Raw genomic sequence first — 57,058 nt, 5'->3', positions numbered from 1 at the left:
CGGCGGGCCGACGACGGCGCGCGTGGTCAGCCTGCGCGCCAGGGCCCTGGGCCAGTGCACCTGGACGCCGGTGGCGTCCAGTGCCGTGGCGGCGGCGCCGAGCAGTTCCCGGACGTCCTCGTCGGCGAGGTCGACGGCGTCGGGGACCGCGGCGGACAGCAAGGGGGTCAGGGCCGGCCACGCGCGAGCGGCGCGGCGCAGCGCGAGCAGTGCGTTCATCCGGGCACCGCGGCCGAGTGCGGCGGCCGCGGGGGTCGTGCCGGACCACACCTCGGCGGCGTCGGCGACGAGCGACGGATCGTTGAGGCTGTGCAGCTGGAGCACGGCACGGAAGCGCGGGGAGCCGGCTTCCTCGTCCTCGGCCTCCGTGAGGCCGAGGACCTCCACGCGGAGGGAGAGCCGTACGCCCGCGTCGTGCCCGGCAGCGACGCTGTCCGCCCAGGCGCGCTGTTCGGGCAGCCGCCGGGGTTCGCGGGCGGCGAAGGCGGGGCCGCCGGCGGCGAGCGACGCGGCCGGGGAGCGCGGCAGGCCGTCGGCGACGGCGTCCAGGAACGCGCGGAGGAGCCGTTCCGGATCGGGCAGCAGCAGGGGACCGGTGCCCGGGAGCGGCACGGCGTGTGCGGCGGGCGGCATGGCGGCCACCAGCTCCCGCACCCGTCGCACGTCGTCGGGGGTGAGGGGGCCGACGCGCCACGCGTCGTGGTCGGTCGCGGACAGGCCCGGCAGGAGACGGCCGCGCGCGGCCAGCTGGAGGGCCAGCACGGCGGCGGCGCCCCAGAAGGTGGCCGCCTCGTCGGCCCGCGCCGCACGCGCGCGGGTGAGTACGGGGACGGCCTCGCGTACGGGCAGGACGACGGCCCGTACCATCGTGGTGGTGACGTCGGAACCGTCGGCGACGGCGACGGTCAGCTCCTCGACGTCACCCGGAGCGGCGGGTGGATCCTCGTCCGGCCGCCAGAAGGCCATCCGCCCGGTGCGCGCGGGGTCCCCGGGGAGGAAGACCGCGGAACATCGGGCGAGACGGGAGATCTCGGAGGGTGTTGCGGCAGAGGGCGGTGTCACAGCGCTGCGCATTCCTCAAATTTGACTAGTGGAGCTTCCGAGCGCCCGAGGGTACAGGAGCAGGGCGTCGAAAGCGCGCCCGATGGGTGTGAGTCACGCCACAACGACGGTGGGGGTGTGCTCGGGGTGCACTCAACCCCCCTGCCACGCCAGGGGCTGGCCCCCGGCGGATCCGGGTGGTGACGCCATGGCCGGCCGATGGGCCGGATCCGTACGTTCTGTGAGGTCAGCCCGCTGTCCGACCGCCGGAGATCCCATGCCCCAGACCGCCACCCTGCCCGCGGAGCCCACCGCGGGCAGCGACTTCGCCCCGCTCCTGCGCCAGGTCCGGGCCCGAGGACTCCTCGAACGCCGTCGGGGGTGGTACGCCCTCACCACCACCGCCCATGTGCTCGCGCTGGCCGCCACGGCGACCGGGATCGTGTTCGCCGGGGACACCTGGTGGACGCTGCTGCTGGCCGTACCGTCCTCCGTCTTCTCGGTGCGGGCCTGCTTCGTCGGTCACGACAGCGGCCACGCCCAGGTGGCCGCGACCCGGCGGGCCAACCGCCTGCTGGGCCTCCTCCACGCGGACCTGCTGGTGGGCATGAGCCACGCCTGGTGGAACGACAAGCACAACCGCCACCACGCCAACCCCAACCACGTCGACAAGGACCCGGACGTCGGCGTCGGCGCCCTCGTATGGACCCAGCGACAGGCGGCGCAGCGGCAGGGCTTCACGCGCTGGCTCACCCGCAACCAGGCCCGGCTCTTCTTCCCGATGCTGCTGCTCGAAGGCATCAACCTGAAGGTTTCGAGCGTGCGCGACCTCAAAAGGCAGGAAGCGCGGGAACGGCGGGTCGAGGCGCCCCTTCTGCTCCTCCACGTGGTGGGCTACGCGACCCTCCTGTTGTCGTCGATGTCGCCGGGCAAGGCGGTCGTCTTCGCCCTCGTCCAGCACGCCCTCTTCGGCCTGCACCTCGGCATGGTCTTCGCCCCCAACCACAAGGGCATGGAGATGCCGGACCCGGACGGCGACCGCTGGGGACACCTGCGGCGCCAGGTGCTCACCTCGCGCAACGTGCGCGGCGGCCCGCTGACCGACTGGTTCCTGGGCGGTCTGAACTACCAGATCGAGCACCACCTCTTCCCCAGCATGCCGCGCCCCCACCTGCGGCTCGCCCGGCCTCTCGTCCGCGAGCACTGCCGCGCGGCGGGACTGCCGTACACCGAGACCGGACTCGTCGACTCCTACCGGCAGGCGCTGAGCCATATGCACGCGGTGGGCGCCCCGCTGCGGACCGGATGAGGAACCGTGGGAGGACGCCGGGCGTTCTCCAGGACAGAGCGGCAGTAGTCGCGAAGGAGGCACGGACATGAGCAACAGGGCCAAGGTCGCCGTCGGTGGCGTGGCGGTGGGAGTGATCCTTCTGTGGCTGCTGCCCTTCTGGGCGGCGCTGCTGGTGATGATCGGTGTGCCGGCCGGCGCGTATCTGCTGCTGGACTCCTCGCAGCGCAAGAGGCTGCGCCGGGTGTCCCGGAAGGAACTGCGCCGCTAGCCGGGCGACCGGCCGGTGAAGGCGGGCGCCAAGGCGGCCCGGAGCATCACCCGGGGACTGCCGGAGCCGTCCGCCGGCACCGTCCACAGATCGGAGCCGTAGTCGCCGGGCAGGGAGTAGACCAGCGTCCCTTCGTCCCGCCAGACCGCCTGGTCGTCGACGTTCCGTCGTTCGGCCGTCGCGGTCTCGCGCAGGGTGCGCAGGTCCAGGACGTACAGCCTCCAGGGCGCGTCGGACGACGCGCCCTGGACGCGCTTCTTGTAGGCGACGCGCGTTCCGTCGGGGGAGAGCGAGGGGCACTCCACATTGCCGTGCACGCTCCGCAGCGTCCGCTCGGCGCGGTCACCGCGCACCAGGTGGGTCCTCCCGCCGGTGGCGACCGTGGCGTAGAAGCGGGTGTCGTCGGCGAAGGTGACACCCCAGACGTTGACATCGGTCGCCCGGTGGAGGCGGCCGTCCACGAAGAGGCGGTAGTCCTCCAGGCTGCGGTCCAGCCGTCCGGTCCGCAGGTCGAGCACCGACGTACGCGTCGAGAAGGCCGTCCCCGCGTACGAGTCGCCGCTGACGAAGACCGTCCAGGCCACGGTCCGGCCGCTGGGGGAGACGCGGGCGCGGGTGGGCACGCCCGCCAGGTCGTAGCGTCGCAGCTCGCGCAGGCGGCTGTCGAGCACCACGGCGCGGTAGCTGTCGCGCAGTTTGCCGCGCACCGACTGCAGACAGACGCCGGTTCCGCCGGCCGTGTGGAAGCGCAGGCAGCGGACGCCCGAGGCGGTGCGCGGGCCCGTGGGGTCCGCGGCCCCCACCGAGACGATCTCGTCGCGGTGCGGGCCCCAGGCCATGTTCCGGAAGACGCCGGTCCCCGGGGCGTCCAGGGTGACCTCGCCGGACCGCACCGACGGCCCTCCGGCCCGGGCGTGATCCTTCTCGGTGGCGCGTTCGGAGGCGTGCAAGGTGGCGCCCACGGCGACACCGCCCAGGAGGAGGACCGCGGCGAGGAGGATCAGGATGCGGCTCTTACCGTTCAACGGACGGGCTCCGGTGGGACGTCGGCGCATGGGTGTCGCCGGTGGGAGGGGGACGCAGCAGCAGTGCGCTCAGGGCGGCCGAGACGGCGAGGCCGGCGGCGGCAGTGCCCAGCGCCGTCCGGTCGCCCCAGGCGGTCCACGCGGCCCCGAACGCGATCGAGCAGAGGAAGCGGGCACCGGCCTGGCCGGTCTGCACCACGGCCAGGCCGGTGCCGCGCACCGCCTTCGGCACGGCGTCGGCCGTCGCGGCGGCCAGCACTCCGTCGGTGGCCGCGTAGAAGCTCCCGTGCAGCGCGAGGACGAGGCAGCACAGAGCGGGAGAGGTGCCGAGCGGGGCGACCAGCAGGCCGTACGCCGCCAGCAGGGCGAGATGCCCGCACAGGAAGAGCCGGCGCCGGCCCACCCGGTCCGCCACCGCCCCCAGGGGCACGGCCAGCACGAGGAACGCCGTGGCGGTCCCCAGCGGCAGCAGCGGGAACCACGCCTCCGACAGGTCCAGCCGCCGCTGGAGCGTGAGGTAGAGGAACGAGTCGCTGACCGTGGTCAGCCCCAGCAGCATCGCGCAGCTGGTCAGCCGGCGGACGTCGGGCCGGCGCAGTACGGACCTCAGGGGCGCCCGCTCCGCCGGACGCGCCGGGCGCGGCGCCCCCGAGGTGTGCCCCGGCACGAACAGCATCAGTACGAGTACGCCCAGTGCGGCCACGCAGCCGCTGGCGACGAAGACGGCGTCGTAGCCGCCGGCGGCGGCCCTGAGGATCACGAAGGCGAGGAGCGGGCCGAGCAGCGCGCCTGCGGTGTCCATCGCCCGGTGCACGCCGAACGCCCGCCCTCGTGCGCCGGGTTCGCAGGCCAGCGAGATCATGGCGTCCCGCGGCGCCGTGCGCAGGCCCTTGCCGGTGCGGTCGGCGGCGAGCACCGCGCCGATCAGTGGCACGCCGTGCGAGACGAGGAGCAGCGGCTTGCACAGGGCGGACAGTCCGTAGCCGGCCAGTGCCACGGACTTGTGGCCGCCGCCGCGATCGGCGAGCCTGCCTCCGACGAGCCGGACGAGCGCGCTGACACCGTTGTGGACGCCGTCCAGGAGGCCGAAACCGAGGGGGGAGAGCCCCAGTTCGGCGACGAGGTAGAGCGGCAGGACGGCGGTGACCATCTCCGAGGAGACGTCGGTGATCAGGCTCACGGTGCCCAGGGCGAACACGGCCGCGGGCACGGTGGCGGCCCGCCGGCCGGGGAGGGGTGGCCGGCCGGCGGTGTCGGAGTGGTCCGGGGCGGTGCGGCCGTCCGCGAGGTACACGGTCAGCTGGTCCAGATGCCGGTGATGTCCTTGGCGTTCGCGGCGTTTCCGGCGTGTGTGGTGCCGTACATGTCCTCGATGGTGCGCAGGACGTCGTAGTGGTTGTAGGTGCTGCCGGAAGTGGCACCGGCCTTGACGGGCTGCCCGTACAGGACCGTCGGGATGCGGTTGCCGCTCAGCCGGTTGTCCTCGTCGAAGGTGATGAGGAGCAGGCTGTTGTGGGTCTTGGCCCAGTCGGCGTAGCCCTGGAGCTTGTCCTTGAGCCAGGTGTCACCGGTGCGGACGGAACAGTCGTGCATGTCGCTGCACAGATTCGGCACGACGAAGGAGACCGTCGGCAGTTTGCCGTAGTCGCTGGGGAAACCGCTCATCGTGTGCGCCGTACCGGTGGGCACGTTGGCGAAGCCGAACCACGGGTTGTGCTTCTGGGCGTACGTGCCGCTCTTGCAGGTGGTGGAGCCCTCGGCGGGCAGGGACTCGTTGTAGCTGGCCCAGGTTTTGCCCACGGCCATGATTTCGGAGGCGAGATTCGGCGCGCCGCTGAAGCCCGGGGTGACGCAGCTGTCGTCGGTCACGCCCTGGGTGTTCCCCGAGAACAAGGCGTAGTAGTTCGGCTGGCTGGGGTGGGTCTCGGCGTACGAGGCGGTCAGGCCGGCGCCGCCCGCGGCCAGGGAGTTGATGTACGGGGCGCTGGAACTGCCCATGACCTGGCTGTAGGCGTGGTTCTCGAAGACGACGACCACGACGTGGTCGGGCGTGGGCACGGCCGCCGCGGCGGAGGAGTCCGAGGCCCACAGGCCCAGGGAGACGGCGGCGAGTCCGAAGGCCGTGGTCAGGGCGCCGAGATGCCGGCGGCGGAGACGGCGGGAGGTGCGGGGTGGGCGGGCGGCGGCGGCCACGGGGTCCTCCGTACGGGGTGAGGGAGAGCGCGCGAGCGGAGTCGGCGGGGCGTGGGGAGGCGATGGGGGGTTCGGTGGCAGCGTAGGGCGGGGTGAATGACATGTACACGTCTTGAAGGTGACGGGTTCGGAAACAGTGGCCGAGTGGAGAGCGACGGCGCGACGGTCGGTGCCGGCGGTTAAGGTCGGCGGTGTCGTACTGCCGGGGAATGCCCGGGAGACGGAAGGGGGACCCTCGATGACGGGGACGGTGAAGGCCGTGTGCCGCGGTGGCGAGCACACGTTCAGCAAGCCGGTGCGCGAGAGCATCACGCTGCTGGCGGGGCTCGGGGTGGAAGGGGACGCGCATCTCGGGGTGACGGTGCGGCACCGCTCACGGGTGGCGCAGGACCCCACGCAGCCGAACCTCCGTCAGGTGCACCTGATCCACGAGGAATTGTTCGCCGAAGTGAGGTCGGCGGGGTTCACGGTCGGCCCGGGTGATCTGGGGGAGAACGTCACCACCAGCGGAATCGACCTGCTCGGCCTGCCCCGGGGTACGCGGCTGCACCTCGGGGGCCGGGCCGTGGTGGAGGTGACCGGGCTGCGCAACCCCTGCCTCCAGATCGACGGATTCCGGCAGGGGCTGCTCAAGCAGGTCGTCCGGCGCGACGAGGACGGCACCCTCGTCCGCAAGGGCGGGATCATGAGCGTGGTCCTGACGGGCGGCGAGGTCCGGCCCGGGGACCCCGTACGCGTGGAACTGCCGGCCGGACCGCACCTGCCGCTCGACCGCGTGTGAGGCCCATGGGTGACGGCCGCGGCGGCGCGGCCGTCAGGACCGGGGAAGGCCGAGCAGGGACCGCGCCACGTGCTGCGGCGTCTCGTCCTGCTCGCGGGCGAGCGCGATGACCGCGCGGCAGGCGAGCTCGTTCACGCCGAAGCACAGAGCCTCCGGCGAGACCCAGCGGGCCGCCTCCGCGCTCCGGTCGTAGTCGTCCTCGGCGCACGCGGCCACATAGGTGGCCGCGGCCTCGAAGAGGTTCCGTTGCCGGCCCGAGGGCGGCGGCGGAACCGGTGGGTGCCAGACCTCGCCGAAGCGTTTGCGGAGCCTGTCGAACACGTGGATCACCTGCCCCGTGAGCGGAATGCCCTGCGGCGTTCAAGTGTGCCCGCCACCCGTAGAGTTGAACCTCCGACGAACGAAGGGGTGACCGCCGAGTGAAGCGCTATGACTGGCTGAAGGAGATCCAGCGACTGGATCCCGAGAGGGATTTCCTGAGGATCTACCGGATCACGGCGACCCTGGAATTCCCCTGGGACTGGACCCGGGCCTTGGAACTGGCGCTTTACCGGACGTACGCCGTGCCCAGCATCGGCCGTCTGCTCGGCGGGACCGGAGAGTTCACCGTCCGCGGGCAGAAGCGCTACGACGACACCGCGCTGCTGCTCGACGCGGTGGTCGAGCACGGATTCGACAGTGAGGACGGCCGTACCGCCATCCGCCGGATCAACCAGATGCACCGCCGTTACGACATCAGCAACGACGACATGCGCTACGTCCTGTGCACCTTCGTCGTCATACCCTGCCGGTGGCTCGACTCCTACGGCTGGCGCCGGCTGTCCGGGCACGAGCGGCACGCGACGGCCACCTATTACCGCACCCTCGGCCGGCACATGGGCATCCAGGACCTCCCGGGCTCATATGCCGACTTCGAGCGCTGCCTCGACGAGTACGAAGCCGCCCACTTCGGCTGGGACGAGGGCGGACGCCGCGTCTCGGACGCCACCCTCGACGTGATGGCGTCCTGGTACCCGCGCCCCCTCGCGCCGCTCGTGCGCGGCGCGAGCATGGCCCTGCTGGACGACTCGCTGCTGCACGCCTTCCGTTACGAGCCTCCGCACCCCGCCACGCGCGCCCTGGTGCGCGGCGCCCTGCGGGCCAGGGCCAAGGCCGTGCGTCTGCTCCCGCCCCGGCGCACCCCGCATTACGCGCGGCAGAACCCCGAGATCAAGGGGTACCCGAACGGATACGTCCTCGCCGACCTCGGCACCTTCCCCGATGCCCCGTCCGGGAGGCGGGCGGGCGTCTGTCCCGTGCCGCACGGAACTTCCGGCTCACCTCTCGCGGAGTGAGCCGAGCGGCCCCGGCGGCCGGGCCGGTTGCGCACGCGACCGCTCACCGTGGCCGGCTCCGGTCGGTTCGCTCCGGGTCCGGCCGGCCACCGGTGCGGATCGCGAGGGCGAGGTAGCGGCTGTCCTCGTCGGTGTACGAGACGAGCCGCCATCCGCCGCGGGCGAGCAGGGGCCGGAGGTTCGGCTCGGCGCGCTCGTCGTCGGGTGTCGGCCGGCGGCCGTGGCGGGCGGCGAGCGCGGCCCGGCCGATGGGATGGAACAGCGCGAGCCGGCCACCGGGGCGCACGATTCGCGCCAGCTCGCGCAAGCCCGACTCCGCGTCGGTGAGATGCGAGACGAGGCCGGCCGCGAAGACGGCGTCGACCGAGCCGTCACGCAGCGGCAGCCGGGTGACATCCGCCAGGAGGAGCCGCCCGTCGCGGTTCCGCCCGGCGCGCACGGCCGCCCGCAGCATCGCGGGTGTGAGGTCCACGCCGACGACGAGCCCCTGGGGGCCGACCGCCTCGCGCAGCGCCGGCAGGGCCCGGCCCGTACCGCATCCCGCGTCCAGCACCACGTCGCCGGGGCGCGGGCCGAGCTCGGCGACGGCCGCGTCGTAGGCGGGGCCGTCATCGGGGAACTGGGCGTCCCAGCCGTCCGCCCGCGCCGTGAAGAACTCCCTCACGTGCTGCTCTTCCCTGTTCGTTTTCCATGCCATGTCCCCATCCTGTGCCAACTGGCGCACAGACGCGTGCTGACGGCACGAGCGGGTTGCCGACGGCGCGTGCGTGAGCAAGGCTGGCACGGCACGTCACGGGGATTGGCGGAACGGGGAGGCGGGACATGGCACTCAGCAAGGAACTCGACTGGATGCTGGACGACCTGACCGAGCGCGTCGAGAACATACGCCACGCGCTGGTCCTGTCCAACGACGGACTGGTGACCGGCGCGAGCACGAGCCTGGAAAGGGAGGACGCCGACCACTTGGCGGCGGTCGCTTCCGGATTGCACAGCCTCGCGAAGGGCACCGGGCGCCAGTTCGGGGCGGGCGACGTCCGGCAGACGATGGTCGAGTACGACGAAGGCGTGCTGTTCGTGACGGCGGCGGGGGACGGAAGCTGCCTGTGCGTCCTCGGGGGAGCGGGGGCCGATATCGGCCACATCGCCTATGAGATGACGCTGTTGGTCAACCGTGTCGGGGAGCATCTGAGCCTGGGGACGCGGCAGCAGGACGGTACGGACCGGAGCCCTGGAGGCCGGCGCTGAGGCGCGGCCGTCTCCCCTTGACCACATCATCCTGGCCGTCTCACCGAAGTTATCCACAGGCTGGACGCGCCGGAGCGCCTTGTCGCTATCGTCGTCACTGTCAGTGATGAAGGCGTGGCGGGGAGGGTGTCATGGCGGTACGGCAATGTCAGGAACGGGGCTCGGCGGTGGACGCGGTGCCGTTCACGAGGGCGGCGCGGGAGCTGGAGCTCAAGCCGCGCGAGTTCGAACTGGCCGTCCAGCTGGGGCTCGTACGGACCGTCGCCCATGGACCGGGCGGCCGACGGCGCGTCACGCGCGAGGAGATCGACCGGCACACCGCCGGTGGCGGGTTCCCCGGCACCCTGCGCTCACAGGTCTGGGCAGTGGGCACGGCCGAGGGCGCCGAGCTGATGGGCATCAGCCCGGCCCGGTTCGTGCGCCTCGCCAGGGCCGGCTGTTTCGCCCCCGCGAGGTTCTACGTCAACCGCTACCGCGCCGTGGTCTGGCACTATCTGGCCGCCGAGCTCGTGGAGTTCGCCGAGGCCAACCCGGGTCTGCTCACCGGCCGTACACCGCCCGGTCTGCGCGATGCGCTGGAGGGACGCGAGGACCGGCGTGCGCGGCGCTGGCGAGACCGCCGGCTCGACCGGTTTCTGGCCTCGGCGGAGGACCCCTGGGAGCGGGCGGCGGTCACGGCCGCCTTCCTCGGCCCCGAGCAACTGGCCGACGCCGTCCCGGATCCGTATGAGCGTGAGTATGTGAGGACACTGCGTCCGGAGCTCGTTCCCTTGCGCTCGGACGCCCCCGCCGCCCGCGAGGTGGTCGACCGCGTGGTCCTGGCCGCGGATCCGGACGAGATCACCTGCCATCGCCGCCGGCTCGCCGCCGCACTGGTGAGCGCGCGCGAGGACCGGCCCGCACCTCGGCCGCGGAGGCGACCGGCCGGAGGAGGGACGGTGGGGGAAGGCGGGCCGGTACAGGAGGTTCAGCCGGCACACGAGGTCCGGCCGGGGCCGGAGCCCGGCGGGCTGCGGGTGTGGTGGAGGCGGCTGCGGCGCGGGAAGTGAGGGCCTGCCGAAGGTCAGGGCACCTTCCGGAAAAGCCCTTCCTGCATCACGGACACCAGCAGGCGGCCCTCGCGGTCGAAGATCTGGCCACGGGCCAGGCCGCGGGCTCCCGTGGCGATGGGTGACTCCTGCTGGTAGAGGAACCACTCGTCGGCGTGGAACGGCCGGTGGAACCACATCGCGTGGTCCAAGGAGGCCATGTCGAAGCCGCGCGGACCCCACAGCGGCTCGACCGGGATGCGCACCGCGTCGAGGAGCGTCATGTCGCTGGCGTAGGTGAGGGCACAGGTGTGCACCAGAGGGTCGTCACCGAGCGGCCCCAGCGCGCGCATCCACACCGCGCTGCGCGGCTCCGTGTCGGCCAGCTCCCGCGCGGTCCAGCGCAGCCGGTCCACGTACCGGATGTCGAACGCCAGCCGGCGCTCCATGTGCCGGAGCGCGCTCGGCAGCTGGCCGAGACGGTCGCGGATCTCGTCGGCGAGCCGCGGCAGGTCCTCGGGGGCCGGCACCTCGGGCATGGCCACCTGGTGCTCGAAACCCGGTTCGCTCTCATGGAAGGAGGCGGTGAGGTTGAAGATGGTGCGTCCCTCCTGGACGGCCACCACACGCCGTGTGGTGAAGGACCGGCCGTCCCGCACCCGCTCCACCTGGTACACGATGGGCACCCCCGGCCGGCCGGGGCGCAGGAAGTACGCGTGCAGCGAGTGGACCGGGCGGTCACCGTCGGTGGTCCGCCCGGCCGCGACGAGCGCCTGTCCGGCCACCTGCCCGCCGAAGACGCGCTGGAGCGACTCGTCCGGGCTGCGGCCCCGGAAGATGTTCAGGTCGATCCGCTCCAGATCGAGCAGACTCACCAGGCGGTCGGTCGGGCTGGTCATCGGCACTCCTTCGCTGCTGGGGCGCGCGGGACGGGCGGCGCCTCGGAGGCTACAGCTGACCGACGTCCATGACGCGCACCACCGCGCGGCCTTCCTCGTCGGAGGCCGCGAGATCGACCTCGGCGGTGATGCCCCAGTCGTGGTCGCCGTTGGGGTCGGCGAAGGTCTGCCGGACCCGCCACAGGCCGTCCTCCGGCTTCTCCTCGATCCGCAGCAGCTTCGGGCCGCGCGCGTCCGGGCCGGTGCCCAGCTCCTCGTACTCGTCCCAGTAGGCGTCCATCGCCTCGCCCCAGCGCTCCTCGTCCCAGCCGGCGTCGGCGTCCATCTCGCCGAGCTCGCCGACCTTGTCCAGGGCGGCCAGTTCGACGCGGCGGAACATGGCGTTGCGGACCAGGACCCGGAAGGCGCGGGCGTTGGCGGTGACCGGCTTGACCTGGTCGGCCCGCTCCTGAGCCTCCTCCGCCGTCTCCTCGTCCGGATTGGCCAGCTGCTCCCACTCGTCCAGCAGGCTGGAGTCGACCTGCCGCACCATCTCACCCAGCCAGGCGATGAGGTCCTCGAAGTCCTCGGACTTCAGGTCGTCCGGCACGGTGTGGTCCAGCGCCTTGAACGCGCCGGCGAGGTAGCGCAGCACGATGCCCTCGGTGCGCGCGAGGTCGTAGAAGGAGGTGAACTCCGTGAAGGTCATGGCCCGCTCGTACATGTCGCGGATGACCGACTTCGGCGACAGCGGGTGGTCACCGACCCACGGGTGGCTCTTGCGATAGACGTCGTAGGCGTGGGACAGCACCTCGTCCAGCGGCCTGGGGTAGGTGACGTCCATGAGCCGCTCCATGCGGTCCTCGTACTCGACGCCGTCCGCCTTCATCGCCGCGACGGCCTCGCCGCGCGCCTTGTTCTGCTGGGCCGCCAGGATCTGCCGCGGGTCGTCCAGCGTCGACTCGACCACCGAGACCATGTCCAGGGCGTAGGAGGGCGACTCCGGGTCGAGCAGCTCGAAGGAGGCGAGCGCGAACGTCGACAGCGGCTGGTTGAGGGCGAAGTCCGACTGGAGGTCGACCGTCAGGCGGACGATCCGGCCCTCGGCGTCGGGCTCGGCGAGCTGTTCGACGACGCCGCCGTCCAGCAGCGAGCGGTAGATGGCGATGGCGCGGCGGATGTGCCGCAGCTGGTTCTTCCGCGGCTCGTGGTTGTCCTCCAGCAGACGGCGCATCGCCTCGAAGGCGTTGCCCGGCCGCGCGATGACCGCGAGCAGCATCGCGTGCGTGACCCGGAAGCGGGAGGTGAGCTGCTCCGGCTCGGAGGCGATGAGCTTCTCGAAGGTGTTCTCGCCCCAGTTGACGAAGCCCTCGGGGGCCTTCTTGCGGACGACCTTGCGCCGCTTCTTGGGGTCGTCGCCCGCCTTGGCCAGCGCCTTCTCGTTCTCGACGACGTGCTCGGGTGCCTGGGCGACCACGAAACCGGCCGTGTCGAAGCCGGCCCGCCCGGCCCGGCCCGCGATCTGGTGGAACTCCCGGGCGCGCAGCGTCCGCACCCGCTGGCCGTCGTACTTCGTGAGCGCGGTGAACAGCACCGTGCGGATCGGTACGTTGACGCCGACACCGAGGGTGTCCGTACCGCAGATGACCTTCAGCAGTCCCGCCTGCGCCAGCCGCTCCACCAGCCGGCGGTACTTCGGCAGCATCCCGGCGTGGTGCACGCCGATGCCGTGGCGGACGTAGCGCGAGAGGTTCCGGCCGAACTTCGTGGTGAACCGGAAATTGCCGATCAGCTTGGCGATCTCGTCCTTCTCCTCGCGGGAGCACATGTTGATGCTCATCAGCGCCTGCGCCCGCTCCACGGCGGCCGCCTGGGTGAAGTGCACGATGTACACCGGAGCCTGGTGCGTCTGCAGCAGCTCGGTCAGCGTCTCGGTCAGCGGCGTCGCGCGGTACTCGTAGGACAGCGGGACGGGGCGGGTCGCGGAGCGCACCACGGTGGTGGGCCGCCCGGTGCGCCGGGTGAGGTCCTCCTCGAAGCGGGACATGTCGCCGAGGGTCGCGGACATCAGGACGAACTGGGCCTGAGGCAGTTCCAGCAGCGGGATCTGCCACGCCCAGCCCCGGTCGGCCTCCGCGTAGAAGTGGAACTCGTCCATGACGACCTGGCCGACGTCGGCGTCCCTGCCGTCCCGCAGCGCGATGGAGGCGAGCACCTCGGCCGTGCAGCAGATGATGGGCGCGTCGGCGTTGACCGAGGCGTCGCCCGTGAGCATGCCGACGTTCTCCGTGCCGAAGATCTTGCACAGGTCGAAGAACTTCTCCGAGACCAGCGCCTTGATGGGCGCGGTGTAGAACGTGACCTGGTCCTTGGCCAGCGCGGCGAAGTGCGCGCCGGCGGCGACGAGGCTCTTCCCGGACCCGGTCGGCGTCGACAGGATCACGTTCGACCCGGAGACCACCTCGATCAGCGCCTCCTCCTGCGCGGGGTACAGCGAGATCCCCCGCTCCTCGGCCCAGGTCGAGAAAGCTTCGAAAAGGGCATCGGGATCGGCATGGCTCGGCATCTGATCGATAAGGGTCACGCCTCCATACTGCCTGGCCCCTGGCGGTATCAGAGAACCGGGCGGCGGATCGAAGATCATCGGACGCTACGCTGAGTCGCCGACCTGACGTCAGAAAAGCGGGACGTCGGCCAACAAAAGGGGTGAAAGGCTCATGATGGGACCGGCGCACTCGCTCTCGGGCGCGGCTGCCTGGCTGGGGGTGGGGTCGGCGGTCGCCGCGGCCGGGCACCCGATGCCCTGGCCGGTGCTCATCGTCGGCGCCCTGATCAGCGCGGGCGCGGCACTCGCCCCCGACCTCGACCACAAGTCCGCGACGATATCGCGAGCGTTCGGCCCCATCTCCCGCGGACTGTGCGAGATCATCGACAAGCTGTCGCACGCCGTGTACAAGGCCACGCGCGGTCACGGAGATCCGCGCCGCAACGGCGGCCACCGCACCCTCACCCACACCTGGCTGTGGGCCGTGCTCATAGGCGTCGGCGCCTCGGTGCTGGCGATGACCGGCGGCCGCTGGGCCGTGCTCGGCATCCTCTTCGTCCACCTGGTGCTCGCCGTCGAGGGGCTCCTGTGGCGGATGGCCCGGACCTCCAGCGACGTCCTCGTCTGGCTCCTCGGCGCCACCAGCGCCTGGATACTGGCCGGCGTCCTGAACGAGCCCGGCAAAGGTGCCGGCTGGCTGTTCACCGAGCCGGGCCAGGAGTACATGTGGCTGGGCCTGCCCATCATCCTCGGCGCGCTCGTGCACGACATCGGTGACGCGCTCACCGTCTCGGGCTGCCCGATCCTGTGGCCCATACCCGTCGGCCGCAAGCGCTGGTACCCCATCGGGCCCCCGAAGGCCCTGCGCTTCCGGGCGGGCAGCTGGGTGGAGCTGAAGGTGCTCATGCCGGCCTTCGTCGTGCTCGGCGGCGTGAGCGGGCTCGGAGCCCTGGGATTCCTCTGAGCCCCCCGGGCTCCGGGCCCACGGCCCGCTAGTGGTGCCAGGAGCGCCACAGCGATGCGTACGTACCGCCGGCCGCGACCAGCTCCTCATGGCTGCCCAGCTCGGTGATCCGGCCGTCCTCCGCCACCGCGATCACGTCCGCGTCATGAGCGGTGTGCAGCCGGTGCGCGATCGCCACGACCGTACGCCCCTCCAGCACGCTCGCCAGTGAGCGCTCCAGGTGCCGGGCCGCGCGCGGGTCCAGCAGCGACGTCGCCTCGTCCAGCACCAGCGTGTGCGGATCGGCGAGGACGAGCCGCGCCAGCGCCACCTGCTGCGCCTGCGCGGGGGTCAGTGCGACTCCGCCGGAGCCCACCTCCGTGTCCAGACCGCCCTCCAGCGCCCGGGCCCAGTCGTCGGCGTCGACCGCGGCCAGCGCCGCCCACAGCTCGCCGTCGTCGGCGGTCGTACGGGCGAGCAGCAGGTTGTCCCGGAGCGAGCCCACGAAGACGTGGTGCTCCTGATTGACCAGCGCCACATGCCGGCGCACCCGCTCGGCCGGCATCCGCGCCAGTTCCGCGCCGCCGAGTGTCACCGCGCCCGAGCGGGGCTCGTAGATCCCCGCCAGGAGCCGGCCCAGCGTCGACTTGCCGGCGCCCGACGGGCCGACCAGGGCGACCCGGCTGCCCGGCGCGACCTCCAGGGACACGCCGTGCAGGACGTCGCTGCCCGTCCGGTAGCCGAACCGCACGTCGTCCGCCCGGATGTCGCGGCCTCGGGGCTCCACACCCGCGTCCGCGCCGTCGGGCTCGATCTCGTGCACACCCACCAGCCGGGCCAGCGACACCTGGGCGACCTGGAGCTCGTCGTACCAGCGCAGGATCAGCCCGATCGGATCGATGAGCATCTGCGCGAAGAGCGCCCCCGTCGTCAGCTGCCCGACCGAGACCCACCCCTGGAGGGCGAAGACACCTCCGATGATCAGAACCGAGCCGAACACGAGCGCGTGCGTCACGTCGACCACGGGAAACAGGACCGAGCGCAGCCAGAGGGTGTAGCGCTCCCACCGGGTCCAAGCGGCGATCCGCCGGTCGGAGAGCTCGATCCGGCGCCGGCCCAGCCGGTGGGCCTCGATCGTGCGCCCGGCGTCGACCGTCTCGGTGAGCGACGCGGCCACGGCCGCGTACCCCGCGGCCTCGGACCGGTAGGCACCGGGCGCCCGCCGGAAGTACCAGCGACAGCCGATGACCAGCAGCGGCAGCGCGACCAGTACGCACAGCGCGAGCGGCGGTGCGGTCAACGTCAGGGCGCCCAGCAGCAGTCCCGCCCATACGAAGCCGATCGCCAGCTGGGGCACGGCCTCGCGCATGGCGTTCGCCAGCCGGTCGATGTCGGTGGTGATCCGGGACAGCAGATCACCGGTACCGGCCCGCTCCAGGACGCCGGGCGGCAGCGCCACCGACCGTACGAGGAAGTCCTCGCGCAGATCGGCCAGCATCTCCTCACCGAGTACCGCTCCGCGCAACCGCACCATCCATACGAAGAGGGTCTGTACGGCCAGCGCGACCGCGAACAGGGAGACGGTCAGCTCCGGATGGACGTCCCGTGTGCCCGAGGACAGGTCCTCGACCAGCCCGCCCAGCAGATAGGGGCCGACCATGGAGGCCGCCACCGCCACCGCGTTCACCGTCACCAGCAGCACGAACGCCTTGCGGTGCCTGCGGAGCATTGCCCGCACATACCTCCGTACGGTCGCGGACGTGGCGACGGGCAAGGTGGTCGCCGATTCCGGTGCCGCCGGGTCGTGGGCCGGGGGCGCCACACCGATCATGCCGACTCCTCGATCTGTTCGGTCTTCCCGAGCCGGGCGAGCTCCGTCTCGAGCCGCGAGCCGGCATCCCGCTCGGCGGTACGGGCCGTCTCCTCGTGCGTCTGCCGCGTGACGACCGCACGGTAGGCCGGGGTGCCGCGCAGCAGTTCGCGGTGCGTGCCCACGGCCACCACCTCGCCCTCCGGCGCGAACACCACCCGGTCGGCGTGGTCGAGCAGCAGAGGGCTGGAGGAGAACACCACCGTCGTGCGCCCTTCCCGCAGCCTCCGCAGTCCTTCCCCGATCCGCGCCTCCGTGTGCGAGTCGACCGCCGAGGTCGGCTCGTCGAGGACGAGCACCTCCGGGTCGGTCACCAGTGACCGGGCCAGCGCCAGCCGCTGTCTTTGCCCTCCCGACAGCGAGCGCCCGCGCTCGGTGATCCGCGTCCGCATCGGATCCCCCGAATCGTCCGCCGAGGCCTGCGCGAGCGCGGTCAGCACATCGCCGCACTGCGCCGCCGCCAGCGCGGCGTCCACACCCACCGTCCCGGAGGACGGCACGTCCAGCAGCTCCGCGAGCGTCCCCGACAGCAGCACCGGGTCCTTGTCCTGCACGAGCACCGCGGCACGGGCCGTCTCCAACGGCACCTCGTCCAGAGCGACACCGCCGAGCAGGGCCGACGGCACGTCGTCCGAGTCCTGCGTGGCGTGCCCGCCCAGTCGCTCGGCGAGCCGTCCGGCGGCATCCGGATCACCGCAGACCACGGCGGTCAGCAGGCCGGCGGGGGCGAGCAGGCCGCTCGCCGGATCGTGGAGATCACCGGTGGGCGGCTCCCCGTACTCCTCGCCGTCCGCCGCGGGCGCCGTGCGCACCAGGGCCAGCACCCGGGCGGCGCGTGCCGCGGAGGGCCGGGAGAAGGAGTAGGCCATGGCGATCTCCTCGAACTGCTGAAGCGGCAGCAGGAGGAAGGCGACCATCCCGTAGACCGTGACCAGCTCACCCACCCCGATCCGGCCGTCCTCGGCCAGGCCGAGGCCGTACCAGACCACCGAGATCAGCAGCAGTCCCGGCAGCACCACCTGCACCGCCGCGATCAGCGCCCACATCCGGGCACTGTGCACGGCCGCCCTGCGGACCTCCTGCGACGCACCGCGGTAGCGGGTCAGGAACAACTCCTCGCCGCCGATGCCCCGCAGCACACGCAGTCCGGCCACGGTGTCGGTAGCCAACTCGGTGGCCCGTCCGGCCTTCTCGCGCTGCTCATCCGCACGCCTGGTCGCGTGCGGCAGCAAGGGCAGTACGGCCAGGACCAGCAGCGGAACACCGATCGCGATCACCATGCCCAGCGCCGGCTGGTAGACCACCAGCGCCACGCACACCACGACCGTGGTCAGCGCGGCGGAGGCGAACCGGGAGAGGGCCTCGACGAACCAGCCGATTTTCTCGACGTCGGCGGTGGACACCGTGACGACCTCACCGGCCGCGACCCGCCGGGTCAACGTGGCCCCCAGCTCGGCCGCTCTACGGGCCAGCAACTGCTGCACCCGGGCGGCAGCAGTGATCCAGTTGGTGACGGCGGCGCGGTGCAGCATCGTGTAGCCCAGCGCGATGAGCGCACCGACCAGCACCATCAGCCCACCCGCCCACGCCAGTCGGGCCCCGGACCGGTCGACGACGGCCTGCACGGCGAGCCCCATGACCATGGGCAGCGCGGCCACGGCCGCCATGTGCACCACGCCCCACACCAGGGCCTTGGCCTGGCCGGCCAGCTGCTCCCGCCCGAGCCAGAGCAGAAACCGCGGTCCCGACCGCACGTCGGGCCGGCCGGGGTCGGTATACGGAAGATCGCGAATCTGCATGACATCCCAGGCTTGGGGTGAGATTGCGGGGGCCGTGAAAGGTTCGCGCCACGCGTGTGCCCAATTCAACTGGTTTTCCCGGCGCGTGGCGGATCAGGCCAAAGGGGCTCTGGCGCGCCGCGGTGCGAAGCGCTTCACTCCTGCCCCATGAGACGACTGCCTCTCGCCCTGTGCGCGGCGGCCCTGGGCCTGCTGCTGGGAATGAGCCCCGCCACGGCCTTCGCACCTGTGGTCGGGGCCGATGGTCACCAGTCCAACCGTTTGGTCGTCGGCCACCCGGACGACGGTCCAGGCGCCCGCTGTCGCCGGGTACGCGGCCTGCCGAGCGGCGACGCGCTCCTGCGAGGCCGGGCCGCCGAGGTAAGCGCGGACCTCGGCGTCGGTCAGCAGCTCGCGCACGAGGGAGGCGTCCTCGGCGGTGACCGGGCGCAGGTGGAGACGGTCGGTGCGCAGCTCGGCCGGCCAAACGCGTCCCAAGGCGTCGTCGACGGAAGTCATGGGAGCCAGCCTGCCAGGTGCCGGCGCGTCGCCTGGGCCGCACGACAGAACACCGCGCGGCCGGGAGGCCGTGTCGTTGCCCCGGCGAGTGCCGTGCACAGGCGAAGGGCTGTTCGTGGCACCGGTGGGTCAGGGCTTCGCGGGCGGGTCGACGTATTCGAAAAGCGACGGCCGGCCGGGACGCACCCGAGTGCCGGATCATTCCCGGACGCGCGGGACGGACAGCACCGCCGGAGACCCCTGGGCAACCGCCTACGGGTCATTCCCGGACACACGGGACGGACGCCACGCCGGAGAGCGGCGGAAGTTCCTCGATCGGGTCATTCCCGGACGCGCGGGACGGCCACTGGGTGTCAGCGGCCCGGCAGTCGCCCTGTCGGATCATTCCGGGACGGCCGCGTTCGCCAGGGCGGCCGGCATCGCCGTGCGCGGATCATTCCCGAGCGCGCGGGACGGACTACGTCTTCCCGTTCGAGCGGAACTTGGTGTAGGGATCATTCCCGGGCGCGTGGGACGGACGCCATGTTCGCTCCCCTCGTTACCGGGCCCGCCGGATCATTCCCGGGCGCGCGGGACGGACATGCAGCGGCTGCTGGGGCTCGTGTTCGCCCCCGAATCATTCCCGGGCGTGTGGGACGGACGCCGACCGGCTGACCCAAGTCGCCGACGGCATCGGATCATTCCCGGGCGCGCGGGACGGGCTTCAAGGACACCCCGAGCTGGCTGGCCAGCTCCGGATCATTCCCGGGCGCACGGGACGGACGTTTGCACACTCGTTGCCTGATACAGGGGCGGTGGATCATTCCCGGGCGGGCGGGACGGACGACATGAGCTGGGCGCCGGGGGCGGCGGAGAACAGATCATTCCCGGGCGCGCGGGACGGACGGCATGATGCACGTCCACGACACCATCCAGGGCGGATCATTCCCGGCGCGCGGGACGGACCGACATGCCGGCGGCCTCGGTCGTCTCTCCGCGGATCATTCCCGGGCGCGCGGGACGGACTCGTCGAGCACCAACAACCGAACCTGACGCTCAGGACCATTCCCGGTCGCGCGGGACGGCCCTGTGCGACGCCGACGTGCGGGGCTACGTGGTCGGATCATTCCCGGACGCGCGGGACGGACGAGTTCGCGGCGGTCGCCGCGTACCTCGTGATCGGGTCATTCCCGGGCGCGCGGGACGGCCGCCTTGATGTCCTGCTTTTTGCGTCCAGCCACCGGGTCATTCCCGGGCGCGCGGGACGGCCCCTTCCCGACCTGGCCTTCCTCAGGGGTTTTACTCTTCCTTGAGGGTTTGCGTGAGGAGAAGTCCGCAGCCGTACGCGCGTGCGCGGCCGAGACCGTTGTTGAGGGCGTGGGTGAAGCTGCTCGGTTCGGTGACGGTAAGGGTGCCTGTGATTTCAGCGCGGCTTACTCGGAGGCGTCGGTGGGGGGCGTGGCTGGTGAGTTGGGGGAGAGTGCGGGCGGTCAGGATGCTGGGGTCGGCGTGGGCGCCGATGTGGGGGAATCGGTTGTCGAGGGCGTGGTCGGGTGGTTGGAGACGGGCGGTGAACCATTCGAGGGCGGCGGTGGGTGAGGCGTCGGTTGGTCGTTCGCGGGTGTAGGCGCCGGTGCGGGGGTGGGGCCCGTAGCGGGAGGGGGTGATGACGGTGCGGAATCGGTACTGCTGGCCGTGGGTGATTTTCTGGTCGATGGTGCAGGTGGAGGGTGGGTTGGTGAAGGTGGTGGCGGGGAGGGTGGTCCAGTCGCCGGGGACCCGGGACTGGGCGAGGAGGGTGAGGGTGTTGGTGGCGAGGTCAGCGGTGTAGGTGTGCAGGATGCCCATTTGCTGGCGTGCGTTGGGGGCTCCGTCGGGTACCCAGTGGCGGAAGGCGCGCATGACCAGGCGGTGCATGTCGTGGCAGTCCAGGAGCGCCCGGGCGATGAGGGGGTGGGTGAGGTCGAGGTCGCACAGGGCGTGGTGGGCAATGAGCCGTGCCGTGATGGGGGCGGTGTCGAGGGTCATGTGCGTTCCCAGGTGATGGTGGGGGCGTGGGGGGTGATGGTGGTGCGTTGCTCCCAGCGGGGGCCGTGGGCGCGGTGGCGGGGGGAGAAGGAGAGGGGCTGGTCGTTGACCATGGTGGCGTGGGGGGTGCCGGGGGGTGTCTCGAGCCAGGCGGTCAGCGGGTGGTGGGCTCGGGGGAGGGGTGCTGTGCGGTGCAGGACGTCTTCGAGGGTGCCGCGGTGGACGCCTGCGTTGATGTCGGCGGTGGGTGCGTAGGGCTTGCGGCCCAGCCACAGGAGGTTGCGGGGGTGGTCGAGGCGGGCGGCCAGGCGGCGCAGCAGAGGGGTGTCGTCGCTTTGGACGGCGGCGAGGAAGGCGGCGTCGGCGAGGTACCAGCGGGTGCTGGTCACGGGTTGGCGGCGGAGGTTGCCGGCGGTCAGGGTGCCGGTTTCGGGGTGGGGGGCGATGTTTTTGGGGGCGCCGTACCAGTCGTGGAGGCCTTCGCCTGCCTGCTGGGTGAAGGTGGTGCCGGCAGCGGCCATTTCGGTGCGGGCCGCGCGGCGCGGGTCGGTGATGAGGTCGCGGGGGCGCAGGGGGTAGCGTCCGCCGCCGGCGGTTTGGAAGTCGCAGTGGGGTGAGCCGGGTCGGTCGGTGCGGACGCCGAAGCGCAGGGCGGCCAGGGTGTGGAGGGGGAGGAAGTCTTCGCCGTTGGGGCGTCGTTCCTCGCGGTCGTGGCCGTCGGCGGCTGCCAGCAGGCCGATGACGGCGCTTTTGGTGGGGTGGGGGGAGGTGTCGCGGTCGTGGAAGTGCGAGCGGCTGCCCCAGGACTGCTGGGGGCCTTCGAGGCGCAGGAGGAGGGTGGCGGTCACGCGGGCTGCTCGGCCGGGGTGGTCGGTGCGGGTGCGGGGATGTCGGGGTGGAGGTGGTCGGGGCTGTCGACCTCGGTGACGGTCAGGGTGCCGGCGTTGCGCAGGTCGTCCAGGAGTGCGGTGATGGCAAGGTCGTAGGTCAGGACGCGGCCGGGCTGGAGGCCTCGTTTGCGGCTGATCATGGCGTGGTGGTCCAGGAGGCGGCGGGTGGCCTGGATGCTGGCGGGTTCGGTGCCGTCTTCGGTGATGGCGTCTTCAAAGGCGCCGAGGTAGTTGTAGGGGCGGGTGGCGGTGAAGGCGAGTACGAACTTGGGCAGGACGCCGGGGGCGGCGGTGGTGGTGGCTTTGGCGGTGGGCACCGCGGTGCAGAAGGCTTCGATGAGGGCTTTCTCGGCTGCCACGGCGGCGATCTCGGCGTCGTGTTCGGCGGTTCCGGCGGCTTGGAGGTTGCTGCGCAGGCGGACGCGGTCGAGGACGGTGACGGCGCAGAAGGTGCCGGAGGTCAGGGCCTGGTAGCCGGTCATGCCCGAGCCGTTGTTCGGGCCGGTGGTTTCGGGCGTCTGGGAATGGGGGGTTTGGTTGCTGGTGAGGATGTCGAAGGCGTCGGTGGCCTGGCGGGGGCGGCTGCGCTGGAGGGTCTTGGTGTCGTCGGCGGCGCTGAAGAAGTCCTCGGTGAGCTGGGCGGGGCCGACGGTGATGGCGGCGGTGGTCTGGACGGCGCCGTCGACGTTGGGGGATTCGGCGATCTCGGCGAGGAAGCGTCCGAAGAGGGCGATGTCGATGGCGTCCGCGGGCGCGAGGGCGGTGAGGATGCCGTCCTTCACGCCGGCGGGGAGGGGTGGCAGCTTGGGCTTTTCGTCTGGTGACGTCTCGCTCTTGCCTTTGCCCTTGTTCTCCTTCTTCTGCCGCTCGTGTTCCTCCTGGGCGGCCTGCACCTTTTGCAGCCATTCCTGCATGGCGGAGCGGTTGTGGTCGATTGTCTGGGCGATGTTCTTGGCGGCGTCCTCGGGGGCGAAGATGAGGACCTTGGTGAGGTCGCGGGTGGTGTCGGTGGTGCCGAAGGCCAGGCCGGCCCGGTTCAGGGCGGCTTTGGCCATGTCGGCCGCCTGCTGTTTCTCCCAGCCCAGGAGGTTCAGCTCGCCGGCGGTGATGCGGGCCCATTCGCGGGTGCGGGTGCCGAAGCTGTAGCCGGCCAGGGCGCCTTCGCCGGTGTTGGCCTGCTCACGCATGTGCATGCGCTGGGGGCGGCGCAAGGCGGCGGACGTGACCATGGTGCGGGTGGCGTTGCCGAAGGTGATCTGCTTGGGCTCGCCGTGGGCGCCCCGCACGAGCAGCACGGCGCAGTGGGTGGTCAGCGAGGTCAGGCACAAAAAGCGGTCCATCACGGGTCTCTTTCCGACGTCGGGTCAGCGGGTGGTCTTGGCGATGAAGAAGCTGTGGGCCCAGGCGTGCTGGACCCGGCGCTGGGGATCGGACCAGACGGTGAGGTCGTGGGCGAGCTGGGCGAAGGAGGGGGGATGCGGCCCTGGGAGCGCATCCAGCAGACGGCTTGGTCCAGGGCGGTCAGCGGGAGGGGGCCGTAGGTGACCAGTCGCTCGTACAGGCGGTAGCAGCCGGTGTTCTTCGGGCCGCTGTTGTGCGGTGGCCCTAGGCGGCGCAGGGCGCGTCCGACGTCGCCCGAGCCGTACAGGAAGCGCTCGTCGAGGGTGGGGATGCTCTGGTGGTAGAGCGCGAAGAGCCAGGCGGTGGCGCCGTAGGCCTGGCGGTGGCCGGGGTCGGTGGCGAAGGCGGTGGCGTGTTGCCAGCCTTGCGTCCGGGGGTCGTTGCGTAGCAGTTGGCCGAGGGTGTGCCGGTCCTGGGTGCGTACGCGGGCGGCGAGCCAGTGGGCCAGGGCCCGGTGCGGCTCGGGGGCGTTGCGGCCGGCAGCCGGGGGCCTGCTGGTCATAGGAGTCAGGGTCATGAGGTGGCGGTCCTTTCTTCGGGCGAGGGCAGGAGGGGGGTGTGTTTGCCCAGCTCGCGGTCGAGGCGGCCCTGGGCGCGCACGGTGGCTTCGAGCCCAGCACCGGTCTGCGGCAGCGCGCGCAGGCGTTCGGCCAGCGCGTGGCGAGCGGCTTCTGTGACGGCGGTGGCGTAGGCGGCCAGGGCCTTGTCGGGGGCTGTGCCGGCGGCGATGTCGTCCAGGAGCGTGTGGAAGGGGGTCTCGAAGCGGGCCCACAGCTGCGCCCCGGGGTGCAGGCGCTGGAGCAGCCGGGTGCGCTCTTCCGGCCGTGCGCGGGGGTAGAGGGTGTCGCGGGCCACGGATGCGGCGCTCCGTACGGCCTTGGCGGTGGCTTCTGCGCATTCCAGGGCTTGGGATGAGGCGGTGCGCAGGCGCAGCTCGTGGGCGGGGGCGAAGGGAAAGGTGTCGCTGATCCAGGCGGTGACGTCGCGTTGCCTGGCGATCAGGCCGACGGCCCAGAGGTCCACGCGTCGGTCGAGGTTCAGCAGCCGGCTGTAGAGGTCGGTGCCTTTGTCGGTGCGGGGGGCGAAGGCGGCGTAGAGGGCGTTGGCGTCGCGCCACAGGGCCCGCTCGGCGCGTGCCTGCAGGGGCCAGTCACCGCGCAGTACGGTGTCCTGCTGGTGCACGGGGGGCAGGGGGTCGAGGAGTTCGCCGGCGCCGACCAGGACGCGGTCGATGACCAGGCGACCGTCGCTGGTGGTGGCCGGGCGGAGCAAGACCGAGCGGCCCAGCACGCTGCACAGGTCGGCAGGGCCGTCCACGGTGCGGGCCTGGCGGGTGGTGGAGCGGAAGTCGCGGCGGGCTTTCCCGTCGGTCCAGGAGAAGTTGAAGGTGCCGGGTGAGTCGGTGGGGGTGAGGTTCAGCCGCAGGGTGTCGGCGAGGTTCGTCCCCATGGCCAGGACGCTGACCCGGCTGCCGAGCCGAGCCACTGCACCGTAGGTGAAGGCCGGCCCGAGCCAGTCGGTCTTGGCGCGCATGCGGCCGCCCCTCGACGAGCCCTTCAGGAACCGGCCTTCTCCGGGATCGGCACCCAGTTGAACTCCGGGCAGTACCGGGCGTACGTCACCAGCTTCCACCCGGCGTACGCGTCCAGGTCGCCGCTCTCGCGCAGCAGGTGCTTGACCCAGGTGTGCGCAATGCGCTCCTCGCGGGTCATCTCGGCGTCGATCTGGTCGAGCATCCGGCACGCGACGGCGAAGTCCTCGACGGTGAGCGCGCTCAGGTCGATCTCGATGCCGGCGATCTCGAAGGAGAACACGAGCCGGGTGGTGGAGAACGACGTGTTCCGCTCGCCCAGAAACTTTGCCCGGCCCTCGCCGACCAGGGCCTGCATCAGCTCATCGCGCCGCTCGACGGGGAACCCGATGCCCAGGTCCAGGTCGGACGTCTCCAGGTTCAGGCGGGTGCCGAAGGAGCCGACGTCGCGCGGCAGACAACCGGTCCACTGCTCGATCAGGCCGGACGCCTCGGCCCGCACCTTCAGCAGGTGGTCGTCGTGCGTGCGCATCAACTCGTAGAACGCGGTGGCGCGCTCGAACTCCTCGGCGGGGAAGCCGGCCGGGTCGGCCCACTTCGCGGCAGTGATGGCGCGGAGATCCAGATGGGTGCGTGGGTTCGTCACGCACGCCACCGTAGCCACACCACTCAGCAGTTCGCGGGGGTTTGACAGGAAATGCACGAAAGAGAGGCAGCGAAATGAGCGACACCACGAACGCACAGCCGTACCGGACGCTGGCCGGCGGGCTGACCGTCCACCCCGTCGGTATCGGATGCTGGGCCATCGGCGGCCCGGACAGCAACCTGGGCCTGCCCATGGGCTGGTCCACCGCCGACGACGCCGCATCCATGCGCGGCCTGGAGGCCGCCTACAGCCTCGGCGCGAACCTCTTCGACACCGCCGACGTATACGGGCACGGCCACTCCGAACGCCTCATCGGCCAGCTCGTCGCCACCGCCCCACGCGACAGCGTCGTGCTGTCCTCCAAGGTCGGCTACTTCACCGGGACCGCCGCCCACGCTTACGAGCCCCACCACATGCGCCATCAGCTCGAAACGACGCTGAAGAACCTGCGCACCGATCACCTGGACATCTACTTCCTGCACAACGCCGAATTCGGTGAGGACGACCGGTACCTCGACCGCGCGATCGAGACGCTGCGCACCTTCCAGAGCGAGGGCCTGATCAAGACCATCGGCATGCGCGGCCCGCACCGCTTCGCCACCGAACGCGTCAACGTCCCCAAGGAACAGCGCAAGGACAAGCACGCCCGGTTCCGCTACCTCTTCAACCGCGTCCAGCCCGACTACCTGGCCGTCCGATTCAACGCGCTCACCCCACCGCCACCCGCCGGGCAGAAAGACATCTTCGCCTTCGCGGCCGAGCACGGCGCGAGCATCCTGGTCAACAAGCCCCTGTCACAGGGCCTGCTCACCGGCAAGTACGACCCTGCCGACCCGCCCGTCTTCCAGGCGGGGGACCACCGCCTGCGCAAGGCATGGTTCACCCCGGCCGCGCTGGAGATCATCGACGAGGGCCTGCGACCGCTGCGAGAACGCTTCGGCCCCTCCACCGCGGGCCTGACCCGCGTGGCCCTGCACTACTGTCTCCAGCACGCGGACAACGCCGCCGTTCTCGTCGGCTTCACCAGGCCCGAGCAGGTCAGCGCAAACCTCCAGGCCGTCGGCGAACCCTTGAGCCCCGAGGACATCGACTTCGTCCGCGAGACCACCGGACGTCTCCAGCAGCAGCTCGACGCCGCGGGAGAGGTCTTCCTGGGCGAGAAGGGCTCACCCCAGTGACCGACACCACCCAGCTCTCCCTGTTCGCCCCAGCAAAGCCGCGCCATACCGCGTCCACCACACACGCCCGAATCCTGCTCTTCAACACGCAGCATGCCTCTCCAGCCCGCGCGTACCGGCAGGCCGAGTGGATCAGCCAGCAGAAGAACGCGGACCTGGCCGTCCTCACCGAGGTCAGCTCCGGGCCGGGCGGCGCAGCGCTCGTCGAGGCACTGCACCACTTCGGCTACGCGCACGCCATCGCCCCGGCCGCAACCGGCGACGGCTACCGCAGCGTGCTGGCGGCGCGCACCGCCGCGCTCGAGCCCGTCGACGCGGGCGTGAGCTTCCTGCCGCACCGGGCGCCGGCCGCCGTTGCCACCATCGGCGACCGGAAGGTGGGCGTCGTGGGCCTGTACGTACCCTCGCGCGGGCCGAAGGAACGGCGCAACGAGAACAAGCGTGGCTTCCAGGAAGCCGTCACGGCGGCCTTGGACGGCTTGGAGAAGGTGTTCCCGGATATGCCGATCGTTGTGGCCGGGGACCTCAACGTCATCGAGCCAGGCCACCAGCCGCCCCACAAGGTGTTCGGGCGCTGGGAGTACGCCTTCTACAGCTCCTTCGCCGAGGCCGGATTCGCTGACGCCTTCCGCCACCTCAACCCCGACGCACTCGAGCACTCCTGGTTCGGGCGTAGCGGACGCGGCTTCCGCTTCGATCACGTCTTCACCAGCACCGCCCACGCACCCCTGATCCAGGCGTGCGCCTACGACCACACCCCGCGGGCCGCATCCCTCACCGACCACGCCGCCATGACGCTGACGCTCTCCGGGGCCGACTGAGCCGTGCCGCAAGACAGGATTTGGCATGAACGGACCGGCGTAGCCGAAGCAATGGGCGGGGCGCACATGCTGCACCAGTGCAGGCCGGGCAACGGCCAGGAGCTGCGGCGAGCGAGCCCTGGCCGCCGTGCCCGCCGTGGCGGTTCGGCCCACCTCCTCGCTCTCCTGATCTGCTTGGCTGATGAAACGCCCAAGGGTTGAGTCGTCCTCGCGACGAGTGGTTACTTACCGCAGTACGGATCCGTTCGACAGGGCCCGTCGGATGGATAATTGCCGTGGAGGCAGCGTGGGCGGTTGTATTGCGGATCTGCATCGGCGCGTGGCGCGGTCCGTACGACCTCTCCGGTAGGCCGCTTCTTCCATCCGAGAGGCTCATTTTGCGTCTCGGGGTTCCACACGTGTACGCAGGCAATAGCGGCCAGTGCGCTGTCGTAACACCAGCCGTAATCCCAGACGCGGGTGTTCTTCTTGGGTGTCATGACCAGCCGGTGGTTAAAGGCCATTGGGATCAGGTCGTAGAAGTAGTCGTCGTCCTCAGCGATGCTCGTGCTCTCTCGATCGTTGAGCACAGGAACGGTGTAGAGACGGAGGGCGGAGACGGGGGACAAGGCGGTCATGGGCAGGAGCGTATGACAGCACGCTCTCCCTGTGCCGCTCGCTGGGGAACCCGGCAGCATCAGCTGCGCACCTCACCCCGCGCTCCTGGGTGGCCGCAGGTCAACACCCAGTGTGCGCTGACGACTTTGAGCGCCCCCTGTCGGGTACATTCTGCCCGGCCTGCACCCGCCATCTCCGCGAGGAGGCCGACCCGGGCGCCGCCCAGTTACGGGCCCACCGCGCCCAGGGGCCGGGGAGCGTGCGGTCGGTGCCGGGCAGCGGGATGTTCTGTCCGAGCGAGAGGACGGCGGCGGCCAGCGCCGTGAAGCCGAGGGCGCGCACCTGGGGGCGGCACCGCATACGGACGACGAGGATGACGGCGAGGACGGCGAGGGGCCAGCCGAAGAAGGCGTTCTCCTCGGTGCGGTTGACCGACAGCGACGCGGCGATGTCCGCGTCGCCCGCCAGTGAGCGGGTCGCGAACTCCAGCAGCGCCATCGGGTGGTTGCCGACCTGGCCGTGCAGCACGCTGCGGTAGCTCTGCGGGCCGAGGAACTGCCAGGCCAGCGGGCCGATGGTCAGGGGCACGGCGACGAGGGCGGCGATGGCGAGGCCGCGCAGCAGCGGCCGGGCGGCGGCCCGGGCCGCGTCCGGGTCGGCGACCGCGTGGCCGAAGGCGTAGAGCGCGAGGCCGGTGACGGCCAGCAGCAGCGGCTCCTCGCCGAGGAAGACCTGGTACGCCAGGAAGAGGCCGAGCAGCACGGCGTCCCGGCGCGGGGCCCGGCCCTCGCACAGTCGCAGCGCGCGGTCGATGATCGGCGGGATCATGAAGAGCACGACGAAGTTCGGGTGGGCGTTGCCGTGCGAGATCATCGGCGGCGCGAATTGCATCGCCCGCCAGGAGGCTACTGGGCAACCGCCACTGCCCGGCAGCGCCCCCACCACCGTCTGAGCCCTTTCGCGCGATAACCACCAAAATCTCTAGCCTGCTCGGTGCGCCTGCACCTGGGCCGCTCCGCCGGCAGGGGCAGAGGTATGGGCACTCTCCCGGGCATGCCAGACGCTCAGCCAGGGCGGGGCGTTGGTCGCGCGAGGCGGCGGCGGTGAGAGCTGGGCAAACGGGCGTCGGGGACACGTCAGTCGGCCAGCCGCGAGACTGCTGGCTCTGGCGCCAACTACCCCAGCGCCCGATGGCGGGCTTCACCTTCTTTGGTGCCTACCTTGCCGGTGGAGAGCAGTGCGATGAGGGCTCTCTAGGATGCCACAGCCGCCATGGGCGCCTCCTCGTACGAGAGGGCAAGCGCGGTTCGCTTCGTACGCTGGTTGAGCGGCGGGCCTTGTGCCGCCGAGCAGCAGGCGGAACAGGGGGTGTGGTGTGCTGGGTCAGTCTTCTCCGACCCAGGTCATGTCTCGATTCGCATCCTGATGGGCTCCGGAGTGGGCGGCGGGCAGGCCACACCGGGGCCATCCGAAGTTGTCCATGAGGTTGTCGGGGCCAAGGGCGCCGCAGGGGGTCTCGCTTGTCGAGGGTTCGTTATTGATCACGCTGTAACTGTCGCACATCCGTGAGAAGGGATGCGAGACGCGGCAACCCACCTGACGCCCAGTCTCGGACCGGCATTGGCAGCCGATGCTGGCCAGCACACGCCGTGAAACTGGCACTCGGTTGCGCCTTGTCGCGCGTGTCTGATGGGCTTCCTCTCAGCCGCGAATTTCGGTCACGGCCTCTGTTGTGTGGCTGAATCGAGTGACATGCTGAAGCAACGGTGATCCTTCCGCTTCCCGCGGGACACGGTCACCGCGTGCCCGCCCACGTAGCCCGTGCGGAAGGGCCGCGCCGCCCCTCCCGGCTCCTCCCCACGGGAGGGCCGACGCCTGCGTCGGAACAACACCGGCATGGCGTTCAGCCCGGGACCGACCTCTGCGCCGGGCGATCTGGCTGATTGCGCGGTCGGAATCACAGCGCGGCAGGGATCTGGGGGTCCGGTGCGGTGCTACGGCGCGGGTGGGCCGGTTTCCCAGGCGATGCGCTGGTCTATGTCGTGCTCGTCCGGGCACGGTTGGCCATCGACAGGGCAGAACGTTTCCGGGTCTGCCCACCAGCCCGGCCAGATGGTCTCGGCTTGCTCCACGCACATCGTGCAGATCGTTTTGACGGCGACGTTGATGGTGTCGCCCTGGACGCCGCAGAAGGCAGTGCGCCATGAAGGTTCCCGGCAGCACACCAGGTGGCCGATCTCTTCGGGGATGGACTGCAGGCCGAAGGCGGACAGTACCTCCGAGGCACTCACGTTCTGATTTGCAGTGGAAGGCGACACTTGACGGACACTACGCCAGAGGCCCGACGCCTCTACGAACCGAGTCTCGGTCGGCCGCCGACGGCGGGCAGTCGCGCCTGGTTTGGACCTTTCGCCAAAGCCCGACAGTCGGCGGTCTGCGGGCGTGCACTCCGAGCTCTCGGACACGTGCCCCGCATCTCGCCGGCCCTGGACCAGTCCTGGCCCTGTCCACGGACATGACCGCGTGGCTCTGCGTCGCTTTCCGTGAACTTGTGGTGGTGGATCGAGCCCTGGTAGCTCGGTCTCGTGGGGGATCTTGCGTCTGGCCTGATGAGTGTCCTGTTCCCGCATCTCGGCTCGGTGGTGGTCGAGTTGGTGTTCCGCAGTGGCCGGTCCGTGCGGATACGGGCCCGGAGCCGGGCGGTGGAAGCCCGGTGCCCGGGGTGCGGGACCGTCTCGCGCCGGCGGCACAGCGGATACACCCGGCGCCTCGCCGACCGCGCGGTCGGCGGGCAGGAAGTAGGCATCGACCTGCGCGTCCACCGGTACTTCTGCGACAACGACGAGTGCGGGCGCCGTACGTTCGCCGAGCAGATCGACGGGCTGACGGTCCGGCACGGACGCCGCAGTGTGCCGCTGCGCGACCTGCTGCAGCAGGTCGCGCTGGCCCTCGGAGGACGTGCTGGCGCCCGGCTGACCGGGCACCTGGCAGCCGCGGTCAGAGCCACCCCGTTGCTCCGCCTGGTGCGCGGGCTTCCGCTGCCGGAGGTCCCGGACGTGAAGGTGCTCGGCGTCGACGAGTTCGCCACCCGCAAGGGCCACGTCTACGCCGATCGGGCCGCCCTCCGCCAGTTGCCGCAGCAAACTCCAGCCCCACCACGACTACCTGGCCCGACGCTGGGCCGAAGGCTGCAACAACGCCGTCGTCCTCCGCAAGGAACTCCGGGCCCGGGGCTTCACCGGCGACCGCCGCACCGTTCGGCGCTTCCTCAACACCCTGGAAGGCAAGATCGAACCGCATCCCGTGCCGAAGGCCGCCCCCGGCATCCGCGAGGTCGTGCGCTGGATCGTCGGCCTCCCCGAGAACGTCAGCGAATCCGCCCGCCAGCACCTCAAGGCGATCTGCGTCCGATGCTCGCATATCGACCAGCTCCGGGTCCTGGCACGCAAGTTCATCACCATGCTCCGGACCCGGACCGGCGAGAGGCTCGACCCGTGGCTTGCAGAAGTCGAGGCCAGCAGCGTCACCGAACTCCACAGCTTCGCCAACGGCCTGCGCAAAGACCGCGACGCCGTCCTCGCTGGCCTCACCGTGCCCTGGAACTCGGGAGCCGTGGAGGGCGCCGTAACACACGCATCAAAATGATCAAGAGACAGGGCTACGGCCGCGCCAACTTCGACTTCCTCCGCCGCCGCATCCTCCTCAGCGCATGATCACGATTCACGGAAAGCGACGCAGAGCCTTTCAGTCCCTTCGGGCGGACAGTTGATCTCCCCGTCCGGTACTACTTGTCGTCCCTCGGATGGGGGACGCTGGCCCTCGGTCTCCGCGTCAGCGTCGGTGTCAGTGGTGACTGCGATGCTGACGGCACGATCCCTTGGAACCTGCTCGATCTTGACAGAGCCTTGCGCGCCAGCTGGGCTGCTGACACCTGCTCGCCTGACGACCTGGCTCGCTCCGGCTGGCAGCCAGAGAACCCGGCCTGGGGGCACTGCGACATCACGGCTTTGATCGTCAATGACGTCTTCGGCGGTGACCTCATGGCGGGCGAGGTGCACTTCAACGGCGTCCAGCACGGCTTTCAGAGTGCGGTACGTGACCTGATGTCCGTTTTGCGCTTGGGGTTGGGAGAGGAGTCCTGGTCGGCGGGGCGGAGTGGTACTCAGGTGCGGGGCTGAGTGAACAGGCCGGGTTCGGGTTCGGTGAGAATGCCGCGGGTGACCAGGCGCTTCAGCTTGGACCGGATGCCTTCGGTGTGCTTCGGGAGGATCGGCAGGTCGAGGACCTGGTAGATGTCGCGGGCCCGCATCGGGCGGCCGGTGTCGGTGAAGGCCGCGAGGATCTGCTGGTAAGCGGGGTGGTCCGGCGCCTCGGGCCGCGGCGGATCGTCGGCGGGCTTCGGTGCCGGGATGTTCAGGAGGGTCTTGCGGGTGATGCGCAGGTTCTCGGTCTCCGCGTCGAGTTCGCCGAGGCGGGCGGTGAGGTCCTCGATGGACGCGCGGAGCTGCCCGGCCTGCTCGCCGAGTTCGTTCTCGCGGGCCTCGACGTAGGCGAGGACGTCTCTGATCTGCGGGTTGTCGCTCATGCGGCCCTCCAGGAGGACAGGGTGGCGCCGGTGAGCCGGCGGGCCATGACGGAGGTCATCGCCCAGAAGACGCGAGAGCGCGAGGTGGCGGGCCGGTGCTCGTAGCCGCGGACCAGGCGGCGGTAGAACATCAGGATCCCGTTCGTCTGCTCCACGATCCACCGCTTGGCCTGCGGGACGAAGCCCTTGTCGGCCGGGTTGCGCTCAACGATCTCGACGTCGATGCCGTAGTTCTTGCCGTGGTCGACGACGGCCTTCTTGAACCCCTGGTCGGCCAGGGCCTTCTTCACGGTGTCCATCTGGGCGGCCACGCCGTCCAGCAGCGAGATGCCGGTGGCGTTGTCGTGCGCGGACGCCGGCAGGACGACGGCCTCGACGACGAGGCCCAAAACGTCCACGGCCAGGCATCTCTTCCGCCCTGGCACCCGTTTCGCCGCGTCTTTGCCGGTCGTGGCAGCCGGGACGCCGACGGAGGCACGGATGCTCTGGGTGTCCATGACGATGAGGCTCGGATCGGCTAATCGCCGCTTCTTCTCCCGCAGTTGCCACCGCATCAGATCGTGGATGGTCTGATCGGTGCCGTCGTCGCGCCACTTGTAGAAGTAGTACTTCACCGCACCGGCGGGCGGCAGGTCATGGGGCAGCAGGTCCTCCCACTGGTAGCCGCTGCGGTTCTGGTACAGGATCGCGTTCACGATCTCCCGCATCGCATATCTGCCCTGGTGGCCGCTGACCGACGGATGCGCGGCCTTCCACGCCGTGATCACGGGCTCGACCAGGACCCACTGCTCGTCGGAGACATCACTCGAGTACGGCTTGCGATCACTCATCCAGTCACCCAAGCGAATCCCGAACGCCTGACCGGCAATGATGCCCCACCGTCACCCCATCGAGTGATCACAAGCCGGACAGAAGATCACGTACCGCATTCTGATGACCGCCGCCGAATACCGATACGAAATGACCGAACGCTTCGCCACCTGGAACACCATCACCGGAGCCGGCCCCATGGCCCTCACCACGTAACCCGAACCACCCCGAACCGACTCCGCTATGCCCCAACCCACCCGCCACACAGGTAACTTGACGACGCCCACCAGCCGCTCTACCCGCCCCGACGACCTGATCAACCTCCCGGAACCGTGGAACCCGGCGCCCACCCGACGCGACAGCCGCGCTCCCACCATGCCCCCAAGCGACCCGACAAACAGAAACGGGCCGCCGAAGAACCGACGACCCGTCACGAAACATCGAGGCTAGGATTCGCTGGAAGCGCGCCGAAACAGGAAGACTGCAGTGGGACCAGAGGCTGCTGAAGCGCCTTGTGCTTGAGGATCAGGATGGAAGCCGGCATGCTGCAGGTCGCTGAGAGCGTGGGCGTAGGGGTGAAAGTAACGGTCGCGGATGAAGAGTTCCTCGGTGGTCGTCACGCCATGCCGGGTGCTGAGACGGTAATGAGTTCGGCTTTTGAACGGTGAGAGCATTTCCCGCCATGCGCTCATCGCGTAAACCACCTCTCCTAGGGCGATGTGGTGCAGGTCTCTTTCGGTCCATGATGTCTCAAAGGAAGCGGGTGTCTTTTCCAGCATGTCCAGAGCGAGGAGGCCACCCGCTGGCAGGTGGCGTGCGACGTGCGTAAACAGCTTGAGGCGCTCATGAGGTGCAATGAACTGCATCACTCCTGCCAGACACGCATAATCGAACCTGCATCCGAGTTCAAAGTTCGGTGCCTTGACAGGCAAGACGGTCACCCGCGACCACATATCCGGAAGCGCGGCCAGCTTGGCGAGCAGCACAGCCCGCATGGCAGGTGACGGCTCCGCACACCATACCTGAGCGCCAGCGGCGGCTGCCCTGAGCGATACCCGGCCTGTTCCCGCACCGACATCCAGGACACGCGCACCAGGGACAGCCAAGCGGGCGAAGCTTGCAGCGTCGGGGAGAGCGTGGGTGCCCTCCGACGCCGCAAAGATGTCGTACAGCCCGGCGTCTGGCCGGTATCCATCTGCCGCCGTCTTGCTTGGTTTTGTCACACGTTCCCCTTCCCAAGGCGCAAGCGGCCGGGCAACTCTGCTCCCGGGCTTGGGTATACCCAAGCCCGCGGATGTATATGGAAGGTCGTGCTCTCAATGTGAAGTTCCCCCTGTGAGCTGGACAGCAGGTGTTTACGCTGCGGGGGTGAGGTTCTGTCTGAGGTGACCCCGGTGGAGACTCTGCTGGTCTATTCACGGTGTCGTGAGTGATGCCGTGGTCGGTGGCGGCGTCCAGGATGTGGTCGACGCTGACGTAGGCGGCGTCCACGAGTTCCTGTTCGGGCAGGAGGTCGGCTGCGGCCAGGTTGTGGTGGCGGGTGGTGACGGTCTCCACGTTGCTCAAGGTGGCCGTGCTGGTGGCGACGTGCACGATGACATGCGGCCGGTCGGGTTCGCAGACCTCGGTGAAATGGCCTTTGTAGCCGCGCCAGCCCATGCCGCGTTTGATGCCGTACCGGGCGTCGGTGTCGTAGGGGCTGCCGATCGCGGTCCCGCCGGGTGGCAGGTCGTCCTTCCCCCGCCAGTGGTGTCCGCCCTGGTCACGGTGGTACTGCTGGACCCAGACCTGGCGCAGGACCCGCAGGGCGGGAAGGTCCCGCAGCCAGACGGGGGCGGCGGAGTGGTGGACTGCGTCCAGGAGCCGGTAGCCGTCCGCGCCCACGGTTACGGCCAGCACAGTGCGGCCGGCCTCGGACTGCGGCAGGCGGAAGTCGTCCGCGAGCTGGGCGTAGCGCTCCCACCAGGCAAGAGGGGTGTGTTCCAACAGCCAGACCGGGTCAGCGACCGCCAGCACCTCCAGGGCCGCCCGCAGCGTCTCCATCGCCAGTTCCAGACGGTTGAGCAGGCGGATCGCGGCGTGGACGTGGGTGGCGTCGGTACGCTGCCGCCCGCCGCGGTCCAGCAGCCGGTGCTCGCACAGGTGCTGGAGCATCAGGGCCAGCAGCCTGTCGGCCTGGCCGTCGCCGGTCAGGCGGGTGCGGAACTCGCTGAGCACCGAGGCGTCGGACCCCGGGTCCTCCAAGGCCAGGCCCAGCATGAACTTCCAGTCCACACGCCCGCGGACCGCGTCCGCGGCCTGGCGGTCCGTCAGCCCCTCGGCGAACTGAAGTACCGAGACCATGGCCAACCGGGCCGGGTCGAGGGGTGCCCCCGCACCGCGAACAGATCAGCGAACTGTTCATCGGCGAAAAGCTCGCCCAGCGCATCACGGATCCGGATCGCCAGCGAGCCTTTCGGAAACGCCGCCCGCGCGACCCGCTCCGTCACCACCGGAACCTCAAAACCGTACCTGGGCCACAACGACATCACGGACCACCCCATCGGGCCCTCGCGAACGTCAGCCCGCCCTCACCGTCCCACCAAGGCGAAGATCCCACCAGACCCGCCGTGAAATGGGCAGCGGAGTCACCCCAGGGGACACCTCAGATGCTTGATGCGTCCCGGATCGTCCACGCTCAGGTCAGGAGATTCGAGAGACCGGCACAGCTGGGGAGTCGGAGGAGGAAGGCCGCGTTTTGGCTGGTTGGTGTGGCGGTGAGGGTTCCTTGGTGGTGGTGAGCGATGTCCCGGGCGATGGCGAGGCCGAGGCCGCTGCCTCCGGTGTCGCGGGTACGTGCTTCGTCGAGGCGGGTGAAGCGCTCGAAGATGCGTTCACGGTCCGCTTCGGGGATGGGGTCGCCGTCGTTGTGGACGGTGCATTCCACCCATCCGGGCCGGGGGTCGAGGGTGACCGTGACCTGGGTGCTGGCGTGGCGGGCCGCGTTGTCGAGGAGGTTGCGCAGCAGGCGGCGTAGTTGGTCGCGGTCGCCCGGGACGTCGAGGGGGTCGTCAGGAGCGTGGAGGGTGAGGTGTGCGGTGGCTTCGGGTTGGGTGTGGGGAATTTCCAGGAAGAGTTCTTGGACGAGGCCGGTCAGGTTCACCCGTGTCGTGGTCCTCGGTGGTGTGGGGGTGTTGTCGAGGCGGGCGAGGGTGAGGAGGTCCTCGACAAGGTGCTGGAGCCTGTTCGCGGCCTGAAGGGAGTTGGTGAGGGCGCTGGACCGTCGGGGGTGGGTGAGGGCGACTTCGAGGGTGGCACGTAGGCCGGTGACGGGGCTGCGTAGTTCGTGGGCGGCATCCGCGATGAAACGGCGTTGGCGGTGGGCGTGGGCATCGAGGAGGTCGAGGGTGTCGTTGGTGGTGCGGGCCAGGCGGGTGATCTCGTCCTCGGCCGCGGGGACGGGGACGCGGGTTCCCGCGCCTGGCTGGTCGACGGTGGCCAGGCGGGTTCGGATGGCTTCGATGGGGCGCAGGGCACGGGTGGTTGCCACCCAAGCGCTGAGGGCGACGATCAGCGCGGCCAGTGGCACCGCGCCGGCCAGGGCGGGGATGAGCGCGTCGGCCGCTTGGGCCGCCTCGGTCCGGGTGACGGCAACGTAGACGGTGTAGCGGCCGGCGGGGGCGGCCGAAGGGCTGGGGGCGCGGGGGGTACGGATTTCGATGACGGTGGCGGCCATGTCCAGGGTCTTCCCGGCGAGGGCCGAGGCTTTGGAGAGACAGTCGATGACGGGCTGTCCGGAAGTGGTGTGAGAGGGGTTCTGCCGGCAGGAAGGGGCCGGCGTGCCGAAGTGGACCGGCACGAAGGTCCCCCAACCGGGTTGCGCCGACGCCGGCGCGGGCGGGAGCGCTCTGGCCGCGTCGGGGAACGCCTCGGGCAGCCAGGACGCGAACGGACCGTTCGGGCCGATGATTGCCACCGGCCACAGGTCGATGATGTCGCTGGTGGTTTCCCGGTCCCTGGCCTGGATGCGGGTGAACTCCGCCGCGACCGCGCGGGCCTGTGTCCACGCGCGCCCGCGGGAAGCCGTCATCTGCGTGGCGTAGATGTCGTGGTGCAGCCACCACGCCCCGGCGCCGGCGAGGATCAGGGCGGCGGCGCCCGCGGCGAGAGCGGTACGGGCCCGGGTGGACAGCCGCGCCCACCACAGGAACGTCCGGGCGGGGGTCCGGAGAACGGGGTCAGGCATGCGAGGCGTCCAGGCGGTAGCCGTGTCCCCGGACGGTCACGATGCTCCGGGTGCCGTACGGGTGGTCGATCTTTCGGCGCAGGAGGCTGATGTACACCTCGACGATGCCCGTCCCGCCCCGGTAGGCGATGTCCCAGGCCTCGCCGAGGATGGTCTCCTTCGACAGCGCCCGGCCCGGCTCGCGCATCAGGACTTCCAGCACCGCGAACTCCTGGCCGGTGAGGTCGATGCGCTCATCGCCACGCCCGCAGGTTCGCCCTTGCACATCCAGCCACAGATCACCGGCGCGCAGCACGTCCTGCTGGTCTGAGCCCGCGGCCGTGCGGGTACTGCGGCGGATCAGTGCTCGCAGGTGTGCTGTGAGGACGACCAGGGAGAACGGCTTCGTCAGATAGTCGTCCGCGCCGGTGTCCAGCCCATGGGCCTCGTCGAGTTCCTCGTCCCTGGCCGTCAGCATCAGCACCGGGGTGCCGATGCCCAGGGCTCTGAGCCGTGCGCATACGGCGAAACCGTTCAGCGACGGCAGCATGACGTCCAGGACGATGGCCGCGAACCCGCCCGTGCCACCGAGCTCCACGGCGGACAGGCCGTCCGCCGTGTGAGTGACGGTGTACCCCTCGGCCTCCAGGCCGTCCCGCACAGCGGCCGCGATCACCGAGTCGTCCTCCACCACCAAAATGTCCACCACGCCAGCATGGCACCGCAGCGGCGCCGCCCCGCAGCTCACACAGCGGGCTTCAGGAACGGTTAAGGATGACCTGTGCATAGTGGGGGCCGCCCCGCGACGTCACCGGCCGTTGTCGAACGGCGCGCCCGTGCTTCGGCCTCCTGTCCGTGACCGTGCCCCTGCCATCCGAGAAAGGGACTGCCCCGTGAAGGCCCGCCGGCTCCTCGCTGCCGGCGCGACCTCATGCGAACGCCGCAGCCGCCTCACCATCCGCGCCGACCTTGGTCCACCCCCGCGACGTCGCGGCACCTGACGGCAGCGAGCGAGACGTACTGGCGGTCCGGCCGACGAGTCAAGGTGATCAACGTCTTCAGGCAGGGGCGCGGCCTGCCCCTCGCTCTGTCCGCGCCACCTCTGCCGGGTGCGGATCGATACCCCGTGTCCCACCCACATCGGGGGAGCACCTTGTGCCGGGACGTCGAAGCTGAGCGAGGCACACGCGTTTCGACGCCCTTCATCGAAGACCCTTTGCACTACCGAAAGGCGTGCCGCCCCATGCACATTTCCTTCCTGCTCCACAACGCCTATGGCATCGGCGGCACGATCAGGTCGACGTTCAACCTGGCCGCAGCACTGGCAGAGCACAACGAAGTGGAGATCATCTCAGTGCTCCGCCACCGCGACGTGCCGGTCATGGGCGCACCCCCCAAGGTGCGCCTGACTCCTCTGGTCGACATGCGCACAGCCTCCGCCGACTACGACGGTGACGATCCCCGCCACGCACAGCCCGCCAGGGTCTTCCCCCGCGCCGACGGGCGGCACAAGCAGTACAGCAGCCTCACGGACGAACGTATCGGCCAATACCTGTCGAGGCTGGACGCCCAGGTGATCGTCGGGACCAGGCCGGGACTGAACGTCCACATCGCCCGCCAAGCGCGCGGGGCGGCCATCAGAGTGGGGCAGGAGCACCTGACCCTCTCGGGCCATGGCTTTCGTGTACGGCACGAGATACGCCACCGCTATCAGCTGCTGGACGCCCTCACCACCGTCACCGAGGCCGACGCGCGCGCCTACCGGCAGCTCGGCCTGCCGGGGGTGAGGGTGGAGGCTGTACCGAACAGTGTCCCCGCCGCCCGCGCCGAACCGTCCGACGGCGCCGGCAAGGTGGTCGTGGCGGCAGGCCGGCTCAATCCGGTGAAGCGATACGACCTGCTCATCCGGGCTTTCTCCGAGGTTGTCGCCGTCCACCCGGACTGGCGGTTGCGAATTTTCGGCGGTGGCGACGCCACCGGCAACGAGAAGGACAACCTGTCCGCCCTGATCGGTGAACTCGGGCTGAGCCGCAGCGTCCGGCTCATGGGCAGAACCAATTCGATGGAAGCGGAGTGGGCGAAGGGTTCCATCGCCGCTTCCACCTCCGACCATGAGTCATTCGGCATGACCATCGTCGAGGCGATGCGCTGCGGTCTCCCCGTCGTCTCCACGGATTGCCCCGCCGGACCGCGCGAAATCATCAAGGACCGGGTCGACGGACGCCTTGTCCGCCCTGGTGACCCCGGCGACATCGCAGCCGCACTGCTCGAACTGGTGGGGAACGACGAGCTGCGGCAGCGCATGGGCGAGGCAGCCTTGAAGAATTCGACCCGTTTTGACCCGGCGCGGATAGCCGAGCGGCACCTGGATCTCTACCAGGACCTGCTTCGTCTCGGCCCCGGACGACGCTCGCTCGGTCCCGTGCGGGAAATCGCACACCGAGCGCGTACCAGCACGATCGACACAGCACACGCCCTGCGCTCCACTGCCCGCGGTGTACTGAAGAAGTAATGAGCGCCGGCGGGATGGGGGGCCGCCAAGTCCCCGAGCCCTGCTGGCAACCGTGTCACGGCCGGCAGCAGATGAGTTGGGGTCGGTGGTTGCAGAGCCTTCTGAACTGTGATGCGTCAACTGTTTGCGGATGACGTCCTGAAGCTACTGGCCTGCAGGTTCTCTGACTGACAGCTCTTTGATCCGGCACGCTGCAACTTGTCCCGGACGCATACGAGTAATTGTCAAGACCTGTGGATCAGTTGAGGTGGATCACGCTGCGAGGGTCTTGTCCCGTTCGACGAGGAGGCCGTACTCGAAGCGGGCGCCGGCTCGGACGAGGGCGAGGGGCGTGGTGCGGTGACCGCTCGCCAGCGGGCCTGAGCGGAACTACCCACACACCATCAGGACGCCCCAACCCGCCAGCCGCACCAGCAACTTGACAAGGCCGGTGAGGGAGCCCATGGATGCGGTCATGGCACTGGTGCCTCCGTCGGCTGTTCGTCGCCCGGTTCGGTGAGCCGCAGGGCGTGTTCGAGGGGGGTGTCGACGATTTTGTTCTCGGGGACGGTGGCGACGACTTTTCCGTGGACGAAGATCTGGCCTTTGCCGTTGCCGCTGGAGACGCCGAGGTCGGCTTCGCGGGCCTCGCCGGGGCCGTTGACGACACAGCCCATGACCGCGACGCGCAACGGGTGGGGGAAGCCGTCGAAGGCGGCTTTAACCTGTTCGACCGGGTGTGCGGAGAGGGAGACACGGATGGTGTCCCCGATGCCGTCGGCGAGGAGGACGGCGAAGGCCACGGCGGATTTGACGGATCCCTGGAAGGCGGGGCCCGCTTCGGTGACGCCCAGATGCAGGGGGTAGTCGCACTGTTCGGCGAGGATCCGGTTCGCGGCGACCATGGTCATGGGGTCGTGGTGCTTGACAGCGATCTTGATGTCGCGAAAGCCGTGTTCCTCGAACAGGGCGCATTCCCACAGGGCCGACTCCGCGAGTGCCTGGGGTGTGGCCGCACCGTGCCGGGCGAGCAGGCGGGGGTCGAGCGAGCCGGCGTTGACTCCGATCCGGATCGGCACGCCAGCCGCCGAGGCCGCCTGCGCGATCTCGGCGACCTTGTCGTCGAACTTCTTGATGTTCCCGGGGTTGACGCGGACGGCGGCGCAGCCGGCGTCGATGGCGGCGAAGACGTAGCGGGGCTGGATGTGGATGTCGGCGATCACCGGGATCGGGGAGCGGGCCGCGATGGCCGGCAGGGCGTCGGCGTCGTCCTGGGAGGGAACGGCGACGCGTACGATGTCGCAGCCGGCGGCGGTGACCTCGGCGATCTGCTGCAAGGTGGCGTCGACGTCAGCGGTGAGGGTGGTGGTCATGGTCTGGACGGAGACCGGAGCGCCACCCCCGACAGGGACATCGCCGACATGGATCTGTCGGGTTTGGCGGCGCTCCGGCGTTGTGGGGGGTGGATCGGGCATGCCGAGGTCAGTGGTCATCGAGGCCTCCGCGTGCCTGGAGGTGGCTTGCGAGGGGGTGAGGCCGTACGTGGTGAGGGCGGCGCGGACGTGCAGGACCGTTTCGGTGATGCCGGCCGGGCCGAGGCCGGTCTGGGCGAGCAGACCGGTACGCGTTCCCTGAGGGACGAATGCGCGGGGCAGTCCGATGTTGTGGACCGGGGTGGTGATGGCGGCGTCGGTACAGGCATGGGCCAGGAGGGTGCCGAAGCCGCCGGTGCGCGTGTTGTCCTCAATCGTGACGGCCAGACGGTGACGGGCGGCCAGGTGGAGGAGGGCGGAGTTGACGGGGATGGCCCAGCGGGGGTCGACCACGGTGGAGCCGATGCCTTCGGCTTCCTCCAGGCGGCGGGCGGCCTCGAGGGTCGCGGGCGCGGTGGCTCCGACGCAGACCAGCAGGACGTCGAGGGGGCGCCGGGTGCTGCGGTGAAGGATGTCCAGACCGTCCATCCGTACCAGTGCCTCGATGTCCGCACCGGTGGTGGCCTTGGGCAGCCGCAGTGCGGTCGGCCCATCGCTGACGGCGACGGCTTCACGCAGCAGTTCCCTCAGGCGCGCCGCGTCCCGGGGGGCGGCCACGCGCATGCCCGGGACCGGGGCCAGGATGCTCAGGTCCCACATGCCGTGGTGCGAGGGGCCGTCCGGGCCGGTGATACCGGCGCGGTCCAGCACGAAGGTTACCGGCAGTTGATGCAGGGCCACATCCATCAGCACCTGGTCGAACGCGCGGTTGAGGAAGGTGGCGTAGACGGCGACCACCGGGTGACAGCCGCCCATCGCCAGGCCGGCCGCGCTGGTGACGGCGTGCTGCTCGGCGATTCCCACGTCGAAGACCCGGTCGGGGAACCGGACTGCCATCGGGTGCAGACCGGTCGGCCGGAGCATGGACGCGGTGACGGCGACAAGGTCCTCACGTTCGCCGGCGAGGGTGAGCAGCTCCTCGGAGAAGACACTGGTCCAGCTCCGGGCGGCCGGTGCCGGCCGGTAGGCGGCGGTCGCGGGGGGGGGGGGGCTTGCCGGTGGCCGGGGCGATGACGCCGACAGCGTGGAAGCAGTCCGCCTCGTCGGCCTCCGCCGGGGGATACCCCTTGCCCTTGACCGTCACTACGTGCATGAGCGCCGGCCGCCCCAGGCAGCGGGCCTGCGCCAGGGCATGCTCCGCGGCCTGGACATCGTGACCGTCGACCGGGCCGATGTAGGCCAGACCCAGCTCGGCGAACACGTTGCCCCGGCCCTGCACGCCTTCCACCTCGTCGCCGTCACCGCCCTCCGCAGGTCCATCCGGGCCCGCGGGCTCGGCCGGTTCGGTGGACTCCGGCGAGGGGCCGTCAGCCGTCGGGGCTCCGGCTGAGGGAGCAGCGGGGCCGGCAGCGGGAACCGCCTCCGGCCCGGGAGCCGGAGCGGTCTTTGGCCCCCTCTCAGCGGCGAACTTCGCGGCCAGGCCGTCCAGGAGATACGCGTATTTGGTGCGGAGCTCGCCGGAGGGGCCCCTGTCCTTCTCCCACCCCGTGACCGTGCTCGGGCTCACGCCGAGCGCCCGGGCCACCTGCGCCTTCGACAGGCGGGCCCGCTCCCGCAGCTCCCGCCGCTGCTCCGGCGCCGGGAGTCCGGCTTGGGGCCCGACGGTGGCGAGGAGGGAGTCGATCGCGTCGAAGTCACTCACCGGACCGCACCCTTCGGCACCGGCCGGGTGCCGCGTCGCCGGTCCTCGGGCAGCACTTCGCAGGCCCTCGTCGGCCCGGACAGCAGGTCCAGTACGCCGATGCCGTAGTGCGAGGCCAGGACGTCGGCATCGCGCAGGCTCCACGAGGTGGCACCCGACTGCCGGCGCGAGACCTGCGTCTGGGTAATGCCCAGTACCTCCGCGACCGACCTCTGCGAGTCCCCCGTCGCCTGCATCAACGCCGCCACCGTCAGCCGCAACGACTCCTCCAGACCGGCGCGGACCTCGCCGGGCCTCGCGCTCCGCCTCACGCGCCTCCTCCTCCGCCGGGTCGGCCAGACACCGCGGGCACACCAGATCCATGACAACGGCCGTACAGGGCCCGGCGCAGCCGGGGCTGGGCGCCGCAGTGGCCGGCCCCGGCATGACGGCGCACCACACCGGCGCGGGTGTCCAAGAGGAGGGCTGCCTGGGCGGCGTTGCCGTCGTGGTGTGCCAGGAGGAACGCCATCCGTGCCCGGGCCTTGACCCCTGATCTTGGACACTTGAGATGTGGATCTTGAGGATCTGAGATCAGGGGTCAAGGCCCCCCATTCACCGGCTCTGGCACACCTTCCGTGAAGAGGATCAGCGGGCTGCTGCTGTTGTCACGCGGTGTGATCTGCGGTCGGCGGCAATGAGGAGGAGCCGCTTGCGGAGGAGAGGGACGCCGGCTCGGCCGAAGACGCCGCGTTTGAGGGCTTTCAGGTCGTTCACTCTGCCTTCCACGGGTCCCGAGTTCCATGGGTTGCTCATGCCGAAGACGACGGCGTCGATGTCGCTTTCGAGTCCGGCGGCGAAGGTGCGAAGGCCGCACTGCTCGTCGTCCCGGACGGTTCTGATCCACTCAGGCAGACGCTCGCCTTCGCAATTGTTCATCAGGGTCGCGAAGGAACGCACATGGACAGCGGTGGCGGCCAGCTCCGGGCAGAGCGTCAAGAGCACCTTGAGCAGCTGTTTGTCGTCCTCGGTCAGGTGGTCGGGGTGGCTGGTGCTCCAGCGGGCTGCTGTCCGTGGGGCTGGTGGTCGTGCTGTAGGTGGCCGGGTGCCGTCGCGGAGGGGACGGGCGAAGTCGCGGACGGTGCTGTAGCTGAATGTGAGACAGAGCCGTCTACTGGACAGACCCGGTGGGCGGCCCGCCGATCGCTCCGGCATGGCTCATGCCGGTGTGCGTCGGCTGGTCGCTTACCCCGGTCGGTAGTCGGTGGGTCTGGGTGCCTGACCGTCAGGTGGGGAGGTCGGCGGTTGGCTTGGCCGGGGTGGGTTGGGAGGGAAGCCGGGCGCCGGTGGTGTCGCCAGCGGGGCCGGGTGTGGTTGGGGTGGCGAGTCCCAGGCGCAGCAGGATTAGGGTGGTGAGGTCGTGGAGGGTGGAGCCGCCGCGCAGGAGTTCCATCGGGGGGACGTCGACGTCGAACTGCTGGCGTACCGATACCAGGAGTTCGGTGGCCATGAGGGAGTCGATTCCAAGGTCGGTGAGGCGCCGCTGCGGGTCGAGTTCGTCGGGTTCAATCTGCATGGCCTTGGCGAGGGCCTGTGTGATGGCCTTCTGTAGTGCCGCGCGGGCTTCCTCGGGCGACATGGCTGTCAGGGAGGCCAGGAATGCCTCTTGCGTCTGGCCGTCGATTTCTTCGTTCGGCGGGATGAGAAGGCTGTATCGGGCCTCGCTGGCTGAGCTCAGCAGACCGCGGAACTGGGTCCAGTTCCAGCGGGCGACACCGGATACGGGGACGTGCCGGGTGAGTACGTCATCGAGGGCGGCGAAGGCATCTCTCAGACCGAGTGGCTCCATCCCCACAGCGGCGAGCTGGGCGCCGAGATTCTCGCGGACGACGTAGCCAGTCTCATCCAGTGCTCCCCAGCGGATGGCCTGAGCAGGCAGTCCAGCCTGACGCCGTTGACGGACCAGTGCTTCGAGAAAGAGATTGCCGGCCGCATACGGGGCCTGCTGAATGTTGCCGACGTCCGCGGACACCGAGGAGACCATGAGGAACAGGTCGAGATCCCGGCTGCGAGTAAGCTTGTCTAGAACCGCGGCCCCCTGTGCCTTGGGAGCGATCACTGCGGTAAAACGTTCGGCGGTCAGCTCCTCCAGTGGCGCGTCGTCCAGGTGCATGGCACAGTGCACCACGCCGCGCAGCGGATGGCCGCTTGTGTCGATGTCATCGAGGAGCACGCGCATACGGTCTTCGTCGGTGACGTCGCGGGCACAGGCATGTGCGTGCACGCCACGCCGGGTCAGTTCTTCCAGGAGTGCGGGGGCTTCGGGGGCGTGGTGGCCGCGCCGGCTGACCAGGCTGAGGTGACGGGCGCCGCGGTCGGCCAGCCACCGGGCGGTGGCGGCACCGAACCCGCTGAGGCCGCCGGTGATCAGGTAGGTGCCGTTCGGGTCGAGTTGCACGTGTTGGGGAGCGGGTTCCACCGCGGGAGGTTCGTCCATCGGGTCGAAGGCGACGACGACTTTCCCGACATGGCGGGAGTGCTGCATCAGCTCGAACGCTTCCGCCACCCGGGCGGCCGGATAGACGCAGTGCAGCAAGGGCCGGTAGTCACCGGTCTCAACGCGCCGATGGACCTCTTCTGTCAGTGTGAGGGCCACGTCGGGCTGTTGCACGAGGATGGTGAGGTCGACGCCGAAGAAGGCGAGGTTGTCGTAGAAAGGGCGCAGGGACAGCGGGTTGTTATCCAGGATGTCGCGTTTGCCTAGTTCGATGAATCGGCCACCAGGGCGTAGCAACTCCAGACTGCGGCTGATGGCCTCACCGGCAAGGGAATTGACCACCACGTCGACGCCGCGGCCCTGCGTGAACCGCATGGTCTCGGGGGCGAAGTCGAGGCTGCGCGAGTCCATGACGTGCTGCACCCCGAGCATGCGCAGCAGGTCACGCTTGGCTTCGGTGCCCGCGGTGGCGATGACGTGCGCCCCGCGCAGGGCGGCGAACTGCAGGACGGCCAGCCCGATGCCGCCAGCGCCCCCGTGGACCAGCACGGTCTCTCCCTCGCGCAGCCGCGCCAAGTGCTCCAGGCTGTAGTGGACGGTGGAGAAGGCGATCGGAATCGTGGCCGCGGCTTCGAAGGTCATGTTCTGCGGCATCCGGTGAAACGCCTGTGCCGGAGCAATGGCGTGCGAGGCCAGGGCGCCAAGCGCCATCCCGTACACCCGGTCGCCAACCTGCAACCCGCTGACTCGCTCTCCGACCGCGGTCACCACACCAGCGCATTCGAAACCGGGCACACTGGACGGCGTGTGCTCCTGTGCCTCGGGAGGCAGCAGTCCGACCGCGATCATGATGTCACGGTAGTTCAGCGCCGTAGCGCGCACAGCCACGGCGACCTCTTCCCGGCCGGGGACGGCAGGCTCTGTGCCTTCCCACGCGAGGCCGTAGGACAGTCCAGGAGTGCGCACGCTCAGGGCATAGCTATGCGGGGTTCGGCCGGTGGCGGCAGGCAGAGGCAGTGCGCGGGGAACAAACCGGCCCCCATGGGTCAGGGCTACTTCGGTTTCCTCGGTGCGTGCGCGCAACTCGTCGGCGAGCCGCCGCGCGTCGCTGCTCTGATCCTTGGAGCGCTCCAGGCTGATGCGGCGCACCTGGAGATCTGGGCATTCGTTGGCCAGTGTGCGTGCGATGCCCCACGCAACCGCATCGGCTGGCGTGGTGGGCTGCTCGGGCGCGGGCAACGCACCGCTGGGCCGGGTGATGAGCCACAGCCAGCCGGGGGAAGCCGAGGCTGTCCGCCGGCACGCGTGCGCCATGGCGCGCAGGATTGCGGCCCGCCGGGCGGCGTGGGCCGGCAGCTCCCGCGGGTCCTCGCAGGCGGTGTCCGCCAAGAGCAGGAGCAGGTGAACCTCTCCATCCACCGCGGTGAGTGCGGAGTCCCAGTCGCCAGTGTTCTCACTGGCTCGGATGCGTCGGACGGCACACTTTCCGCTGCTGGCCAGTTCTGCTTCCACCGTTGTAGCCAACAGCTCCTCACTGGGCGCTTCGCTGGCCAGCACCACGGTGCAGGGCGCATGCTCGTCCTGGTCCGTTGCCGGGCCAGAACCAGGGCGGGGCTTGCTGGAAGCAGTGGCCAGCAGAACCGACAGGCCCTCACCGAGGGGTCCGCCCTCCTGACGCTCCTGCGCGACGTCGTCGAACCCACAGCGCATGAGGAGTTCCGGCCAGGCCGCGCTGGGCAGCAGAGCGGAAACCGGGCGCAGCGAGTGGTCCGTGCGGTGATGCCAGATGCTGTCCAGCAGGCCGAAGAAGGGGGCCAGGGCGTCGGTGGAATGTGCTTCGAAGGCCAGCATTTTCCCGCCGGGTGCCAGTAGGGCGGCGACCCGGCGTACCGCGGCGGTGAGGTCCTTGCTGGTGTGCAAGGCGTTGGCCGCGATGACCAGGTCGAAGCTGCCCTCGATCAGGTCCTGTTCGGCCGGCTCGGCGTCCAGATCGAAGGTGCCGTACTGGACGAAGTCGTAGTGCCCGAAGCGCTGCTGTGCGCGCGGCAGGAAGTAGGGGGAGAGGTCGGTGTAGAGGTAGGTGGTGCGGTCTGCCGGCAGCAGGGGCAGCAGAGCGCTGGTCATGCCGCCGGTGCCGGCCCCAACTTCCAGCACCCGCAGGGGCCAGTCAGCCGGCCACCTCCGCACCATCTCGCGCACGAACACCTGCGCGGCCCCGTTGTAGAAACGAACCACTGGCGCGATGTCGTAGAACTGCTCCAGGGCGGGTACCGCGCCGTCCGAGGCCAGTACCTTCAGAGCGTCCGCCGCACCGCGCAGGATAGCGCTGTTGTTCAGATGGTTTCGTGCGCTGAGCACGAACAGGCCGCCAAAGCTGGTGTGGTGGCGTGCTGCCTCGCCGTAGAGGGCCTGCACTCGCGGGGCAGAGGTCAGCCGCCACGCACCGGCACCGACCGGTTCGGCGATGCTGCGCCACTCCTGCATCGACATCGCGTGCTCGAACTTCGCGGTGAACTTCGGTTGCAGCCCCCCTTGGACCAAGTCCGCAATGGTGAAGGGTGCTGCGGGGTCTGGCAGGAATTCAGCAGCCGCTCCGGCAACAGAATGCACGTATGCGTTGTTGAGCAGGGCGAACGCGGCCTCCATCTGCAGGGGTGCGACAGCATGGCGCCGTTCGGCGATCAGTTCTGCGCACTCCGCGGCGAGGTGCGTCGCCGTGGGCAGCGGACTGGTCGTGGCCGGTGTGCGGCGCAACGGAGCGGCGCGCATCTCGGTGTGCTGGTGCAGGATGGGCGCGTGGTCGGGGTGAGTGAACCGGCGTAGGCGGCACCCTTCCAACTCGACGCTGACAGTGCCGTCCTCGTCGACAACGGTGATATCCCAGCACGCCTCTGCAGCCGTGTAAGACCGCTCGCGCACATGAATGATGCCCTGAGGGGAGGGAGTGCGCCAGCACCGCACCCCTGCGATGCCCGACGGCAAGTAGGCCGTCTTCCCGTCGAGCACCTTGTTCCTCAAGAGCGGCGTCCCGGCTTGCAGGGCCCCGTCCAGCAGTGCCGGATGCACGGCGAACTGCGTATCGGCTGAGCCGTGGTCGTAGCGGGCCAGCACTTCCCCCTCGCCCGCGTTCAACTCGGTCAGCACCTGGAACGCCGGCCCATACCTCAGACCCAGCCGGTCCAGTTCCGTGTACTGGTCGGCAGCAGACACGTGCTGAGGGCAACGCTCCCGAATGCGGGCTACGTCTGAGGGTTCAGGGGCGGTTCCCAGCCGTGCACGCACGCGTGCACGCACGTGCGGGCGAGGTTCGCGACTGTGTGGGTCGGTGCTGGTGATGGTCAGCCGCCCGTCGTCGGGATTGAACGCCACCTGCGTGTGGACGCTGGAGGCATCCGCCCACGGCACCGCCAGAGGAGCAGCGATCTGGAGGTGGTCCACCTCGACCGGCGCGTTGAGCGCGAGCTGCCCGGCGGCCAGGGCCATCTCCACATAACCGGCGCCGGGCATGATGACAGATCCGGCGATCTTGTGGTCGACCAGCCAGGGGACCAGCGCCGGCTCGATCGCCCCGTGCCAGACGGGGTGGGGGCCGGGCATCCGCTCTCCCAGGAGCGGGTGGTCGATGAGACCGCTGCCACTGGTGCGTACCCAGTCCTGCGCAGCGCCCTGCCAGTGGCGCTTGCGCTGCCACGGGTACGCGGGCAAGTCTGCCACTTGGCCGGGCTGGGGGAAGTACACGCCCCAGTCGAGGTCGGCGCCTGCCGCCATCACCGCTTCGACCGTGTGGCGCAGGGCTGCCGTGCCACAGGCTTCACGGCGCAGGGTGGGCGCTACCGCAACCTCGGCCTGCTCTTGGGCGGCGGCCCTGCGCAGGTAGGAGCGCAGCACGGGGTGCGGGCCGATCTCCACCAGGACGTCCGCTCCGTCCGCGAGGGCCGCATCGAGCGCGGAGGAGAACTGGACGGGGGCACGGACGTTGCGCCACCAGTGGGCTCCATCCAGCTCCGTGCCGTCGGCCTTCTTGCCGGTCACGGTGGAGTACAGCGGGATTCGTGTCGATGAGGGAGCCAGCCCTTCCAGGGCTTCGCGCAGCAGCTGTTGGAGGGGGTCCATGGTGGAGCTGTGGAAGGCATAGTCCAACTCCAGCACCGTGCAGGCAAGGCCCCGGGCGTCCATGTCCGCGGCCAGCCGGAGCACCTCATCTGCGGGCCCGGCCACCGTGACGTCCTGCGCGGAGTTGACCGCGGCCAGTTCCACCCCCTGATAATCGGCGAGAACCTCGGTGACCTGCCCGGGCGGCAGAGCGAGGGCTGCCATGCGGCCGTTGCCGGCCGTTCGTGCCTGGGCGCGGCTACGTTCCGTAATCACGAGGGCTGCCTGCTCCAGACTCAGGGCCCCCGCTGCGTGTGCGGCGGCCACCTCGCCCACGCTGTGCCCGAGGACCGCCCTCGGGATGATGCCGCGCCGGCGCAGGACGGCGGCCACGCCTACCTGCACCACGAACAGCAAGGGCTGGGCCACCTCGGTGGCTGCCATCTCCTCAGCGGTGACGGTGTGGAGCCGCTCTGCCACCGACCAGCCCAGATGCGGGCGCAGTACGGCGTCCACCTCGTGCACAGCGTCACGAAAAGCGGCGTCGTGCGCGAGAAGGCCGGCCGCCATGCCTGCCCACTGCGAACCGTTGCCGGAGAAGACGAACGCCACCCGCCCGCGCTCGACCGCCTTGCCGATGGCGCCGCTCCACTCTGCGCCGGGCAAGGACTGCGTGGACTGCTCCTCATCAGCTTCCCGCCGAGTGAAAAGCCGCGCCAGACGCTGCGCTGCCTCCTGCGGGCCCTGGGCGAGGACGACCGCCCGCTGCCGATGCAGACCGCGGCGCACGCTCGCCGTATGCGCCAGGTCGTAGAAGTCCGCCGGATCAGTCTTCTTCAGGTGCGCGCTCATGCGGGCGGCGGCCTCTTGAAGAGCCTGCCGGGAGTGCGCCGAGACAGTGACCGGCCGCAGCGGCGCCTCCTCGCTTCCGCCCCGCTGGCGCACAATGGGTGCCGCGGGGGCGGCTGTGAGGATGACGTGCGCGTTGGAGCCGCCGAACCCGAAGGAATTGACACCCACCAAAGGCCGGTCGACCGGCTCCAGCGCAGTGGCCTGGGCGACCGGTTCGAGGTTGAGAGCGGCGAAGTCGATGTCGGGGTTGGCAGGCTGAGTGTGCAGCGTGGCCGGGGTCAGCCCGTGCCGCAGCACCAACAGCGCCTTGAACAGGCCCGCCATCCCGGAGGCCGGCTCCAGGTGGCCCAGGTTGGACTTCACCGAGCCGATCGGCAGCACAGTGCTGCGGCGTGCTCCCAGCGCCCGTCCGATCGCACGGCACTCGGCCGGATCACCCACGAGCGTGCCCGTGCCGTGCGCCTCCAGATACACCAAGTCCTTGGGATCGGCCCCGGCCTGCGCATAGACCGTGTGCAGCAGCTCCTCCTGCGCGTCGGGGTTGGGCAGGGACACCCCCGGGGTGCGGCCGTCGCTGTTGGATCCGCTGCCCACGATGACACCGTGGATGCGGTCGCCGTCGGCAAGAGCGTCCTGCAGCCGTTTGAGCACGACGACACCGCCGCCCTCGGCCCGCACGAACCCGTCCGCGTTCGCGGAGAACACCGCGCACCTGCCCTGCTTCGACAGCATGGCCGCCTGGGAGAAGCCGACGTAGTGGTAGGGGCTGAGCAGCATGTTCGCGCCGGCGGCGAGAACCGTCCGGCTGGTGCCGTCGTGCAGGGTGCGGCAGGCCCTGTCCAGGGCCACCAGGGATGAGGAACAGGCCGTGTCGATCGCCATGCTGGGCCCGCGCAGGTCCAGGAAGTGGGAGATGCGGTTCGCTGCCAGGCTGGAGGCGCCGCCGGCCATGGTGTACGCGTTGACCGACCGCTGCTGCATCATCTGCAGCGCGGCATAGGAGGCATCCGAGATACCGACAAAGACCGCGGTGTCCGAACCGGCCAGCACCCCAAACGGCAGAGCGGCGTCGTCCAGAGCCTCCACCGCCAGCTCCAGCAGCATCCGGTGCTGAGGATCCATCCGCGCGGCTTCCTTCGGCGTGATACCGAAGTAGTCAGCATCAAAGGAAGCCACATCGTCAAGGAAACCGCCCGCCGCCGTATAGCTCTTGCCCGGACGCGGCATGTCGAGATCGACGAAGCGGTCACGGTCGAAGCGTTCCGCGGGCGCCTCACCGATCAGGTCCTGTTCCTGCTCCAGGGCTTGCCACAGACCGTCTAGATTGACGATGCCTCCGGGCAGGCGGCAGGCGGCACCGACAATGGCGATCTGCTGATCCCGTTCCGGGCTGATGCGGGCGTTCACTGCGAATGATCTCCAAAGGTGTGGCTGCCAAAGCACGGCAGGCGGTCAGCGGCAGCGCGGATGCTGCCACGAAGAGCACCGTCGACGTGCGCGAGGTACTACCGATGCGGGGCCTCAACCCGCTGGGCGTAGTCGCTCATTACAAGCCTTGATACCCGGTACGGTGGCGTGCTCATCCTGCTCTCCGCTACCGCGGCATCGGCTCAGAAGTTGGGCTTCCGTCGGGCTCGGAGCGCTTGATCTCCAGGCACACGATGGCTGGCAGCAGGTGCGGCAGCAGCCTGGCCCGGTGAGCGTGCCGAAAGAGCATTCCAGTCAAGCCGGCGCCTTCGGACCAAGGAAGAACGCCGGCTCGGGTGAGGTGCGGGTGAAGTGCCAGCAGGCTGGCACACAAGTCTCGACGGGCGGAGAAGAACATGGGCGGAAGCTTGTAGCGGCCGGTGCGAAGGAGTCTGCGGCGTGCCAGAAAGGTGACCCAGCGGGGGTATGCGTCGAAGTACATGACGGCATGCGGGAAGCGTTCCGCGCACATGGCGATCAGTTCGGTGACTTCGTTTCGGCGCAGGTACGGGACGAGGCCCTGGGCGCTGATGAGTACGTTCTCCTGTGGCGGCACGGATCGGGTCCACTGGATGCTGGTGGCGGAGCAGGCGACGGTCTGCTGTCTTTCACAGGAGCCCGGCAGCACCGTGTGTCGCCAGTTGAGGACTTGGGGAAAGTCCACGGTCAACCAGTGGGCCTGGCCGTTGTCCAACCGCCAGAACTGGGTGTCGATTCCCTCGCCCAGGTTGACCACAGTCGCCCGCGGGTGGCGGGAGAGGAAAGCGGACACCTGGGCGTCGAAGAGGCGGCGTCGCATGAGGAGGTATCTACTCATCAGCTTGGACGGCCGCCCGAACAGGTCGCGCGGGGGGAGAGGGCACCGGTCGAGGAGATCTGCGACAGCCGGTTCGTGGGCGTAGGTCTCGCCGCCCCGGGGGGCTGCGGCAAGGTGGTGGGCGACCCACCAGGCCGTGGTCGAGAGGGCCTGCGTGGAGGATGCTTCGCTGTCGCTGGTGGGATCTGAGGTCACGGGAACCTCCGGTGGGCGCAGCTGCCTGGGAGCGGGGAGCCTGTCCCCTTGTTGCAGCAGGGAAGCAGGATGCCGGAAATGCTGTGCACGGAGCCGTCGGTTGGAGCAGGTGTATGTACTCCCTAAATCAGGCAGGCAGAGCAGCGACCGCGAGACTCCGCCACGTGATCACCTCCCACTCGACCGGAGCGCGACATGCACCTTCCGCCACCTTCACTCAAGTGGCCGCGTCACACAGACGACGCCACCCTCCAGTGGTACCCGCGACTGCACGTTGATTTCACACCGCAGCTCACCAGACCGGTCCCTGGACCGGCTGCCACCCTCGATGGTGGCCGGTCGCATGGGGTCTGTCCAGTCAGTTCAGGTGTGCGACGCGGTCCGCTGTTGCACACCGGTGTTGCACCGTCGTCGGCCGGTGTTGCAGTCGATCGCACCCGAGCGACGACGGCGCCTGACGGGCCCTATCCAGTTCCGTGACGGTGAACTTTGACCGATTGCCACCTGGCCGTCTGGCGGTCTGGCGGTCTGGGTCAGTCGTGGTGGGCCATCGAAAAGAGCGCCCCGGCCGGCTGGGTCAGGTGACGGGCGAGCTGGTGGGCCTCCGCAGCGGCGGCGCGCAGATCCTCCGCAGCGGCGCGAGCGGCGGCGTCCGGGTCCTCCGCGGTGTCCATCCGGATGGCGCCCTCCCTCGCGCGCAGCTCCAGGACATCGGCCAGCTGCTCAAAGGTCTGCGGCAGCCGTTCGACGAGCTGCATCAGAGCCCTTGTCGTCTCATGGATCCGCGGCGCAGTGAGTGCCTCAGGCGCATCGAGGACGGCATGGTTGACCTGCTCCACCAGGTCACGGGCCTCGCGCGCGAGATCGGCGGGTACGGGCTGCTGTGAAGACACGGAAGGCTCCCTGGACAAATGGACGATGCCCGGCAGTGTCCCAGGCCATGGGTCCATGCTGAGTGGCAATCGGCCAGGGATCGCTGTCCCTGGACACCTCTCCCGTCCGTCGCCGGCGGACGACGGACCCCTGGCGGCGGTCCGCGGCCTTCAGTTTCGCGCTCGAGGAGGCGGGCCAGGGTGTCCAGCTCGCGGCGGGCCTTTCGCCCGGTCCCGTTGGGGCACGGCGGCACCTGCTTGGTCGCGACCGGGCTGCGAGGTGCTGTGTCTGGCGGCAGGCGTCGTACGGACGCGGCCCCGGATTGCCTGGCTGCCAGCTCTGCGCCGCTTGGATCTGCTCCTCGATGTCCACGCCCCCACCCCATGAGCGTGTATCTCCGGAGCCTTGGTGCCAAGGCCCGTGCTTTCGTAGGCGCCGCCGCAGGCCAGCGCCTACGAAAGCACGGATCGCCTTATCAGCTCCCGGACGCGAGGGGAATGGTTGCGTACGCCTCCCACTCGTACATACGCCGGTCGCGATGCAGGACGATGAGCTCCACGCTCTCCACCCGGGTCGAGGCCGGAGCGGCCTTGACCTTCGCCAGCACCTTGACTATGGGCGCCATGGGACCGTCGGCGCTGCTGTAGGCGATGGAAACGTACGGGGTCACCCGAGGTGGAGCAGAGCGGCAAGCGCCTTGACGGTCGTCGCGATGACGGCCGCCACGAGGGCACCCGCCGCTGCCTCCAGCGTCCGGGGGCGGTCCGTGCGGCGTGGCTGTGGACGTGAGCGGCGCTTGCGGTGGGACATGGCACTCCTTCGGGTTGTCTTCGCTCTCGCGCCCTCGCTCCCGTCTCAGGATCGCCGGCGCGAGGGCGTTCCGATATCACGCCGGTGACCCTGTCGTGGCCGGATCCGCGGTAGCCCAAAAGCTGGGCCCGATTCCGGTGTAAGTTCCAGGGCGTGATGAACCTGCAGACACCTCGCGAAGCTAAGGCGTCAAGCCGCGGCGGCAAGCTCGGTGGGGAAGGCGGTCTGCTCGTCGAACAGCACGCCGTTCTTGAGGCAGTGGTAGAGCTGCCCGATCATTCGGTTGAAGAGGTTCCGCTGAGCTGAGGCGTGCCAGTCTCCGTGCTCGTCGCGGCGGCGCCGGTAGTGGGCCATGGCACCTGGTGATGCCCGCAGGGAGGCGAAGGCCCAGAGGTAGCCGGCGTGGTTGAGGCGGTCGTTCTTCACCCACCGCCGGGTGATGCTCGACTTCTTCCCGGACGCGCGGGTGATGGGCGAGGCACCCGCGTATGCCTTCAGGCCGCGGGCGTCGGCGAACCGTGCCCGGTCGTCCCCGATCTCGGCGAGCACCCGGGCGCCGAGCTGGATGCCGAGACCGGGGAAGCTAGTGATCACTTCGGCGTCCGGGTGCTGAGGGAAAGCCTCCTCCACCGCCTCGGCGAGCTCATCGGCGGCGGTGCAGGCGGCGTTCAGCTGAATGAGGAGGGCGAGCATCTGCTTGCCGAGCGCATCCTCGACCAGAGGCGGCTGGTGAGCCCAGTCGGCGCGGAAGACCTCGCGGAGCCGCTCGGCCTCGGTCTCAATCCCGCGCTGGCGGCCGGCCCGCTTGAGCGCGGCCGCGATCTGTGTGCGCGTCAGCCGGGCGGCTCGGGCCGGCGTCGGGGCTGCCTTGAGGAGTTCGCGGGCCTCGGGGCGGCACAGGCCGTTCTTCCACGGCTCGAAAGCCGCCAGGGCGGCTGGGTAGTACTCCCGAAGGAGTGACCGGAGCTGGTTGGCGGCCTGCTGCCGGTTCCAGACCACATCCTGCTGAGCCCGGGCCAGGACGGCGATGGCGCGGGCCAGGTCGCTGTCGCCTGGCAGGGGCCGGTGGGCGTGCATATCGGTGCGGAGGACGTTTGCCAGGACAAAGGTGTCGCCGGGGTCGGACTTCTTGCGGCTGACGCTGTGCCGGTCGCGGTAGCGGGCGGCGGCCATCGGGTTGATGGCGAAGACCTTTCGCTTGCCGGTCCGCAGGACGGCGACGAGCAGGCCGCGGGATGTCTCGATCGCCACCGGGATCGGGTCGTCTTCGGCGTCGCCGTATTCAGCGAGCAGGTCCAGCAGGATCTTGTAGCCGGCCGCGTCGTCGGTGATGTGGCGCTTGGCCAGGAGCTGGCCTGAGTCGTCGACCAGGGCGACGTCGTGGCTTCGTTCGGCCCAGTCGATTCCGCAGTAGATCAAGTGTGCTCCTCCCCTTGAGCATGGGCTGTTTGCGCTGGTTACGAGCGCATGCGGGCCACGCAGCGACCTAATTCCAGGCCTCGGCGCCAGGGCCGGGCCGCCACCTCGCTAGCCGTTCGTGGCACCAGCGCGCCACGCGGGCCTCGGTCTATGCGGGAGCTCGGAAGAGGCTCAGGCGTAACAAGAGGTCACCACGCGGCGGGCTCGCACCACGAAGATCAACGAATAACCACGGCATCAGTGGTGGCGGCCACGAAGACGCCGAACGCCGCCGCTCTGCAGGGAGGCCTTGACGGCCATGTCAGCGAGAGGCATCCGCCCGGCGCCCACGCGACCGCCACCACCACGAGGACCGACCGCACGGTCTAACCAGAGGCCTCGCGAGCCCCGCTCCAAAAAGGCGTGACGGCCCTCACCACTCGAACGACCGGATGTTACCCACCTGGCTCCACGCGGCCGCTACCAACGAATTAGGTCAGCGAGGTTGAGCCGGGGACGGCCGAGGATCTCGTGCGCGATGCCAAGGCTTTCGGCGTGGAAGACGCCAGCACCCGCATGATCACCGACTGGATCGAAGTCGGTCTGCTCGAATCGCCCGGCTTCCGCAAGAGCACCCAGCGCGGCCGCGATCCTGGTATGTTCCCAGCCCACCAGCGCAGCCTGTTTTACGAACTTCTCAAGGCTCGCCAGCGCTCACCGCTCAAGCGGGTCCCTCACCACACCATGATCCCGATCGTCCTGCTGATCTGGCTGACCAGCGACGACATCGTGCTCGAAGAGCAGGCCGTCCGCGCCCTACACACTCACGCGCGGGCCAGATCACCATCACCGACCAGAAAACAGCGGAACAGTCACATGATCTGTCTATTTGGTTGAGGGGCTGGCCCGCTTTCGACTCCTCAGCAACCGAAGCAGACCAGAGCCTGACCCCGCTCACTCACCGTAGAAGCACAACGGCTTCTGAGGGGCACGCGGTCTCACCA

48 protein-coding genes and 4 pseudogenes (1 of these 52 cut by a window edge) are annotated in these 57,058 nt (G+C 70.0%); 15 read left to right on the top strand and 37 right to left on the bottom strand.

Annotation, left to right across the window (positions count from 1 at the left end):
• Positions 1-1,074, bottom strand: partial view of a DEAD/DEAH box helicase gene (locus J7E86_RS13195; RefSeq protein ID WP_215081820.1) — the start only. 1,815 nt of this gene lie to the left of the window's left edge; 1,074 of the gene's 2,889 nt are visible here — the first part of the coding sequence; the start codon lies at positions 1,072-1,074; its stop codon lies off the left edge, out of view.
• 244 nt (positions 1,075-1,318) lie between these two features.
• Between J7E86_RS13195 and J7E86_RS13190 the strand changes: the two genes are divergently transcribed.
• Together J7E86_RS13190 and J7E86_RS13185 are read left to right on the top strand one after the other, a co-directional pair.
• Positions 1,319-2,350, top strand: a complete 1,032-nt coding sequence (locus tag J7E86_RS13190; protein WP_215081819.1) for an acyl-CoA desaturase — start codon at positions 1,319-1,321, stop codon at positions 2,348-2,350.
• Positions 2,351-2,417: 67 nt separating this feature from the next.
• Complete coding sequence (locus J7E86_RS13185; RefSeq protein ID WP_215081817.1) at positions 2,418-2,600, top strand: hypothetical protein; 183 nt, start codon at positions 2,418-2,420, stop codon at positions 2,598-2,600.
• On the opposite strand, the gene J7E86_RS13180 is transcribed toward J7E86_RS13185, so the two are convergent.
• From J7E86_RS13180 to J7E86_RS13170, 3 genes are read right to left on the bottom strand one after another with little or no spacing between them, the layout of a single operon-like run.
• A complete protein-coding gene (locus tag J7E86_RS13180; protein ID WP_215081816.1) occupies positions 2,597-3,625 on the bottom strand; it encodes a PD40 domain-containing protein in 1,029 nt (342 codons plus the stop codon). The two genes, J7E86_RS13185 and J7E86_RS13180, sit on opposite strands and share 4 nt — an antisense overlap.
• Positions 3,615-4,919 (bottom strand): MFS transporter, encoded by a 1,305-nt coding sequence (locus tag J7E86_RS13175; RefSeq protein WP_215081814.1) that lies wholly within the window; start codon positions 4,917-4,919, stop codon positions 3,615-3,617. Before J7E86_RS13175 ends, J7E86_RS13180 begins: the two co-directional genes overlap by 11 nt.
• Before the next feature lie 2 nt (positions 4,920-4,921).
• A complete protein-coding gene (locus J7E86_RS13170; RefSeq protein WP_374223795.1) occupies positions 4,922-5,818 on the bottom strand; it encodes an alkaline phosphatase family protein in 897 nt (298 codons plus the stop codon).
• Between the two features lie 238 nt (positions 5,819-6,056).
• On the opposite strand from J7E86_RS13170, the gene J7E86_RS13165 reads away from it, so the two are divergent.
• A complete protein-coding gene (locus tag J7E86_RS13165; RefSeq protein WP_215081812.1) occupies positions 6,057-6,599 on the top strand; it encodes an MOSC domain-containing protein in 543 nt (180 codons plus the stop codon).
• Positions 6,600-6,632: 33 nt separating this feature from the next.
• On the opposite strand, the gene J7E86_RS13160 is transcribed toward J7E86_RS13165, so the two are convergent.
• Entirely contained in the window at positions 6,633-6,920 is a 288-nt protein-coding gene (locus J7E86_RS13160) for a hypothetical protein (protein ID WP_308312579.1), read from the bottom strand.
• A gap of 98 nt (positions 6,921-7,018) precedes the next feature.
• Between J7E86_RS13160 and J7E86_RS13155 the strand changes: the two genes are divergently transcribed.
• Positions 7,019-7,933 carry an oxygenase MpaB family protein gene (locus J7E86_RS13155; RefSeq protein WP_215081810.1) on the top strand — a complete coding sequence of 305 codons (915 nt, stop codon included), beginning with the start codon at positions 7,019-7,021 and terminating at the stop codon, positions 7,931-7,933.
• 43 nt (positions 7,934-7,976) lie between these two features.
• Here J7E86_RS13155 and J7E86_RS13150 read toward each other — a convergent pair whose 3' ends face one another.
• Positions 7,977-8,630: a class I SAM-dependent methyltransferase gene (locus J7E86_RS13150; RefSeq protein WP_215081808.1), complete on the bottom strand. Its 654-nt coding sequence runs from the start codon at positions 8,628-8,630 to the stop codon at positions 7,977-7,979.
• A gap of 125 nt (positions 8,631-8,755) precedes the next feature.
• Between J7E86_RS13150 and J7E86_RS13145 the strand changes: the two genes are divergently transcribed.
• Together J7E86_RS13145 and J7E86_RS13140 are read left to right on the top strand one after the other, a co-directional pair.
• Positions 8,756-9,178: a roadblock/LC7 domain-containing protein gene (locus J7E86_RS13145; protein WP_215081807.1), complete on the top strand. Its 423-nt coding sequence runs from the start codon at positions 8,756-8,758 to the stop codon at positions 9,176-9,178.
• Between the two features lie 131 nt (positions 9,179-9,309).
• Positions 9,310-10,227 (top strand): DUF6397 family protein, encoded by a 918-nt coding sequence (locus J7E86_RS13140; protein ID WP_215081806.1) that lies wholly within the window; start codon positions 9,310-9,312, stop codon positions 10,225-10,227.
• A 14-nt stretch (positions 10,228-10,241) separates the two neighbouring features.
• On the opposite strand, the gene J7E86_RS13135 is transcribed toward J7E86_RS13140, so the two are convergent.
• Both J7E86_RS13135 and J7E86_RS13130 read right to left on the bottom strand, forming a co-directional pair.
• Positions 10,242-11,105 carry an acyl-CoA thioesterase II gene (locus J7E86_RS13135; RefSeq protein WP_215081805.1) on the bottom strand — a complete coding sequence of 288 codons (864 nt, stop codon included), beginning with the start codon at positions 11,103-11,105 and terminating at the stop codon, positions 10,242-10,244.
• Between the two features lie 49 nt (positions 11,106-11,154).
• A complete protein-coding gene (locus J7E86_RS13130; RefSeq protein ID WP_215081804.1) occupies positions 11,155-13,668 on the bottom strand; it encodes an RNA helicase in 2,514 nt (837 codons plus the stop codon).
• A gap of 133 nt (positions 13,669-13,801) precedes the next feature.
• Here J7E86_RS13130 and J7E86_RS13125 point away from each other — a divergent pair, with 133 nt between their 5' ends.
• On the top strand, positions 13,802-14,593 hold the full coding sequence (locus J7E86_RS13125; protein ID WP_215081803.1) for a metal-dependent hydrolase: 792 nt from the start codon (positions 13,802-13,804) through the stop codon (positions 14,591-14,593).
• Positions 14,594-14,621: 28 nt separating this feature from the next.
• Here the strand turns inward: J7E86_RS13125 and J7E86_RS13120 are convergent, their stop codons facing one another.
• The 9 genes from J7E86_RS13120 to J7E86_RS13080 form a co-directional block, all read right to left on the bottom strand.
• Positions 14,622-16,403: an ABC transporter ATP-binding protein gene (locus J7E86_RS13120; protein ID WP_215081802.1), complete on the bottom strand. Its 1,782-nt coding sequence runs from the start codon at positions 16,401-16,403 to the stop codon at positions 14,622-14,624.
• Positions 16,400-18,241 carry an ABC transporter ATP-binding protein gene (locus tag J7E86_RS13115; protein ID WP_215081801.1) on the bottom strand — a complete coding sequence of 614 codons (1,842 nt, stop codon included), beginning with the start codon at positions 18,239-18,241 and terminating at the stop codon, positions 16,400-16,402. Before J7E86_RS13115 ends, J7E86_RS13120 begins: the two co-directional genes overlap by 4 nt.
• Before the next feature lie 93 nt (positions 18,242-18,334).
• Positions 18,335-18,739: a GNAT family N-acetyltransferase gene (locus J7E86_RS13110; protein ID WP_215081800.1), complete on the bottom strand. Its 405-nt coding sequence runs from the start codon at positions 18,737-18,739 to the stop codon at positions 18,335-18,337.
• A gap of 1,278 nt (positions 18,740-20,017) precedes the next feature.
• Positions 20,018-20,746, bottom strand: a complete 729-nt coding sequence (locus tag J7E86_RS13105; RefSeq protein WP_215081799.1) for a type I-E CRISPR-associated protein Cas6/Cse3/CasE — start codon at positions 20,744-20,746, stop codon at positions 20,018-20,020.
• Entirely contained in the window at positions 20,743-21,594 is an 852-nt protein-coding gene (gene cas5e, locus J7E86_RS13100; protein WP_215081797.1) for a type I-E CRISPR-associated protein Cas5/CasD, read from the bottom strand. Before cas5e ends, J7E86_RS13105 begins: the two co-directional genes overlap by 4 nt.
• On the bottom strand, positions 21,591-22,976 hold the full coding sequence (locus tag J7E86_RS13095; RefSeq protein WP_215081795.1) for a type I-E CRISPR-associated protein Cas7/Cse4/CasC: 1,386 nt from the start codon (positions 22,974-22,976) through the stop codon (positions 21,591-21,593). The genes cas5e and J7E86_RS13095 overlap by 4 nt, the downstream gene beginning before the upstream one ends.
• On the bottom strand, positions 22,976-23,539 hold the full coding sequence (locus tag J7E86_RS13090; RefSeq protein WP_215081794.1) for a hypothetical protein: 564 nt from the start codon (positions 23,537-23,539) through the stop codon (positions 22,976-22,978). Before J7E86_RS13090 ends, J7E86_RS13095 begins: the two co-directional genes overlap by 1 nt.
• 11 nt (positions 23,540-23,550) lie before the next feature.
• Entirely contained in the window at positions 23,551-24,570 is a 1,020-nt protein-coding gene (locus J7E86_RS13085) for a type I-E CRISPR-associated protein Cse1/CasA (RefSeq protein WP_215081793.1), read from the bottom strand.
• Between the two features lie 23 nt (positions 24,571-24,593).
• The gene (locus tag J7E86_RS13080; RefSeq protein ID WP_308312578.1) at positions 24,594-25,214 is read right to left on the bottom strand and encodes a hypothetical protein; all 621 of its coding nucleotides are present in this window, start codon (positions 25,212-25,214) and stop codon (positions 24,594-24,596) included.
• Positions 25,215-25,288: 74 nt separating this feature from the next.
• On the opposite strand from J7E86_RS13080, the gene J7E86_RS13075 reads away from it, so the two are divergent.
• On the top strand, positions 25,289-26,392 hold the full coding sequence (locus J7E86_RS13075; protein ID WP_215081792.1) for an aldo/keto reductase: 1,104 nt from the start codon (positions 25,289-25,291) through the stop codon (positions 26,390-26,392).
• The gene (locus tag J7E86_RS13070) at positions 26,389-27,213 is read left to right on the top strand and encodes an endonuclease/exonuclease/phosphatase family protein (protein WP_308312577.1); all 825 of its coding nucleotides are present in this window, start codon (positions 26,389-26,391) and stop codon (positions 27,211-27,213) included. The genes J7E86_RS13075 and J7E86_RS13070 overlap by 4 nt, the downstream gene beginning before the upstream one ends.
• A gap of 221 nt (positions 27,214-27,434) precedes the next feature.
• Here J7E86_RS13070 and J7E86_RS13065 read toward each other — a convergent pair whose 3' ends face one another.
• From J7E86_RS13065 to J7E86_RS13055, 3 genes are all read right to left on the bottom strand, one after another.
• Entirely contained in the window at positions 27,435-27,830 is a 396-nt protein-coding gene (locus J7E86_RS13065; RefSeq protein ID WP_215081791.1) for a hypothetical protein, read from the bottom strand.
• Between the two features lie 100 nt (positions 27,831-27,930).
• Positions 27,931-28,701 (bottom strand): hypothetical protein, encoded by a 771-nt coding sequence (locus J7E86_RS13060; protein WP_215081790.1) that lies wholly within the window; start codon positions 28,699-28,701, stop codon positions 27,931-27,933.
• Between the two features lie 1,103 nt (positions 28,702-29,804).
• Positions 29,805-30,128, bottom strand: a complete 324-nt coding sequence (locus J7E86_RS13055) for a hypothetical protein (protein ID WP_215081789.1) — start codon at positions 30,126-30,128, stop codon at positions 29,805-29,807.
• 291 nt (positions 30,129-30,419) lie between these two features.
• On the opposite strand from J7E86_RS13055, the pseudogene J7E86_RS32030 reads away from it, so the two are divergent.
• The 3 genes and pseudogenes from J7E86_RS32030 to J7E86_RS13045 form a co-directional block, all read left to right on the top strand.
• Positions 30,420-30,638: pseudogene (locus J7E86_RS32030) on the top strand (transposase family protein); the annotation flags it as partial.
• A gap of 475 nt (positions 30,639-31,113) precedes the next feature.
• The gene (locus J7E86_RS31025) at positions 31,114-31,455 is read left to right on the top strand and encodes a transposase (protein WP_251019069.1); all 342 of its coding nucleotides are present in this window, start codon (positions 31,114-31,116) and stop codon (positions 31,453-31,455) included.
• A 227-nt stretch (positions 31,456-31,682) separates the two neighbouring features.
• A pseudogene (locus J7E86_RS13045) lies at positions 31,683-31,899 on the top strand (hypothetical protein); the annotation flags it as partial.
• 73 nt (positions 31,900-31,972) lie between these two features.
• On the opposite strand, the gene J7E86_RS13040 reads toward J7E86_RS13045, so the two are convergent.
• The 6 genes and pseudogenes from J7E86_RS13040 to J7E86_RS13015 all read right to left on the bottom strand — a co-directional run bounded on the left by J7E86_RS13040 (position 31,973) and on the right by J7E86_RS13015 (position 38,115).
• Positions 31,973-32,395, bottom strand: coding sequence for a hypothetical protein (locus tag J7E86_RS13040; RefSeq protein WP_215081787.1), 423 nt, complete (start codon positions 32,393-32,395; stop codon positions 31,973-31,975).
• On the bottom strand, positions 32,392-33,225 hold the full coding sequence (locus J7E86_RS13035) for an IS5 family transposase (RefSeq protein WP_215081785.1): 834 nt from the start codon (positions 33,223-33,225) through the stop codon (positions 32,392-32,394). Before J7E86_RS13035 ends, J7E86_RS13040 begins: the two co-directional genes overlap by 4 nt.
• 426 nt (positions 33,226-33,651) lie before the next feature.
• A complete protein-coding gene (locus tag J7E86_RS13030) occupies positions 33,652-34,428 on the bottom strand; it encodes a methyltransferase domain-containing protein (protein ID WP_308312576.1) in 777 nt (258 codons plus the stop codon).
• A 949-nt stretch (positions 34,429-35,377) separates the two neighbouring features.
• Positions 35,378-35,560 (bottom strand): annotated as a pseudogene (locus tag J7E86_RS31020) (transposase); the annotation flags it as partial.
• 322 nt (positions 35,561-35,882) lie between these two features.
• On the bottom strand, positions 35,883-37,430 hold the full coding sequence (locus J7E86_RS13020) for a cell wall metabolism sensor histidine kinase WalK (protein ID WP_215081783.1): 1,548 nt from the start codon (positions 37,428-37,430) through the stop codon (positions 35,883-35,885).
• Positions 37,423-38,115, bottom strand: a complete 693-nt coding sequence (locus J7E86_RS13015; protein WP_215081825.1) for a response regulator transcription factor — start codon at positions 38,113-38,115, stop codon at positions 37,423-37,425. The genes J7E86_RS13020 and J7E86_RS13015 overlap by 8 nt, the downstream gene beginning before the upstream one ends.
• A 537-nt stretch (positions 38,116-38,652) precedes the next feature.
• On the opposite strand from J7E86_RS13015, the gene J7E86_RS13010 reads away from it, so the two are divergent.
• Positions 38,653-39,921, top strand: coding sequence for a glycosyltransferase family 4 protein (locus J7E86_RS13010; RefSeq protein WP_215081782.1), 1,269 nt, complete (start codon positions 38,653-38,655; stop codon positions 39,919-39,921).
• 452 nt (positions 39,922-40,373) lie between these two features.
• On the opposite strand, the gene ispG is transcribed toward J7E86_RS13010, so the two are convergent.
• The 4 genes and pseudogenes from ispG to J7E86_RS12995 all read right to left on the bottom strand — a co-directional run bounded on the left by ispG (position 40,374) and on the right by J7E86_RS12995 (position 43,310).
• Positions 40,374-41,393 carry a flavodoxin-dependent (E)-4-hydroxy-3-methylbut-2-enyl-diphosphate synthase gene (ispG, locus tag J7E86_RS31015; RefSeq protein WP_251019075.1) on the bottom strand — a complete coding sequence of 340 codons (1,020 nt, stop codon included), beginning with the start codon at positions 41,391-41,393 and terminating at the stop codon, positions 40,374-40,376.
• A gap of 147 nt (positions 41,394-41,540) precedes the next feature.
• Positions 41,541-42,347: pseudogene (locus J7E86_RS31010) on the bottom strand (transketolase C-terminal domain-containing protein); the annotation flags it as partial.
• Positions 42,322-43,074, bottom strand: a complete 753-nt coding sequence (locus tag J7E86_RS32025) for a helix-turn-helix transcriptional regulator (RefSeq protein ID WP_215081780.1) — start codon at positions 43,072-43,074, stop codon at positions 42,322-42,324. The gene J7E86_RS32025 and the pseudogene J7E86_RS31010, both read right to left, overlap by 26 nt.
• Positions 43,071-43,310, bottom strand: a complete 240-nt coding sequence (locus J7E86_RS12995) for a helix-turn-helix transcriptional regulator (protein WP_215081823.1) — start codon at positions 43,308-43,310, stop codon at positions 43,071-43,073. Before J7E86_RS12995 ends, J7E86_RS32025 begins: the two co-directional genes overlap by 4 nt.
• A gap of 125 nt (positions 43,311-43,435) precedes the next feature.
• On the opposite strand from J7E86_RS12995, the gene J7E86_RS12990 reads away from it, so the two are divergent.
• Positions 43,436-43,609, top strand: coding sequence for a hypothetical protein (locus tag J7E86_RS12990; protein WP_215081779.1), 174 nt, complete (start codon positions 43,436-43,438; stop codon positions 43,607-43,609).
• 92 nt (positions 43,610-43,701) lie between these two features.
• Here the strand turns inward: J7E86_RS12990 and J7E86_RS31865 are convergent, their stop codons facing one another.
• The 7 genes from J7E86_RS31865 to J7E86_RS12955 form a co-directional block, all read right to left on the bottom strand.
• On the bottom strand, positions 43,702-44,052 hold the full coding sequence (locus J7E86_RS31865) for a hypothetical protein (RefSeq protein ID WP_251019067.1): 351 nt from the start codon (positions 44,050-44,052) through the stop codon (positions 43,702-43,704).
• Between the two features lie 286 nt (positions 44,053-44,338).
• Positions 44,339-51,901 (bottom strand): SDR family NAD(P)-dependent oxidoreductase, encoded by a 7,563-nt coding sequence (locus J7E86_RS12980; RefSeq protein ID WP_308312575.1) that lies wholly within the window; start codon positions 51,899-51,901, stop codon positions 44,339-44,341.
• A 187-nt stretch (positions 51,902-52,088) separates the two neighbouring features.
• Positions 52,089-52,973, bottom strand: a complete 885-nt coding sequence (locus J7E86_RS12975) for a class I SAM-dependent methyltransferase (protein WP_215081777.1) — start codon at positions 52,971-52,973, stop codon at positions 52,089-52,091.
• A gap of 533 nt (positions 52,974-53,506) precedes the next feature.
• Positions 53,507-53,866: a hypothetical protein gene (locus tag J7E86_RS12970; protein ID WP_215081776.1), complete on the bottom strand. Its 360-nt coding sequence runs from the start codon at positions 53,864-53,866 to the stop codon at positions 53,507-53,509.
• A 455-nt stretch (positions 53,867-54,321) separates the two neighbouring features.
• On the bottom strand, positions 54,322-54,516 hold the full coding sequence (locus J7E86_RS12965; protein ID WP_215081775.1) for a 2'-5' RNA ligase family protein: 195 nt from the start codon (positions 54,514-54,516) through the stop codon (positions 54,322-54,324).
• The gene (locus J7E86_RS12960) at positions 54,513-54,656 is read right to left on the bottom strand and encodes a hypothetical protein (protein ID WP_215081774.1); all 144 of its coding nucleotides are present in this window, start codon (positions 54,654-54,656) and stop codon (positions 54,513-54,515) included. The genes J7E86_RS12965 and J7E86_RS12960 overlap by 4 nt, the downstream gene beginning before the upstream one ends.
• A gap of 189 nt (positions 54,657-54,845) precedes the next feature.
• On the bottom strand, positions 54,846-56,075 hold the full coding sequence (locus J7E86_RS12955) for an IS110 family transposase (RefSeq protein WP_215081773.1): 1,230 nt from the start codon (positions 56,073-56,075) through the stop codon (positions 54,846-54,848).
• Positions 56,076-56,585: 510 nt separating this feature from the next.
• Between J7E86_RS12955 and J7E86_RS12950 the strand changes: the two genes are divergently transcribed.
• Positions 56,586-56,951 (top strand): hypothetical protein, encoded by a 366-nt coding sequence (locus tag J7E86_RS12950; RefSeq protein WP_215081772.1) that lies wholly within the window; start codon positions 56,586-56,588, stop codon positions 56,949-56,951.
• Positions 56,952-57,058 lie beyond the last annotated feature (107 nt).

Origin of the sequence: Streptomyces sp. ISL-11, from assembly GCF_018614525.1 — a bacterium.
Lineage (GTDB): Bacteria > Actinomycetota > Actinomycetes > Streptomycetales > Streptomycetaceae > Streptomyces.
This window is presented reverse-complemented; position numbering and strand designations above follow the sequence as displayed.

What these genes read in the sequence shown, in the direction of transcription:
- J7E86_RS13190 (WP_215081819.1), top strand. Translation starts at nt 1,319, where the DNA reads ATGCCCCAGACCGCCACCCTGCCCGCGGAGCCCACCGCGGGCAGCGAC.
- J7E86_RS13185 (WP_215081817.1), top strand. Translation starts at nt 2,418, where the DNA reads ATGAGCAACAGGGCCAAGGTCGCCGTCGGTGGCGTGGCGGTGGGAGTG.
- J7E86_RS13165 (WP_215081812.1), top strand. Translation starts at nt 6,057, where the DNA reads ATGACGGGGACGGTGAAGGCCGTGTGCCGCGGTGGCGAGCACACGTTC.
- J7E86_RS13150 (WP_215081808.1), bottom strand. Translation starts at nt 8,630, where the DNA reads ATGGCATGGAAAACGAACAGGGAAGAGCAGCACGTGAGGGAGTTCTTC.
- J7E86_RS13145 (WP_215081807.1), top strand. Translation starts at nt 8,756, where the DNA reads ATGGCACTCAGCAAGGAACTCGACTGGATGCTGGACGACCTGACCGAG.
- J7E86_RS13140 (WP_215081806.1), top strand. Translation starts at nt 9,310, where the DNA reads ATGGCGGTACGGCAATGTCAGGAACGGGGCTCGGCGGTGGACGCGGTG.
- J7E86_RS13135 (WP_215081805.1), bottom strand. Translation starts at nt 11,105, where the DNA reads ATGACCAGCCCGACCGACCGCCTGGTGAGTCTGCTCGATCTGGAGCGG.
- J7E86_RS13125 (WP_215081803.1), top strand. Translation starts at nt 13,802, where the DNA reads ATGATGGGACCGGCGCACTCGCTCTCGGGCGCGGCTGCCTGGCTGGGG.
- J7E86_RS13120 (WP_215081802.1), bottom strand. Translation starts at nt 16,403, where the DNA reads ATGATCGGTGTGGCGCCCCCGGCCCACGACCCGGCGGCACCGGAATCG.
- J7E86_RS13115 (WP_215081801.1), bottom strand. Translation starts at nt 18,241, where the DNA reads ATGCAGATTCGCGATCTTCCGTATACCGACCCCGGCCGGCCCGACGTG.
- J7E86_RS13110 (WP_215081800.1), bottom strand. Translation starts at nt 18,739, where the DNA reads ATGACTTCCGTCGACGACGCCTTGGGACGCGTTTGGCCGGCCGAGCTG.
- J7E86_RS13105 (WP_215081799.1), bottom strand. Translation starts at nt 20,746, where the DNA reads ATGACCCTCGACACCGCCCCCATCACGGCACGGCTCATTGCCCACCAC.
- J7E86_RS13095 (WP_215081795.1), bottom strand. Translation starts at nt 22,976, where the DNA reads ATGGACCGCTTTTTGTGCCTGACCTCGCTGACCACCCACTGCGCCGTG.
- J7E86_RS13090 (WP_215081794.1), bottom strand. Translation starts at nt 23,539, where the DNA reads ATGACCAGCAGGCCCCCGGCTGCCGGCCGCAACGCCCCCGAGCCGCAC.
- J7E86_RS13085 (WP_215081793.1), bottom strand. Translation starts at nt 24,570, where the DNA reads ATGCGCGCCAAGACCGACTGGCTCGGGCCGGCCTTCACCTACGGTGCA.
- J7E86_RS13075 (WP_215081792.1), top strand. Translation starts at nt 25,289, where the DNA reads ATGAGCGACACCACGAACGCACAGCCGTACCGGACGCTGGCCGGCGGG.
- J7E86_RS13065 (WP_215081791.1), bottom strand. Translation starts at nt 27,830, where the DNA reads ATGACCGCCTTGTCCCCCGTCTCCGCCCTCCGTCTCTACACCGTTCCT.
- J7E86_RS13060 (WP_215081790.1), bottom strand. Translation starts at nt 28,701, where the DNA reads ATGCAATTCGCGCCGCCGATGATCTCGCACGGCAACGCCCACCCGAAC.
- J7E86_RS13040 (WP_215081787.1), bottom strand. Translation starts at nt 32,395, where the DNA reads ATGAGCGACAACCCGCAGATCAGAGACGTCCTCGCCTACGTCGAGGCC.
- J7E86_RS13035 (WP_215081785.1), bottom strand. Translation starts at nt 33,225, where the DNA reads ATGAGTGATCGCAAGCCGTACTCGAGTGATGTCTCCGACGAGCAGTGG.
- J7E86_RS13020 (WP_215081783.1), bottom strand. Translation starts at nt 37,430, where the DNA reads ATGCCTGACCCCGTTCTCCGGACCCCCGCCCGGACGTTCCTGTGGTGG.
- J7E86_RS13010 (WP_215081782.1), top strand. Translation starts at nt 38,653, where the DNA reads ATGCACATTTCCTTCCTGCTCCACAACGCCTATGGCATCGGCGGCACG.
- ispG (WP_251019075.1), bottom strand. Translation starts at nt 41,393, where the DNA reads ATGACCACTGACCTCGGCATGCCCGATCCACCCCCCACAACGCCGGAG.
- J7E86_RS12995 (WP_215081823.1), bottom strand. Translation starts at nt 43,310, where the DNA reads ATGCAGGCGACGGGGGACTCGCAGAGGTCGGTCGCGGAGGTACTGGGC.
- J7E86_RS12990 (WP_215081779.1), top strand. Translation starts at nt 43,436, where the DNA reads ATGACAACGGCCGTACAGGGCCCGGCGCAGCCGGGGCTGGGCGCCGCA.
- J7E86_RS12960 (WP_215081774.1), bottom strand. Translation starts at nt 54,656, where the DNA reads ATGTCCCACCGCAAGCGCCGCTCACGTCCACAGCCACGCCGCACGGAC.